The following is a 57671-nucleotide window of genomic DNA, read 5'->3' as shown; positions in this document are numbered from 1 at the left end:
ATTGGATAAACTTCCTTGAAGTGCTAAACCTACTGCTAAACTCGCTGCAGAAAATATAGCGATAAAAGAGGTTGTTGGAATTCCTACAGTTGAAGCAACTGTTATTAGTAATAAAGTATAGAGGGCAAACTTGGCGATTCTGAATATAAAAACGCGAAGAGATTCATCTACATTACTTTTTACAAATCGTCGTTGAATTAACTTTAAAATTAGTTTAATAACCAACAACCCAATACCGAGGATAATTACACCTACGATAATCTTAGGAATGCTACTCATGACCGTATTGATCATTCCATCTATTCCCCCTTGAAATCTTTCCATAATTAAGCTTTTTTTCAAAAATAAAAAACTCTTTGCGTATAATAGACAAAGAGTTCTTAGTTTTTAGTTAAATCTTTAATTTTTTACTGATTGTAGCAGGTATTCCTTTTTTGTGAAGTAAGATGTCTGTGGTTTTATATTTCACAAATTCTTTACTCATATACATATATCCTTTATAATCGTTATCTGAACCCCAAGAGTTTTTTATCAGATAATATTCTCTTCCGTTTTGGTCTTTTGAGATTCCTACTATATGCATTCCATGGTCGTCAGTAGTAGAGTAGTTGTCAAAAGCTTCTTGACGTATTTCTTGTGTTATTTTGCGCTCTGCTTTTGGTCCTTCGAAAAGTGTTTCTCTTTCTTCTTTGGTCATTTTTTCCCACTCTTTTTCAGGAACGAAAGCTACTCCATTTTTCCAACTGAAATAGCGCTCACTAACATCACCTGCCCAAGCAACAGTAAATCCATTATTAACTGCATGGTCGATAATTTCTGTTAGCTCGTCTACTTTTACGTTATAAACTTGGTCTAGTGCCCAGTTGTCTGGAACTAAAAGAGTGAATTTAGAATACCAAGGATAGTTTATATCTGAGCCAATTTCTATATATTCGTCTGGATTGATACCTACGACTTCACTTGCAAATGTTTTAGGAGTATATTTTTTGCCTTCAAATGTGAATTCTGTTGGAACTTCTCCTAAGTATGAGTCTATTACAGAAGTATATGCTTTTTCCCAATTTGGAGTCAATTTCCCATTTGGATTTGAAACTACTGCTTTTAATACACCTTCTAACATTGCTGCCATTTCTCCGGTTTTGTTTATATCAGTTCCGTAATTTAGACCGATATATTCAGATTGTGGCAATGCTCCATACTTTCTGTACATGTTTATTACATCATGGAAAGCTCCACCATCACCTAGGGTAACAGCTCCATGCATGCGAACATACATTTTTCCTTTCTCTACATATGCGTTTCTAGCAGTGAATATTTGAGAAATTTCAACGGGTCTTTTACCCATTCGCATCATTTCTGATTCTAGAAAAGAGTTTGCTGAATAACTCCAACAAGTTCCTGATGAACCTTGATTTTTAACTGAAGTGTTTTCTACGTTTACAACATCTGTAAACTGATACATTTCCTTACTCTTGTCACTTGCATTTACTTTTAATGCATTTACTAGACGATCTTGTGCGTGTGTTGATACGGGTATGCTAGCAGTAAAAATGAAAGCAGCTGCCCATATTTTTAAAATATTTTTATTCATAGTGTAAATTGTTGTGGTCGTAAAGGTAAAAAAGTGGACCAATAGACCAAAGCAAACTACACTTTTTTAAACTTTTAAATTAGTGTGTGTGAAAATGTAATTCATTTTTTAGAATGATGAATAGAACTTATGATTCATAGATGGCTTTTTATCTGTTTAATAAATTATTAATAAGGGACTTCTTTGCTGTCTTTTTTGGTTATTTTTATAAGAAAAGAGCTGATGAATAATCATAAAAGAAAATTGTTTAGGACTGCAGAGTTGCTTGCTATACTTACTAAGTATGGGTTTCAAGAGATTCTCATACAGGCAAACTTGAAAAAACCAAAGGAAATTGAGGTACCTGATGAGGTTGTTTATGAGAATGCACAGGTTTATGAGCGTATTAGAATTGCTATTGAAGAGTTGGGAACTACATTTATTAAACTCGGGCAGACTCTTAGTAATAGGGAGGATTTATTGCCAATGGCATTAATTGTCGAATTAAAGAAGTTACAAGACAACGTAGAGCCTGTTGATTTGGATTTACGTCAAACCTTTCTTGACGAGCTGGGAATTGTTCCTGAGGAGTGTTTTCAAAGTATAGAAACAACTCCTTTTGCTTCTGCTTCTATTTCTCAAGTATATCGCGCTACTTTAATTGATAATACACCTGTTATTTTGAAGGTTAAAAGACCTGGAATCGACGAGAAAGTCGTAGCAGATTTATTATTGATGAAGGATATTGCTAAAATGTTAGAAGCTAATAACAAGATGTTTAAAAAGCTTCACATTAGACAAGTGGTGGCGAGTTTTGAAAAAACGATACTAGAAGAACTTTCTTTAAAGAATGAACAACAGAACATAAACCAGTTCGCGCGTAATTTTGAAGGGGTTTCTTCTATACATACCTTAAAAGCTTTTAGTGAGTTTTCGTCAGACAAAATACTATGCATGGAATATGTAGAGGGAATCAAAATTTCGAATAAGGAAGCATTGATTGCAGAAGGCTTGAATACTGTTGAAGTTGCTAAGAATGGATTGGATTTATATTTGATGCAGGTATTGGAACACGGTTTTTTTCATGCTGATCCTCATCCAGGTAATATATTTGTATTGTCTGATGGGACTATTTGTTTTATTGATTTTGGGTCAATGGGCAAATTGTTGACTAGAGACCAAGAGGTATTAGAAGATTTTGTAATGAATTTTATCGCAAAGGATGCGAAACGAGTAATAAGGGCTATTAAAAAGATTGCTATAGAAGTTGATATAAGAAGTGAAGTGCAATTGGAACGTGATTTGTTGGAAATCTTTGAATTGCTCAATAATGAATCTCTAGCTGATATAGATATAAAAATGGTTTTAAAGCGATTTTCTAGTGTTCTAAATAAGAATGATGTTGTTATGCCAGAGTATGTTTATCTATTGATTCGAGGTGTGGTGTTAATCGAAGGTATAGGAAGAGGATTAGACCCGAAAATGAATATAGTGGAAAGCATTCGTCCTTATATTCAGAAAATAGTTATTAGAAGGTTGAGTCCTACTTATGTTTTTGAGAAAATTACAAAATCGATAAGAACGATGCAGGATAGGATGATTGATATTCCAGAAAACATGAATGAGATACTCAGTCAGTTAAGAAATGGAAAATTAAAGATTCAACAAGAAGATAAGGCATTAACCCATTCGAATAGGGAAATAGCAAATGCATTGAATAGAATTGCATTTGCATTGCTGATTGGTGGATTGTATATAGCTTCTTCTGTTTTGATTATGGCAGATAAACCACCTAAGCTTTTTAATTTTTCAATATTAGGTATGTTAGGGGGTTTAGTGTCAGCAGTACTAACTGTTGTTGCTTTATTATCTTTCTTCAAAAAGGTAAAATAAAAAAGACTATCCATATTGGATAGTCTTTTTTATTTCTACTATAATTGTGGTAATTATAGTGTTTCTTTTAACCAACGGAAGAATTCTCCTTGCCATACTTGTGCATTTTGCGGTTTTGTAACCCAGTGGTTTTCGTCTGGAAAATATACAAATCTACTTTTAATGCCTAATAATTGTGCGGCTTGGAATGCTTCTTGTCCTTGTCCAATAGGAACTCGGTAGTCTAGACCACCATGAATTACTAGTATTGGCGTATTCCATTTGGCAACGTTGTTGATTGGGTTGAATTCGCGCATTGCTTTTTGCGCATCTGCATTGTTTGTGTCCCAATAAGCTCCACCTGTGTCCCAGTTTGGGAAAAACACTTCTTCAGTTGTACCATACATACTCTCTAAGTTGAAAACACCACAGTGAGAAATGAACGTTTTAAAACGGTTTTCGTGAATACCAGCTAGGTAATACACTGAGTACCCACCATAACTAGCTCCAACAGCTCCAAGTCTATCCTCATCTACAAATGGTTCTTTCGCTAATTCATCTATAGCATTTAAATAGTCTTGCATTGGTTTTCCTGCCCAATCTTTACTGATTGCTTCATTCCAAGCTACTCCATGACCTGGCATACCGCGACGGTTTGGAGCAACAATGATATATCCTTCGGCAGCCATTAATTGAAAGTTCCAACGGAACGAATAGAATTGTGTAAGTGCTGATTGTGGTCCTCCTTGACAATATAATAAGGTAGGATATTTTTTGTTCGGGTCAAAGTTTGGTGGATAAACTACCCAAACTAACATTTTTTGACCATCTTCTGTAGTAATATAGCGTTTTTCGCTTTTACTCATAGAAACTTTGGAATATAAGGCGTCATTAACTTTTGTGATTTGATTCCAATTCGATTTTTTAAGATCATAACTGAAGATTTCAGTAGCATGATTGAAGTCTGTACGAGTAACGATTGCTTTGTTATCTTTAATTCCTACGATACTTGTTACATCAAAGTTACCATCAGTTATTTGACGAACTTGAATAGCGATACGCGTTTTTCCAGGGAAGTTTACTTCAAATAATTGAATAGTTCCATCTACTGGTGCTGTAAAATATATTTTTTTACCATCAACACTCCATTTATAATCTCCAACAGTACCATCCCATTGTGCGGTAAGGTTCATGTCAACTCCATTGAAACGAACGATAAGGTCGTTTTTGTCTGCTTCATAACCATCGCGTTTCATCTGTAGCCATGTTAAATGACCTTGAGGAGAGAACGTAGGATTTGTGTCGTAGCCCGGATTGTTTGATGTAAGGTTTTTAGTTTGTTTTGTATCTAAATCGTACTGGTATAAGTCTGTATTAGTGCTTAAAGCATACTCAGTCCCCACTTTCTTTTTAGAAACGTATATCACACTTTTCGAATCAGGTGTCCAGATATAATCTTCATCCCCACCGAATGGTTTTTGTGGAGAATCATAAGGTTCACCAACCATAATATCGGTTTTAGAGTCTTTCTGTGTGATTGGAGCAACAAAAACATGATTGTGTGTTCCGTCATTCCAAGTGTCCCAATGTCTATAATCTAAACCGTTAAATACATACGAGTCAGATTGTGAGGCTACTGGATATATGTCTTTTCCTCTTTGGTTGTTGATTTTCACTGCTTCATCAAATAGAATATTTTTTCCATCTGGTGATATGTTTTTATTGGTTACCAAATCTTTGAAATCAGAAATTTCTTTAGGTGTGCCTCCTTCTAAAGGAATTTGGTATGTTTTAGAATTGATTTTGTCACTTTTCATATCGGCGTGACCCACTCGGTAAATCAGATTTTTACCATCTTTAGAAATACCTATAGGAGATACTCTGCCCAATTCCCACAATAACTCTTTGGTCATTACATCTTGTGCGAATGTGATGGAAGTAGCCAACCCTAAAGTAAATAGAAAAAGTTTCTTCATAATCGATTAATTTGTTTAATCCGTAAATTTAGGCTTTTTTATTAAAAGCATGAAAAGGTTAGTTTGATTCCTCTAAGCAATGATTGTATACTTATTGAAGAATGTTATTTTTTAATTAAAAAGCATTTTTAGTTTAAAAATTATCTTATTTTCACGCCACAAAAAAATATGTATTGTGAAAAGCAATAATAAATTATTTATCGCGATACTCCTTGCTTTAATTCTAGGGGTGGTATTGGGTGCTTTAGTTCATTATCAATATCCTTCTAAAATTGAATCGTTTTCAAAGAACATTAATTTACTAGGAACTGTTTTTATTAGACTGGTTCAAATGATTATAGCTCCGTTGGTTTTCTGTACACTAGTTGCAGGAATTGCCAAGATGGGAGATATGAAAATGGTGGGGCGTATTGGCGCAAAAGCTATGGGCTGGTTTATTACAGCATCATTATCTTCGTTGTTAATAGGTATGTTTTTAGTTAACTGGTTTTCTCCTGGAACTAAAACAGATATAAACCTAGCTGAGCATGAAGGGAACGCTACAAAATTATTGGAGCAGACTTCTGAGTTTTCTTTAGAAATGTTTGTGAGTCATATTGTTCCGAAGAGTATATTTGAAGCGTTTGCTCATAATGAAATTTTACAAATTGTAGTCTTTTCTATTTTCTTTGGTGTAGCACTTGCTAGCATCGGTAAACAAGGGGAGTCTTTAGTGCAATTGTTTGAGCGTATTTCTACTGTGGTTTTGAAGATGGTTGGATATGTAATGTGGACAGCTCCTTTAGGGGTATTAGGTGCTATAGCGGCTTCTGTAGCTACATATGGTTTTCAAATTTTTTCTTTATATGCGCATTACTTGTTAGCTTTCCTGGTAGGTCTTATCGTATTGTGGGCTTTATTGCTAATAGTAGGATATATTATTTTAGGAAAAAGACTTTGGGTGTTATTGCAGCGTATTAAAGCACCGCTATTGATTGCTTTTTCAACGACGAGTAGTGAGGCCGTTTTTCCAAAGCTTGTTGAGGAATTGGAGAAATTTGGTTGTCAACCAAAAATTGTTTCTTTCACCTTACCATTGGGATATTCTTTCAACCTAGACGGAAGTATGATGTATATGACCTTTGCTAGTTTGTTCATTGCTCAGGTTTATGGTATAGATATGCCTATTGAAAAGCAATTAACTATGTTATTGGTATTAATGCTTACAAGTAAGGGTGTGGCAGGTGTGCCGAGAGCTTCCTTAATTGTAGTTGTTGCAACATGTAGTATGTTTGGAATACCTCCAGAGGGAATCGCACTAATATTACCTATTGATCATTTCTGTGATATGGGTAGAAGTGTTACTAATGTTTTAGGTAACGCTTTATCAACGGCTTCTATAGATAAATGGGAGTCTACTAACGAGAACACAAATATTTCACAACAAAATTCATAATGGAAGAGTTTCACATTTCCCAACTGATTAACCCAGAATTCTATATTAACTTAGAAATTGCTGGTCATCACATAGGAATCTATGTAGTATTATTTATTGTATTTGCAGAGACAGGTTTATTTGCAGGTTTTTTCTTACCGGGTGACAGTTTGTTATTTCTTTCTGGTATTTACAGTACAGCCTTGATGAAAGAACTTTTTACAATTGAAAGTGATTTTGTAAATGTAGCACTACTAGCGACTTTTGTAGCTTTAGCAGGAATACTAGGGAACTTATTTGGTTATTGGTTTGGCGCCAAAAGTGGTAATTATCTCTATAATAAAAAGGATAATTTTATATTTAAGAAAAAGTATTTATACGAGTCTAAAGTGTTTTTTGAAAGACATGGAGGACGTGCTATTATATTTGCGCGTTTTTTACCAGTTGTAAGAACGTTTGCACCTATTATTGCAGGTATTGTTCACATGGAATTTAAAAGATTTATGTTCTATAATATTGTTAGTTCTTTTTTGTGGGCAACTACATTAATTTTTGCAGGACACTACTTACAAGTATATTTGTTAGAGAGTTTTGGTGTAGATTTGAAGGACTATATTGAATACATTATATTGTTCTTAGTAGCGGTAACAACTTTACCGATTGTGTTAAAGTTGATGAAGCGAAAGAAACAAGAGGATTAAAAATTAAAGGCGGTTGTAATGTTCAACCGCCTTTTTTATTTTCTAAAAGGTTTTTTAGTATTTTCGCTTTTAAAATCTTACTATGTTTAGAAGGCTATTTCGTTTTTTGTTTAAAATCTTATTAGGTTTTTTAATCCTGTCTATAGGTTCTGTATTGTTGTTCAAATTTGTACCTGTACCCGTTACTCCTTTGATGCTTTTTCGTTCTGCAGAAATGTTGATAGATGGGAAAAGTGTTAGGATGAAGCATGATTGGGTGTCGTTAGAAAAGATAAATCCTAATCTTCAAAAGGCTGTAATAGTCAGTGAGGATGGTCATTTTCTTTCACATAATGGATTTGATTTAACTGCTATTAAGAAGGCTTACGAGAATAATCAAAAAGGAAAACGTATAAAAGGAGGGAGCACAATTTCTCAACAAACTGCAAAGAACGTATTCTTATGGCAAGGAAGGAGTTATGTAAGAAAAGGACTAGAAGCTTATTTTACAGTTTTAATTGAGCTTTTATGGTCAAAAGAGCGTATTATGGAGGTTTATTTGAATAGCATCGAGATGGGAGATGGGGTCTATGGAGCTCAAGCAGCCTCCCAGTTTTGGTATCATAAGGATGCGTCTAAACTCACTGTGAATGAGGCAGCTGGTATTGCTGCTATCTTGCCAAGTCCACGAAGATATAATCCAGTGAAGTCTGGACCTTATGTTTCTAAAAGAAAATCTGTTATTAGTAGATATATAAGATCTTATGGACCTTTGAATTATAGATAGTTAAAAAGAATAAGCGTTAATTTTGTTAAAAAACCAATATTTTGTGTTTTTAACTACTTTTTTTGTAATTTTGATTGTATAATTAAAAAACAAATACTATGAGAAAATTAATGTTAACCGTTGCTGCTTGTGGAATGTTATTCGCAACTTCTTGTAAGCAAGATAAAGCTGCACCAGTAGAAGAGGGTACAGAAATGATGGAAGAAGCTAAAGCAGAGCTTACTCAATTGGCAAGTGATGCTGAAGTTAAGTATCATGATGCTAAGAAGAAATTAGATGAAGCAATAGCAAGTGGAGATGAGAATGCTAGAAATGCAGCTCAAAAAGCAGCAGATGAGGCTAAAACAGCTTGGGAGACAGCTAGAACGAATGCTCAAAATGCAGGGGCAGAGTTAAAAGATAGCTATGAAGATGTGAAAGCAGAAGCTAGTCGAAAAGCAGAAGAGTTAAAGAGTGAAGCTGATTCGAAATTAGAAGATGTGAAATCTGATGTTAAAGAAGCAGGAAAAGAAGTAAAAGAAGCAGCTAAAGGAGCGGCTAAAGATGCTAAAGAAGGCATCAACGAAACTTTAGAAAAAGCAAAGTTGAAATAGTTAAATTAGAATTAAGAACCCTACTTTATGTAGGGTTTTTTTATGAACTGTATTGAGATATTCGTATCTTTATGAGAATTAAAAAAAGCACACATTATGAAAACATCAATTGGAATTAAAGAAGAGGCACGTCAAAGGATTGCTGAATTTTTGTCTGTGATTTTAGCAGATGAGCATATTTTATATACGAAAACACGCAACGCTCATTGGAATGTTGAGGGGAGTGATTTTCATGCAATGCACTTGTTTTTTGAAGAACAATATGGAGAGTTGGAGGGAGTTATTGATGAAATAGCTGAAAGGATTCGTCAAATTGGACATTATGCTCCTGGTACTTTGAAGAGCTTCTTGGAGTTAACTCGTCTAACTGAGGCTAAGGAAGGTAAAAATGATAGCACTAGTTATATTAAAGAATTGAAAGCAGACCATGAATCAATTATTATTCACATACGTGAAAATATTGAATGGATTGAAGATGCTAATGACAATGGAACTGCAGATTTCTTAATTGCGATTATGCAAGGACATGAAAAACAAGCATGGATGTTACGTGCTCACCTTAAATAGGAGATGAATAGTTATCTGGTTGCTTGAATTTGTTAGTAACGAAAGATATACTTATAGTTGGACATGATTTTAAAAAGTTTGCTTTTATAGGCAAACTTTTTTGCTTTATATTTACCGAAAAGAATAGAAATGAGAAACTATATAGCACTTGTAGTGCTTTTGTTTTTAAGTGTCGCTTGTGCTCAAACGCTTACTGATGTTGAAAAAACAGAACGTTTTCAAAAATCGTTGAATAAAGAATTTGCTAATAAGGCGACCTCACCACTTCCCGCGGATGCTTTGAAAAAATTTAAAGGGTTGGAAATGTATCCAATTAACGAACGTTTTATTATTGAGGCAGAATTGGTTGTTACACCCGATGAGATTCCATTTAAGATGTTAACTACTACGGATAGAAAGCCTACTTATAGAAAGTACGGTGAAATCCATTTCTTCTTGAATGGAAAAGATTTAAAATTAAATGTATATCAAGATTTAGCATTAGTATCAAAAGACGAATTTAAAAATCACTTATTTATACCGTTTACAGATCTGACTTCAGGAGTTTCTACTTATGGAGGAGGAAGGTATATTGATATGGAAATACCGCAAGGAGATAAAGTGATATTAAACTTTAATTTGGCTTATAATCCTTACTGTGTTTATAATCCAAAATATTCTTGCCCTATTCCTCCTGAGGAAAATTTCTTGAATACTGAAATCCATGCTGGAGTTAAAGATTATAAATACGAATAGATTTATTGTTATGAAGAAGTACAAAGTCTTCTTAGTCTGTCTTGTTGCGATAGGCTTTTTTGGTAGTTGTAAAGACCAAGCTACTACTGTGTCATCAGAACCCATTTCAATTGTAGGTGAAGAGGTTGAAGTGTATAAGGAGTTAAATCCAGGGGGAATTTTGCTCGATTTTGATGCGGAATCTCCGATTGCTACGTATTATGTTTCTGAAGATGATGTTCCTTATTTTCAGGGGCCGAGTGTAGATTCTAAGGTGTTAGGAAAATACGGAAAAGGAATTGAATTAGATGTTCTTGAAATTTCTGGAGATTGGCTTGTTGTAAGAGAACGTATTAGCAGAGATGTTGTTGAAGAAGGAAAAGAAATTAATCGTACTGCTTGGGAGAAGGTGTTCGTTCCAAAAGGTAAAGCTTCTAAGAATCCATTCGTTAAAGTTGAAGACAACGAGCTATACAGTACTACTAATACTGATTATAACACACATCCATCAACCTTGTTTGACATGGGGTGGTTGAGTAAAAAGGAATTTGAAAAAGCTTCTAAACAGCATGTTTCGGCTTTTAAAGCTGATACGTTAAAATTTGTACAAGAGAACAAAGTGTATAAGCTTGAATTTGATTCTTGTGAAAGATTGTTAGAAGATAATATTTCGGAATCAGATGATTATAGTCGTTATGAATATAAAGGGACCTTTGAGAAATTGAATAGAGAAGTTTTCTATGTTGGGCTCTATGAAGCTTGGAATTATATTATGATAGATAGAGAAGATTGTTCAATAGAAAACGATTGGAATTTCTTGGATATGCCTGTCTTGTCTCCTAAAGGTACACGATTTGCGACAATTGGATATGATCCGTATATGGATGAGACAAATGTTCAGTTGATTCCTTTGAAAAATGGGAAGTTAGGTGAAAGTATAAATGTTTCTATTGAGAAATGGACTATTTGGGAAACAGAACGTTATAAAATGTTCTGGGTGGATGAAAATACTTTTTATGTGCCTATTTTACATGTCCGCACTCTTTCAAATACTAGAAATGTTATAGAAGATAAAGAGGCTGAAAAGCATTTGCAGTTTATTTTCTGTACTTTAAAGAAAGCCTAAAAAGTGGAAGGTATTTTTATAATAAAATTACGTAGCAAAAGTTATTCTGCTACGTAATTTTGATATGTTTCTTCTATTTCTTCAAATAATTGTAATAGTTGAATAGGGTCGTCTGTAGTGACTAATTTCATGCGGTGTGGTTTAAAACCGTGAATACCTTTAAAGTAATTAGTATAATGTCTGCGCATTTCTACAATCCCTAGGCGCTCTCCTTTCCATTCCATAGACCATATAAGGTGGTTTTTAGCTGCATCTAAGCGATCTTTCATGGTTGGCGGAGCTAGTTCTTCTCCAGTCTTGAAAAAGTGCTTAATTTCGTTAAAAATCCATGGGTAACCGATGGCGGCTCTTCCAATCATCATTCCGTCTAATCCGAATTTATCTCTGTATTCTAATGCTTTTTGAGGACTGTCTATATCTCCATTTCCAAAAATAGGGATGTGTATACGCTGATTGTTTTTAATACGTTCAATGTGTGTCCAATCAGAATGTCCTTTATACATTTGTTCTCTTGTTCTTGCATGGACAGTTAAAGCGTGAATTCCAACATCTTGTAGGCGTTCGGCTACTTCGTCAATGTTTATAGAGTTGTGATCCCATCCTAAACGTGTTTTAACTGTAACAGGTAGGTGGGTGCTATTAACCACTGCTTTTGTTAATCGAACCATCATGTCTATATCTTTCAGTACTCCTGCTCCTGCTCCTTTACACACTACTTTCTTGACTGGACAACCAAAGTTGATGTCCACTAAATCAGGCTGAACGGTTTCAACAATTTTTGCTGACAATGCCATTGCTTCTTCATCTCCTCCGAAAATTTGAATTCCTACAGGGCGTTCATAATCAAAGATGTCTAATTTCATTTTGCTTTTCATAGCATCACGAATCAATCCTTCGGAAGAAATGAACTCTGAATACATCAAGTCTGCACCATGCATTTTACATAAACGACGAAATGGTGGGTCGCTCACATCTTCCATTGGTGCAAGTAATAATGGGTAGTCAGGAAGTTCAATTGGACCTATCTTTATCATTGTAGATTGAATTTGGTGCAAAAGTACAACTTTTTATTTTTTTAAAGTAATTGGGGATGAAATGGGGTTTTGGAGGTATGTTGATGTTATAACGAACTGATGAGTGAATTTATATTCAATCTATATCCTATCTATACTCCATCTATAAAAATGGTCGATTCTATAGATGGGGTATAGATGCACTTAACAAAAAAGATGTCTGGTTCTAGTATAGTTGCACAGTTTTTAACCATGAATGTTTGCTGATAAAATTATTTGTTTCGTTTTTTATAGAAATTCTTCATGTTATTTTGACTATCATATAATCTGAGTTAAATTTGATACAAAAAAGATGGGAAGGTATACTGGTTTTAAGAGGTGGACAATATTATCATTGCTGTTAACTATGGGGCTAGTCGCTCAAGAAAAAGATAAAAAAATTCAATATCCAATACCACAAGAAGGTTGGGAGAAGGTAGAGGTTATTTTACCGGTGATTAAAAAAGGTAATGGGGAATATAGAGTTGAATTTACTGTAGGATTCGAGATGGAAACAGATTTGTGCAATCCTTATTCTTTGATTGGTGAATGGACTGAACATGAAGTGAAGAATACTAATTTTGTATATTTTATCGCTTCAACAAAAGGGCAAGTTGTAAAGGCTATGAATGAATGTCCAAATGAGAAAACGAAGAGTCAATTTGTCGGGTTAAAGAGCAATTCTATAGTGTATAATGGGGAACAAGCGCTAGTTGTTTATATACCCGAAGGATATCAACTTCGCTATAGATTGTGGAGTGCTGAAAAAGGGTGGAATAGTATTATTCCCCAAAATAATGTCAGTAATACAAAGAAAAATAAAGTAGCTAAGTAATACTAACTGCTTACTTTTTTTTAAATTAAAAACACTTATTATGCAGTTGAATACATTCGAGAATAGTCCTTTTCAAATACAAATTTCATTTTGGAAGTTAATAGAATTCATCGAAAATGAAATTCACGATAATCCAGATGGATATCGTGGGATTTATTTAAGAAGTCTTTTAGAGAATGTCAATTCAAAATCTTCCCTTGTGAAGGGAATGACGACTGTTGAGGAGGTACAGAAACAACAAAATTCAATAGAAGAGTTATTAGAAGTTGTTTTCCCAAATGCTTTGTCTAATAATGAAATTAAGGCGGTTTCTATGCCGTTTCAAAATCTAATTTTTAATCACTCCAAACGTTTTAAGAAGTTATTAGAGGAAGCAGGTACTGAATTCGCGCTTGAGATTCGAGATTTTGATCAACATCAATACTATATTACGAGCTGCTGTATTATCCTGAATTATTATTTTAAAAAGAATTTTGATATTTCTAGACCTTTTTTCGTTGATATTCCCGATGCAAAAGGTTTTATGAGGCATTATCGTGTTTTGTATAATGCTGATTTTGCAGAGGTGCACCCCACAGAGAATGCCATCATGCTTACGGATAGTGATATACAAGAGTTGGAGGATAGTTACGATAATTTAGAACTTTGGCAGGAGAAATTCCCTCAGGAGAGTTGGATCTTAAGTGGTTTTGGGCTTATTAGTTTAGTAGATGTAACTATCGAAAGTGCTTTGTCAAATTTAAAGAGTAATCTCTTGAAATCGGAGTTTGGATTTTTGGATGTAGGAACTTCTTTAAGTCGTATTTTTAGTTCTGTTTATAAGCTTCCAAATTTAAAGGTAGGTTTCACGCCATTGGATTTGGATGAAACATCGCAAATTGAGTTTCGTGAATTTTTGGGTTTCAAAAGTTATTCGCTGAACGAGGATTGTAGTGGCTTTGTTCTTTGTAAATGTGCTTATGAATCTTTGTTCAAGGAATTAAAGTATTTTAGTGTATCAGATGTAAATGTAGCAACCGAGTTGGTTGATGAGCGATTGATGATCGAGAATCTGAAGAGGTTTGGAATTGGGAGTTGTATATTGGCTCCCATCGTAGTGAAAGGTAAAGTTGAGGGGGTTATAGAGATTGTTTCTGATACACCAAGAGCCTTACATTCTGTGAATGCACAGAAATTAGGTTCTATTATGCCTATAATAACGGATGCTTTTGAACGCATTCAATCGGAAATAAACAATTTGGTAGAGGCAATTATCCAGCGAGAATATACTACTATACATCCTAGTGTCTATTGGAAGTTTTTAAAAGAAGCAAGGAGAAATTATTTTGAAAATATTTCTGAAAAAGATTATTTGATTAAGGAAATTGTCTTTGAACAGGTGTATCCTTTGTATGGAGAGATGGATGTTAAGGGGTCTTCTTTTTTGAGGAATAGAGCTGTGATTCAGGATTTAAATGAACAATTGTCTATGTTGTTACAATTGTTGAAGCAGGGAAATTGGATGGGGCAAACATTGATTTTTGAGAAACGTATTTTAAAGTTGACCTCTTTTCAAAGACAATTACAAGAGTACTTTTACACTGGTTTGGAACAAAATTTACAAGAATATATCCGAAATGAAATTCATCCATTTTTAGAAAAGAATAAAACAGCTTTTGACTCTAAGATTATGGAAATCTATTTTCAAAGAATAGAGCCACAGTTTCAAACATATTATTACAATAGAAAGGTTTTTGATCAAGCGGTAGGTAAGTTGAATAAGCAATTAGTTGATGTGTTAGATGGCAGGCAAGTAGATGCTCAAAGTATATTTCCGCATTATTATGAACGATTTAAATCGGATGGAATTGAACATACTATGTATATAGGGGCTTCAATAGAACCAAATCAGATTTTTGATTTCATCTATTTTCAAAATCTCAGATTGTGGCAATTACAAGTGTTCGCCGAGATGTTGTTATTGCATAGCCGAAATACTTCCAAAGAAACGAATAGTTTGGAGTTAACTGCCTTGATATTAATTTATGATACTGCCTTGTCTATTCGTTTTAGGATGGATGAAAAGCGATTTGATATTGATGGGTCATATCATACACGCTATGAGGTTATTAAAAAGAGGTTGGACAAAGCTTGTATAAAAGATTCAGAGGAACGAGTGGTTCAACCTAATAAGATAGCTGTGGTTTTTGCTAACCAAGCAGACCAAGAAGAGTATATGAAATATATTACGTATTTTCAAAATAAAGGGTTGTTGTCTTCATCGATTGATTTTATGGAGGTAGAAGATTTACAAGGAGTCTCTGGTTTAACTGGAATACGAGTTGGGGTTAATCTTGATTTTAATTCTAATGCATTAGATTATTCTGGTTTGATAAGAGATTATCTTAAAACCCATTACCTTTAAAAGCTATTATAAAGGCTAATACGGAAACTAAAATCCCAATCATGAAGATAGAATAGGTGATTCTTAGTAATTTATATTTTCGATTAAGTACTAGACCTAAACTATGTAAATCCATAACTAAGGAATCATAAAGATATTCTCTGTTGTTCATGACTTGATGAATGGCTTTGGTGTAGTCTTCTAAAGAAACTTTGTGGAAATTTCCGAAGAACAATAAATTGACTTTTCTTTTTTCCATATCTTGAGAAGTGAAGGTGCCCGAAGTGATTTTTGGTCTAGTTGATAGAATCGCAAAAATGATCGACGCAACGCTAGATAGTAACAATATGAAAGTGGGATAGATGAGATGTGCATTACTCGGGCTATCTAGTTTCGGTATAAGTGCAGAAAGTGATATAGAAATAATAATGGCGTTTACTGATAATAAAATGTTTGCTTTGCTATCTGCTATGGCACTAAGTTCTGTGTGATTTTGTAAGGTCACTCTAAACAAGGTATCTATTCCTCTGTCTGGTCGGTCTAGTTTTTCAAATTTTTTCTTTTTAATTTCTTGTTTGGAAATATTATCAGAAGACTCGAGTTTGTCGATTCGTTCTAATACTGCAAAAAGGTTTTTCTCTTTTTTGACATGCCAATGTTTCTTCGCATAATTTGTATAATAACGATGCTTATTAAGCATGAAATCTTTGTTACTCATATTCCAATCAAGTTCTGTCAATTCTCGTTGACATGAGAACTCGATTTCTTTTTTCAGTAATAAGGAGATTTCATAGTAGTTAGGGTCTGCAAAATGAATAAAATCAGCATCCTTTATACAAGCTTCTAATAAGTCTTGTGGTTCGTGTTCAATTTGAGTGGCTAATATCAAATTAGCTACGCGTTCAATTTGGTCCGATTGATAGTTTTGTTCTTTTAAAAACTGTTGAGCAATTTCACTGCTTTTTTGTTCATGACAATCACAATTATGATAATGACCTGCATCGTGGAACCATCCTGCTAATAATAACATCTCTGCATCATTTGGTGAGATGTTTTCTGCAAGAATTAATTCATTTAAACCATTAATAACCCGCAAAGTGTGGTTGTAATTATGGTAAGCGTGTTGTTGGAATGGTGTATCTTTGTGTAGCTGAAAAATATAACTTTCAGCTTTTTGTAAAATAGTCATAGTATTATCGATTGCGAACTTTATAAAAATATGAAATTATTCCTCTACTCAAGCTTCTTTGGTAAAAAATATAGAATGTTCTCTTTTATAGTCTTAGTGCTAAGTTTGCATTCTTGTGCAACGTTTTCTCCTGAATATGGCAATGATATTCAAGTTGCTATAGATACAGTCAGGGAAAAAGATTTGAATATCTCCCATACTTTTTTGTTTATTGGTGATGCCGGAAATGCAGATGAGTCTAAATCGAAATGGACTTTGAATCTATTTAAAGAAAGGATTCAGCGAGCAGATTCTAATACTACATTACTTTTCTTGGGAGATAATATTTATCCTAAAGGAATGCCTAGCAAGGAAGATGTGTCCCGTACTTTGGCAGAAGAAAAGATTAACACTCAAATTGACTTAGCTAAAGAATTTGCTGGTAAAACAGTATTTATAAATGGAAATCACGATTGGTATAATGGGTATGAAGGAGTAAAGCGCCAAGCAGATTATTTATTTGAAAAGACTGGAGATAAAAAGATAGTTCTGCCTCGTAAAATTTGTGGTATTGAGCGATTAAAAATAAATAATGATGTTGTTTTGATAACAATTGATAGTGAATGGTTTTTACAGAATTGGGATAAACATCCGAATATCAATGAGGATTGTGATATTAAAACAAGAGAAGATTTCTTTGAGGAATTAAAGAGTTTAATAAATAAAGATCAGAATAAAATTGTGGTGATTGCTATGCATCATCCTATTTATAGCAATGGACCTCATGGTGGGTATTTTTCATTTAAGAAGCATATTTTTCCTTATAAAAATATTCCTGCTCCCATCTTGGGAAGTCTGGTTAACTATCTTAGGAAAACATCAGGTGGAAGTCCACAAGACATACAGAATAAAAAATATTCTGAATTAGCGCAAAGGGTGCGTACGTTGGTGCAAGGATATGATAATATCGTGATTGTTTCAGGGCATGAGCATAATCAACAGTATTTAGAAAAGGATGGTGTTAAGCAAATAATCAGTGGAGCGGGTTCAAAAGAAGAAGAGGCGAGAGCTATTCAGCCAATTAGTTTTAGCTCTGGAGAATTGGGATATGCTACTTTGGATGTTTATAAAGAAGGAAGCGCTTTACTTAAGTTCTACGGAACTGATTCTGGGAAGGAACAGACGCTTTTTAGTCGTGAAATTATAAAACCTGTTATGATTAGTAAAGATGTTTACGAGACGCTTAAAGTAGGAGTAACAACAGCAAGTGTGTATCCGCAAGAGTGGACAAAAAAATCAGGATTTTATCGCTTTTTATGGGGAGAACATTATCGAAAGTATTATGGTTTACCTATTGAAGTGGCTATTGCGAATTTATCGGTTGTTAATGGTGGGCTTTCACCAACTATATCAGGAGGTGGTAATCAGTCTTTGTCATTGAGATTGCAAGATAAATCAGGAACTGAGTTTGTAATGAGAGGTGTTCGTAAAAGTGCTTCTCGTTTTGTTCAATCGGCTGTTTTCAAAGATCAGTATGTGGAAAAAGCATTTCAAGGAACTTTTGCAGAGCGATTTATATATGATTTTTATACAACGGCTCATCCTTTTACCCCTTTTATAATTGGAGATCTTTCAGGAAAGGTTGGTTTGTACCACACCAATCCTTCTCTATGGTATGTTCCTAAACAACCTGGATTAGGGCGATTTAATTCAGAGTATGGAGATGAGTTGTATATGATTGAAGAAAGACCATCAGATGGACACGAGGATGAAAGAAGTTTTGGTAATGCTTCTGTAATTGTTAGCACTGACGATGTGATTTCTAACTTGAGAAAGGATGAGAAATACAATGTTGATGAAGATGTGTATTTAAAAGCAAGACTTTTCGATATGATTATTGGTGACTGGGATAGACATGCAGATCAATGGAGATGGTCTGAGTTTGTGGAAGGTGATAAGGTTGTTTATAAACCAATTCCAAGAGATAGAGATCAGGCTTTCGCAAAGATTGATGGTGTCTTACTTTCTTTAATTAAGAAGTTGCCACCTCTCCGACATATGCAAAGTTTTAAGCCAAAATTTGCGCATCCAAGATGGATTAATAAAACAGCTTTTCCTTTGGATCAACTGTTTTTAAATATGAAAACAGAACAGGATTGGATTGCAATGGCAAAATTGTTAGAAAGTGAATTGACTGATGAAGCTATCGAGGATTCTTTTTCAAAATTGCCAAAGGAAGTTCAGGATGATGAGATGCGTGAGATAATAGAAATTTTGAAAGAACGTCGAAATGAATTATCTGGTTACGTATCTAAATATTACAAGGAACTGTCAAAATATGTCGTTTTAGCAGGTACAGATAAGAAAGATCGCTTTTCAATAACACGACTTGAAAATGGTTCTGTTGAGGTTGTCTATGATAGGATGAAAAAATCTGGTAAAGAGTTTCAATATAGGAGAATCTTTAGCCCTGATAATACGCGTGAAATTTGGGTTTATGGTTTGAATGACCAAGATGAATTTATTGTAGATGGAGCTGGTAAATCAAGAATCAAGTTGCGTTTAATAGGTGGTAAAAATCACGATGTTTTCGATGTTTCATCTCCTAAAAATACAGTAGTGTATGATTATGAGGGCAAAGAAAATGATTTCCTACATAATGGTAATAAGGTAAAAAAAGTAATTAGTAATCGTTATGATTTAAATAATTATGATTACAGAAATCTACCTATTTCGATATCTACTTTACTACCTAATGTCGGTTATAATCCAGATGATGGGGTAAAAATAGGCTTTAGTTATAATATCATAAAAACGAAATTTGTTCAAGATCCGTTTTCTTCTAAACATACTATTAAGGGTAATTATTCTTTTGCAACTAAAGGGGTAGATATAGCTTATAAAGGATATTTTGCACAAGCTAAGAATGATTGGATGTTTACTTTTGGGGTTGCTACAACAAGTCCTAATTTTTCTCAGAACTTTTATGGCTTTGGAAACGAAACACATTATTTTGATGAGGAAATGGGAGATGATTACAAACGAGTTCGAATGGAGTCTTATAGGGTAGAGCCGGGATTTAGATATGAGGGAGATTTAGGTGGGAAGTTTGAGGTCAATGGTGTTTTTGAAAGTTTAAGGGTTCAGAAAACAGAGGGACGATTTATTGCCATTAGCGGAGTGGTAAGTGAAGATGTTTTTAAAGCGCAGCATTATGGGGGTGTTCAAATGGAATATAGCTATGAAAGATTTAATTCTGTATCTAATCCTACTTTAGGTTTTGGATTTCATTTTAAGGGTGGATGGAAGACAAATCTAGAAAAACAAAAAATGAATCATGGTTATATGGATATTGGATTGAGCTTTAATCATCCTATAGATAGAAATGAGAATTTTGTTTGGGCGTCCGACTTTAAGTATAAAACGCGTTTTGGTAATCAATACGATTTCTATCATGCGGCGAATTTGGGTGGTAATACTGAGTTGAGAGGATTTAGGCCGGAACGATTTACAGGTAAGACGGCTTTTGTTAATCGTTCAGATATTCGATGGAACATCGGGTCTATTCGTGAAGGACTTGTTCCTATGAGTTATGGGGCTTATGTGGGTTTTGATTATGGACGTGTTTGGAATCCAGATGAGGATTCAAATAAATGGCATAATTCCTATGGTGGAGGTATGTGGCTGAATGCTGTAGAATCAATGACTATCCAGGCTTCTTATTTCATGAGTGAAGATGGTGGACGTTTTGTTTTCGGTCTCGGGTTTGGGTTCTAATTTTTACTTAGGTTTTTTAAATCTACTTTATAGACTTTACCGCCGATACCTTTTTTGAATTCATCGGCTATGTATAGTGTATTGTTATCACCAAAGCTTATGGATTCTTTTTGGGAATCGTGATGTAACGAGTGCACCTGTAGCTCATTTTTATTGAAGAAGTTCTGAGTTGAGAAATTATTCAATGTCCAAATTTGTGAGTGAGAGAGTAGTATTATTGTTTTTTGGTCTGGGCTAATTGCTGCTGCTGTTATGGCGCAAGATGAATATTTATTGCAAGTTTTGAAAGTATCTACTAGTATTGCTTCATGGTTTCCGGGGCTGTTTGGAACTTTGTAAATTAAGCTTGTGCCATCGAATCCCTTACTTCTGTTTTTAGTGAAAATATAAAAGTTATCTTCATAAAGAATAAAAGCTTCGGAGTCATATAGTAGTTCTGTTTTTGCTGGTGGGAAATCTTTTTGTTCAGGGTATGTAAAATGTATTATCTCACTTGTTGAAGCTTGTGTTTTGTCTAAATCTGAATGGTTTATTTTTAGGATTTGGAGATTCCTTCTGGTGTTTTTATTATTTCCGAAATCACCTATATATAAATTTCCTTCTTTATCACTAGTTAATTCTTCCCAATCATTGTTTGTTTGATCGACCACCTGAAGAGTATGTAAAACTTTTCCAGATTCATCAATTTTGTATATTTCATTTGCATTTCCACTGTCTTGAAGTACCCAGAAACTTTTATCTTGATTGCGAACCATTCCCGAAACTTCCTTCAGTGAATCAGGGAAGACAAAAGTGGTCTCTAATTCATTTTGCTTTTGTGCGCAACTGAAAAATGTAGTAACTAAAAGTAACAGACAGAAAGATGTTCTCATACTAGATTGTGGCATTAAAGTATTGCGGATTAGTTTGCAATTACGGTATTGATTTTAAAGATAGAAAATATTTTTACAGGTTGTTGTTGAATTGTATTAATTATTGGAGGGAGTCGTAAAAAAAGTCTTATTAAATGTAAACTTTTGAACTATATTTGCAATATTATGGATGTGGTAGCGAATTCTTGTTTTAGAGTATAAATACCTCATGCTGTATTGCGTGAATTCTTAAAGTCAATTGGAGACTTTCGATAGGCGCGCAATAGAAACAACTTGATATTGAAGACGATGAAGAATATTAGAAACTTTTGTATTATTGCTCACATTGACCATGGTAAGAGTACCTTGGCAGATAGATTGTTAGATGCTACGCAGACGGTAACAGCTCGTGAACAACAAGCACAGCTTTTGGATAGTATGGACTTGGAAAGAGAACGTGGTATTACCATTAAATCTCACGCCATTCAAATGGACTATACTTATAAAGGCGAAAAATATACCTTGAACTTAATCGATACTCCTGGACACGTGGATTTTTCTTACGAGGTCTCTAGGTCTATTGCAGCTTGTGAAGGGGCATTATTAATTGTAGATGCTGCGCAAAGTATTCAAGCACAGACTATTTCTAATTTATATTTAGCATTAGAGAATGATTTAGAGATTATTCCTGTTTTAAATAAAATAGATTTGCCAAGTGCAAATCCTGAAGAGGTTAGTGATGATATTGTAGATTTATTAGGATGTGATTATGAAGATATTATTCCTGCTTCTGGAAAAACAGGGCTTGGAGTTGAAGATATTTTAGCTGCTATTATTGAACGTATTCCTGCTCCAAAAGGAGATCCTGAAGAACCGTTACAGGCTTTGGTTTTTGATTCTGTTTATAATCCATTTAGAGGAATAGAAGTTATTTTCCGTGTATTGAATGGAAAGATAACGAAGGGACAAAAAATCAAATTCATGGCTACTGGAAAAGAATATTTTGCAGATGAAATTGGTACATTGAAGTTGAATCAGGTTCCTAAGCAAGTGATTGCTGCTGGTGATGTTGGATATTTAATTTCTGGAATAAAAGAGGCAAAAGAAGTAAAAGTTGGAGATACTCTAACTGATGCTAAGACTCCAACTCAAAATATGATTGCTGGTTTCGAAAATGTGAAACCTATGGTTTTTGCGGGAATTTATCCTGTAGATACTGAGGATTACGAGGAGTTGAGAAACTCTATGGAAAAGTTGCAATTGAATGATGCTTCTTTGGTATTTACAGCAGAAAGTTCTGCAGCACTAGGTTTTGGTTTCCGTTGTGGTTTCTTAGGAATGCTGCATATGGAAATTATTCAAGAGCGTTTAGAGAGAGAGTTTAATATGACTGTTATTACAACGGTTCCAAACGTTTCCTACTTAGCTTATACTAGAAAGCACCCAACTACCCCACTTATTGTAAATAATCCTTCTGATTTACCTGAACCTTCTCAATTAGAGAAAGTGGAGGAGCCATATATTAAGGCAACTATCATTACAAAATCAGATTTTGTGGGTCAAGTAATGAACTTGTGTATTGACAAACGTGGCATAATCACAAATCAAACATATTTGACACCTGAGCGCGTTGAATTAACTTTTGACATGCCATTAGCTGAAATTGTTTTTGACTTCTACGATCGTCTAAAAACGGTGTCTAAGGGCTATGCTTCATTTGATTATTCACCTATAGGTATGCGTACTTCTAATTTGGTTAAAGTCGATGTGATGTTAAATGCTCATGTTGTCGATGCGCTTTCTGCATTAATACATGCTGATAATGCTCATCACATTGGTAAGAAAATGTGTGAGAAATTAAAAGAACTAATACCAAGACAGCAGTTTGATATTCCAATCCAAGCAGCGATAGGTGTTAAGGTTATTGCTAGAGAGACAGTTAAGGCTTTGCGCAAAGATGTTACTGCCAAATGTTATGGAGGGGATATATCTCGTAAACGTAAATTACTTGAGAAACAAAAAGCTGGTAAGAAACGTATGCGACAAGTTGGTAATGTGGAAATTCCACAAGAGGCATTTATGGCTGTGTTAAAGCTGAATGATTAAAATATTTATAGTTTAAGTTATTCATGTCTTAAACTATAATTGCTTTATAATATAAAGGCTGTTCTTTCAAGAATGGCCTTTTTTTATTTTTTTAACTATATGTGGATATATTTTTATTAACACTATTTTGGCATTTATTTTTAACGTATATTTATTCCCAAATACTAGGGTTTTCTAGGTTGTTTTAAATCATATATCAATTTAAAGAAGTGCTTATGAGGCGATTAAGTTTTTTAGTTATTCTATTAGGATGTTTAGTTTCCTTATGTTCAATGACTTGTGAGGGTGATGATTACGAAAGGGGAAGGGATTCTGATTACGAACCCATTACATTGGATCGTACAAATTTTGATAATTCAATTCGATTTGGAGTTTCAAATCCAATGGAGCAAGCAGGTAAGATTTATGTTTATAAGCAATGGATCTTTATATCTGATTTGAATAAAGGTTTTCATGTTTATGACAATACTAATCCCGAGACTCCTGTGTTAAAAAGTTTTATTGAGGTTCCTGGAGCAACAGATATGGCTATTAGGAATGATATTGTCTATATAAATCAGGCAGTGGATTTAGTAGCCATACAAGTAGACCCAAATAAGAGCGAGGTGAAGGTTTTGAAAAGAATACAGAGCGTATTTCCAACTAAGAAATCACCAGATGGATTTATTTATGGGATGAAGACGGACAAAAAAGTAGTTGTTGATTGGGTTAAAAAATAAGCTTATGAGAAAGATTTTATTAGTATTTAGTTTAGTTGTAGGTTCCTTTTTTAGCATTCAATGTTCAAGTGATAGCGGAGGAGATACTGGTGGGCAAGGAAATCAAGACGGAACGGGTGGTTCTCTGGCGGTTTTTGCTATTAAGGGGGATTATCTATACTCTGTTGATGACCGTTCTTTAAATGTGTTTTGGATAAGTAATCCGTCGAATCCTACAAATGTAGGAAGGGTTGATATTGGTTTTGATATTGAAACTATATTTGGGCTGGATAATTATTTGTTTATTGGTTCAGAAAGAGGAATGTATATTTATGATATTAATCATCCAGAAAATCCCAAAAAGCTTTCAGAATCTATGCATTTTAGGGCATGTGATCCTGTAGTAGCAAACAATTCGCATGCATTTGTAACTTTGCATTCAAATGCTGTTTGCGGGAATAGTATTAATGTCTTGCAGGTGTATGATATTGCAAAGTTAACGAATCCGAAATTAGTTCATCAGAGAAATTTAGTTCAACCAAGAGGTTTGGCTTTGTATGAAAAGTACCTGATTATTTGTGATGATGAATTGAAGATTTTTAACATAGAGAACGCTGAAGAACCTGTTATTGTTAGAGCATTGCCTTATAAATACAAAGATGTGATTATTTACAACGATATTTTATTTGCTTTTGGTGAAAATAGAATCACTCAATTTAAATGGGAGAATAATGATTTTGTTAGTTTAGAACCTATAAGTTCTTTAGTGTATTAAAATAAAAAGCCGTTTAACATTGTGTTAAACGGCTTTTTATTTTAATAATTACTCTCGTTTTGTTTTATGTGATTGAGAATAGTTTCTTTATTTATATAGCCAGAATGTTTCCATAATAACTTTCCTCTTTTAAAAAGCATTAATGTAGGTATACCACGCATTTGGTACTTGATACTGTACTCTGTTGTCAGCGCTGTATTTTTACCTATATCAATTTTTAAAATAGTGATAGAATTGTCTAAACTTTCTTCGACTTTTTCTAGCTCTGGGGTTAGCATTTTACATGGTCCACAGTCTTCTGAGTAAAAATCAAGTAAGAGAAGTTTGTCACCTTCAATTAGTGTATCTAAATCATTCATGGTTCAATTATAAAGTTGAAGGACAAACGAAATCAGTTGTTTTTAGTTCTGTTTTTTTAATTGCCCCAAAACCTCCAGCGACATCAATCATATTGTGATGACCTCTTGCTTTGAGAATTGATGCAGCAATTAAAGATCGATATCCTCCTGCACAATGGATGTAATATGGTTCTTCTGATGGAAATTTATCAATAGAATCATTTAAAAAGTCCAATGGAGTGTGAATTGCTTCTTCTAAATGAGAAGCTTGGTATTCTCCTGGTTTTCTTACATCAAATACCGCTAAAGGTGAGTTTTTCATGTTTTCTGCAAATGTCTCTGCTGATACTTGTTGTACTGTGTCAACTTCCATTCCTTCTTTCTTCCAAGTTTCGAAACCACCGTTTAAATACCCTAAAGTGTTGTCGTAGCCCACTCGTGCTAGACGAATAATAGTTTCCTCTTCTCTACCTTGAGGGGCGATAATTAGAATTGGCTGTTGTATATCTGTGATTAGCGCACCAACCCATGGGGCAAATTGACCATCTAACCCTATAAATATAGATCCTGGAACATGACCGTTAACGAATTCATTTATAGATCGAACGTCTAATAAGAGTGCGCCGCTTTCTTCTGCTAATTCTTGAAATTCTTTAGGAGATAATGCTTTGTTTTCGCTTATGATTGTTGCTACGTTCTGGTAGCCTTCTTTGTTTAGCTTTACATTCGCTGGGAAATAGGCAGGAGGTGGTAATAGTCCGTCTGTAACTTCTTTTACAAATTCTTCTTCTGTCATATCCGCGCGTAGTGCATAGTTGGTCTCTTTTTGGTTTCCAATTGTCCCAACAGTTTCTTTACTTAAATTCTTTCCACATGCAGAACCAGCGCCATGCGCAGGATATACAATTACATCATCTGCTAAAGGCATTATTTTAGTTCTAAGGCTATGAAACAAAGTTGCTGCTAATTGTTCTTGGGTCATGCTGGCTGCTTTTTGTGCTAAGTCAGGACGTCCTACATCTCCTAAAAATAGTGTGTCACCACTAAAAATGGCATAATCTTTTCCACTTTCATCTTTTAAAAGATAAGTGGTGCTTTCCATTGTATGTCCTGGTGTATGTAATGCAGTTATAGTAATTTTACCCAACTTGAAGACTTGTCCATCTGTTGCTATAATTGCAGAAAAGTTGGGGTTCGCATTAGGTCCGAATACAATCGGAGCTCCTGATAGTTCAGATAAAGTTACATGGCCACTTACGAAATCTGCATGAAAGTGTGTTTCGAATATATACTTGATTTTAGCTCCATTTGCAGTAGCTTTATCTAGATATGGTTGAACCTCTCTAAGGGGGTCGATTATAGCTACTTCTCCTTCACTTTCAATATAATAGGCTCCCTGTGCAAGACAGCCGGTATAAATTTGTTCAATTTTCATAGTCATTAATTTTTTATATTCTTTTGTAAATATAAGTACATAAATTTAGGATGTGTGTAATCTATGTTACATTTAAGATGTTTTTAGAACAAAAGTTCTACAGTTATTATATAACATGCCATTGTTAAAACAAACCAGCCAAAATATGTTTTTAGCTTAGTATCTTCAATTTTTTTGCTCAAAAATATACCGATAAAAATTCCAATAATTGCTATCATACTAAATGTTAGCAACAATTTCCAGTCTACTTCTTGATGGCTTAAGTCACCTAAAAAACCAAATAGGGATTGAACTGTTACGATTGCTAAAGAAGTAGCAACTGCTTCTTTCATAGGGATTTTAGAACCTAGAACTAGTGCGGGTACTATTAAAAAACCTCCACCAGCTCCTACAGTTCCAGCAACAAGCCCAATAAGTATACTTTGTATTAATAATGGGATGGTTTTTATTTCGAGGTTCTTAGGGGTATTGATGTCTGCCGAGGCTGGTCTAATCATCTTAATAGAGGCAGCCAGCATTACAATGCTAAACAATATCATCAATGCTAAACTTTTTGCTATTGTAAATTCTCCTATGATGAAGGAATTTGGAATAAGAGGGAGTAAAAAAGCTCTTGTAGCAAAAACGGTTAGCAGTGATGGAATTCCAAATATGAGTACGATCTTGTAATTGATGGTTTTGTCAATAATATTTTTAATGCTCCCAACAGCAGCTGTGCTTCCCACTATGAAGAGTGAATAGGCAGTTGCAAGGAAGGGTTCAATTTTCATCAAATAAACCAATATAGGAACAGTGAGTATAGATCCTCCGCTGCCGACTAATCCTAATGAAATTCCTACTAATAATGCGAGTGTGTAACCTAAATAAGATAATAAATCCATAAATGGGATTGGGTGGTTTGTGTATGATTTGAGAATTTATAGCGCTAAATCTATACTTTTTCGATTTAGTTTTATTTGCTTTTCGTTTTCCAACTTTTTCAAGATTCTAGATACTACTACTCTAGAGGTGTTTAGGTCATTAGCAATTTCTTGGTGTGTAATGTTTAATGTGTTATTGGCTGCTAATTTGGATTTCTCTTTTAAATAATTCAAAATTCTATCTTCCATTTTCATAAATGCTAAGTTGTCAATGGCCAAAAGCATCTCTTTAAGTCGATTATTGTAACTGTTTATTACAAAGTTTCTCCAACTGCGATATTTAGTCATCCATTCTTCCATTTTTTCAATGGGTACCATTAGAACGGTTCCATCAGTTTCTGCAATAGCTCTGATGTCGCTTTTAGAAGAGCCCATACAACACGTTAGAGCCATGGCACAAGTGTCCCCTTTCTCTATAAAATAAAGGAGTAATTCTCCTTCATCTGGATCTTCTCGCATGATTTTGATAACTCCATTTAATAGTAGTGGCATTTTCTTTATATACTGACCTATTTCGATAAGCTGGTCTCCTTCTTTAAAATCAAGTTCTGCAGCAACTATACAAAGATCCTCGATTAATTTAGGTTCAAATATATAACCGTATGCTTCTTGGATGTGTTGTGTCATAGTGCCTGATTTTGTATTTGCTAAAATAAAGCTAAATGTGGAGAAGGGCAATTTTTAATGAGGTAGTTTATCTTTTAATAAGCCATAAATCCAAGTCCCTCCAATGGCCCCTAATATAACTACTGCCATAGGTAAGAATCCTGCTCCAATATTAGCAAACATCGGGCCTGGGCAAGCACCACCTAATGCCCAACCTAATCCAAATATTATTCCACCTAACATATAGCGGTAAAAACCTTTGGCTTTTGGATGGAATATTATGGGGTTTCCCGACCAATCTTTTATGTTTTTTCTTTTTATTATTTGTGTGATGATTAAGCCTAATGTAACTGCTACTCCTATAATTCCAAACATGTGAAAGGAGTCGAAATGAAACATTTCAAAGATTCGAAACCATGAGGCTGCGCCTGATTTAAACATGGTGATTCCGAATATAATTCCCAATAGTAGATATATAAGTTTTTTCATGATTATTTTGTATAATAAGTTTTAGAATATTAGAGGAAATAATAAATGAACCATAATAAGTCCGCCAATAAAAAATCCAATAACGGCATAAAGTGAAGGCAGTTGTAGGTTGCTTATTCCTGATATTGCATGACCTGATGTGCAACCACCTGCATAGCGAGAACCGAAGCCAACTAATAGACCTGCTATTAATAACAAGAGTAATGTTTTTGGGGATTGAAATGATTCAAAGCTGAATAATTCAGAAGGTAAATATTCTTTTCCCGCTCCTTCAAAACCTAATTCGTTTAGTTTTGTAATGGTGTTTTCAGCCAAAGGAACTGCTGCTAAGTCTGTACTTAAAAAGTTCATTGCTATAAAGCCTCCTAGTATGGTTCCTACAAGGAATAATAAATTCCATGTTTGTGCTTTCCAATCAAAGCAGAAAAAATCACAGTTTTTTCCTGCTCCTGCCATGGAACAAATCGTTCTTAGATTTGAAGAGAAGCCGAAGCTTTTACCTGCCAATAATAATAGGAGCATTATAAGAGCTATTAGTGTTCCGCCTATATACCAAGGCCAAGGTTCATACATCCAGTTCATAGTAAATTTGTTTTATATTATAGTGCAAAGGAACGAAATTGATTTAGGCTCCACAGTAACATTTGCTACAAAGAGAATTTGAAAGATTGTTTTGAGGTAAATTTAATGTAGCTTATTTAGTAGTTACAAAGAAATGTAACTTTAGTTACTGTTATAAATTAACAAATTTTATAGATTTGGGAATTAATGAATGTAAAACCTTGAATGTAACGGCTGTGTTGAAAAAAATACTTTTTATTATTTTATTTCTGTTTTGCTTGACTCCTTATGTCGATACTCCTTTAGCATTGGTGATGGGGATTCTGTTGGCTTTAGTTATTGGAAATCCCTTTCAATCTTTAAGTCAGAAAATATCTAAATGGTTGTTAAAGGCAGCGATTGTAGGTTTGGGATTTGGGATGAATTTTTATGCAGTTGTTGAATCAGGTAAAGAAGGCTTTTTGTTCACAGTTTTTTCAATAATTATCACTTTGTTGTTAGGGTGGATATTGGGTAAATGGTTAAAAGTGCCTTATATAACAGCTTTTTTGGTTTCATCTGGAACTGCTATTTGTGGAGGAAGTGCCATAGCGGCAGTAGGACCAGTTTTGAATGCAGATGAAAAACAATTGTCTGTAGCTTTAGGTACTGTATTTATACTAAATGCGGTTGCACTTCTTGTGTTTCCTGTAGTAGGACATGCTTTAAATCTTACACAACATCAATTTGGTGTATGGAGTGCAATTGCTATTCACGATACAAGTTCTGTAGTTGGTGCAGCGCAAAAGTATGGGGAAGAAGCTTTGCAGTTGGCGACTACTATTAAATTAGGACGTGCTTTGTGGATTATCCCTTTGTCTGTTTTTACTGTATTGATTCATAAGGGGGATTCAAAAAAGATTAATATTCCTTATTTCATAGGGTTCTTTGTTCTTGCTATGTTGATAAGTACATTTTTTCCACAAGGGGAGTTGGTGTACTCTTATCTTGTTTTCTTTTCTAAAAGGGCTTTGGTGGTAACTTTGTTTTTAATAGGAACTGGTTTGTCGTTAGAAACTATTCGGTCGGTTGGAGGTAAGGCTTTTTTGATGGGATTGCTTTTGTGGATTGTTGTTAGTCTTGGTGTTCTAGGTGTTGTGTTGTATGCTTTCTAGTTTTTAGTTGCGCTTTGTTATTTCCTTATCGCTTAGGGGTAAAGTTCTATATGTATGATTGATGTAGTTTCTTCTGGTCATACACAGATTATACTCTTCCGTGTTTATAAATATATAAGGAATAGCGTAATCTAATGGTTAAACTGTTTTAACTTTGAATAACCATTTTAAATAGAATTTTTGAATAGATGAATATAGTTGAACTTGCTAGATTATTAGAGGCACAAATTGTTGGAAATATAGACGCTGTTAATTTAGAGACTTACGGAGTTTCTATAGATAGTCGTTCTTTGCAGCATGGTACTAAAACAATCTTTTTTGCATTGACAGGAAATAATCATAATGGACATGATTTTATTCCTATGCTTGTGGAACAGGGGGTTCGTTTATTTGTAGTCCATAAACTTCCTTTATTAAAGTATGAAAACGTTTGTTTCTTAGTTGTTTCAGATTCTTTAAGAGCATTGCAACACTTTGCTTCGTATCGAAGAGATTTGTTTACATATCCATTGATTGGTATTACAGGTAGTAAAGGAAAGACAATTGTTAAAGAGTGGTTGAATTTTCTTTTAGGTTCAGAATATACTATAATAAAGAGTCCGAAGAGTTATAATTCTCAGACGGGAGTAGCCTTGTCTCTTTTTGGTATTCAGAAACAGCATGATTTAGGAATATTTGAAGCCGGAATATCTACTGTTAAGGAGATGGATTTTTTGGAATCTATGTTGCGTCCTACTATTAGTGTATTGACATCGATTGGTGATGATCATCAAGAGGGGTTTAGCGATATAGAACAAAAAATAGATGAAAAGTTGTTGCTATTCAAAAATGTAAATGTAGGTATTGTTCCATATGATGAAATGATTCTATCTAGATTGAAGTTTGTTCCTAGGTTGGTAAGTTGGAGTTTCCAGAACGATTCTGCGACAGTACAATTTAAATATAAGAAAGACGGAATATTGGAGGTGTTGTGTGATGGGATTAGATTTGATGTTAGTGTTCCATTTAATGATGAAGCTTCTTTGCAAAATATGGCTAGTTGTATTTGTACTATGTTGATTTTAAATTATAGTGCAGAGCAAATACAAACTCGTATTCCAAACTTGTATGGGATTGAATTGCGGTTACAAGTAAAAAATGGTCAGAACAACTGTATTGTTATCGACGATAGTTACAATGCCGATTTCCAGTCTTTAAAGATTGCGTTAGATTTTCTAGAAAAACATCATAAGGGAGGTCTTAAAACTGTTATTCTATCAAATGTTTTTCAAAGTGGTTTTGGAGAAGAAGAGCTATATGGTAAAGTGAAGGAGTTACTCGTTGCAAATCAGATTACTAAATTTATTGGGATTGGACCTGCTGTGTCTAAATATAAGGAGATTTTTAAAGGGGATACTTTATATCCGAATTTGGATTCCTTTTTACAAAAGTTTAGTGTTTCCGATTATCACGATGAAACTATCTTGATAAAAGGGGCTCGAAGTTTTAGATTTGATAAGATTGTTAATTTATTAGAAGAAAAAACTCATGAGACTATTTTAGAGGTCGATATGGATTCAATACGACATAATTTGAATTTTTATAGATCCAAACTAAATACGGAAACCAAAGTGATGGTGATGGTGAAGGCGTTTGGATATGGGAATGGGAGCGTTGAGGTTGCAAAATTGTTGTCACATGAAAAAGTTGATTATTTAGGTGTTGCATTTGCGGATGAAGGAATTGCTTTGCGAAAAGCGGGTATTAAAATCCCCATCATTGTTATGAATCCCGAAATCAGTGCGTTTCCTGCTATGTTGGCTTACGAATTAGAGCCAGAAATATTTTCTTTTAAAGTATTAAATGCTTTTCTGAAATTAGCTAGAGAACATAATGAGCATTTGTATCCTATACATTTAAAGATAGATACAGGGATGCATCGACTCGGTTTTTTTAATTCTGAATTACTAAAAGTGGTTGAAATATTAAAGCATACGAATGTTTTAGAGGTTAAAAGTGTTTTTTCTCATTTATCTTCTAGTGATATGCCTGAATATAGGGATTTTACACTGAGTCAGATTAAAATCTTTAAAGAAGCTTGTGAAGTAGTCAAGCAAGGGTTGAATACAAATCCCATTCGACATATTTTGAATACTTCTGGAATTTTTAATTATACAGAACATCAGATGGATATGGTCCGAGTTGGAATTGGACTTTATGGGGTTGGTAATGATGAGGTAGAAAACAATCAGTTATTGAATGTTGGTACATTAAAAACAATTATTTTACAAATAAGAGAACTAGACGAGGGAGAAAGTGTTGGATATGGAAGGCGTTTTAGAACGGTTAAGAGAACAAGAATTGCTACTATTCCTATTGGGTATGCCGATGGTATTCATCGCTCGTGGGGAAATGGAATAGGGGAGGTTTATATAAATGGAGAGTTTGCTTCTATAGTTGGTTCTATATGTATGGATATGTTAATGGTAGATGTTACTGATGTTGTGTGTGAGGAAGGAGATTTAGTAGAGATTTTTGGTAAACACGTAAGTGTAAGTGCTATTGCTGCTGGGACTGGGACAATACCATATGAAATTATGACTAGTATATCACAACGTGTAAAAAGAGTTTTCTTCGAATCTTAATTTCGTAGGATAATATTTATAAAAATATTAATTTAGCTTAAAATAATTAAAAAAGAGAAAGATATGAGTTTTATTAAGGAGTTTAAAGAGTTTGCTGTTAAAGGCAATGTAATGGACCTAGCCATTGGGGTAATCATTGGTGGTGCATTTGGTAAAATTATCGATAGCGTTGTAAATGATTTGGTGATGCCTTTGGTTTCAGCTATCATTGGTACACATGACTTTTCGAATATGTATTTAGTTTTGAAAGGAAATGTAGTTCCAGACTTATCATTAGCGGATGCTAGAGCTGTTGAAGGGGCTATTATTTTTGCTTATGGTAATTTCATTACTGTTTTAATTAGTTTCTTATTGTTGGCATTGGTTGTGTTTTTTATGGTTAAAGGAATTAATAAATTAAAACGCAAGCAAGAAGTGGTTGAAGCGCCTGCTGCACCTGTTGGTCCAACTCAAGAGCAACTTCTTTCTGAGATTAGAGATCTGTTGAAAAATAAATAATATTTAAAATATTGTTTATTGTAAAAGTATATTATGTAGGAAGAGAAGCCGTTGTAGTATGTTCGATTGCTAATTAGTATGACAGTTAGGTTTCTTGAAAATTCAAATCATTTTGATTTTACGATTAATAAATAGCCACCTTATTATTTTAAGGTGGTTTTTTTATGGATAAATGCCACATTTGATAAATACTTGTTTTATTTGGTGGTTTTTTGTTTTAGTGTAGATAGATGTTAATGAAGTTTTTTATTTGTTGAGAATGTTCAAAAAATAATAATATTTTTTTACAGTATGAGCGAAAAACATGAGCGAATAACATGATAAAACAGAAGATTTAAATAGTTAATAAAGAGGTCGTGATTCTTGTTTATTGAGGTGTATTTTTATGTTTATTTATGACTCTGTATTTTAAGGTTTTTTTTGGTTACTCTTGTTTTATTGTATTGATTATTATCTAGTTATGTAATATTAAGTGAAATGTTCCAAAAAAAAGATAACATAAAATTAGCATATATCGAATTTTTGTTATTTGTTTGTTAAACAATTTAAAAATAATAAAACATGAGGAAAATTGTACTCAATTTCTTCTTAGTAATGTTCGCTCTTTGTATGGTACACGGGGCTTACGCGCAAGGAAGAAAGGTGACGGGTAAAGTAGTTTCTGCAGGAGATAATTTAGGTCTTCCAGGAGCAAGCGTGCTTATTAAAGGTACCCAAGAAGGAGTTACTGCCGATTTCGACGGTAATTATTCTATTACAGTTAGCGATGCTAACGCTACCTTGATTTTCGAGTTTATGGGGTATAAAACTCAAGAAGTGAAAGCTCAAGGAAAAACAGTTATTAATGTTTCTTTAGCAGAAGAAACAGAGATGATTGATGAAATTATTGTTAGTACTGGTATTGACAAGATGTCTAAGAGAATCTTTACAGGTGCAGTTAGTAGAATTACTGCTGAGGAGATGAAGGTAGATGGAGTTGTGAATGTTGACAGGATGATAGAAGGTAAAGCAGCAGGAGTTACTGTGCAAAACGTGTCTGGTACTTTTGGTTCTGCGCCTAAAATCACAGTTCGTGGTTCTTCTTCTATTTTGGGAGATACTAAACCTTTATGGGTTATTGATGGTGTTGTTCAGGAAGATATCGTAAACGTTTCTTTCCAAGATTTAGCTTCAGGTAACTCTGAGACTTTGTTGAGCTCAGCTATTGCTGGATTAAATAGTAATGATGTTTTGAGCCTTGAGATTTTGAAGGATGCTTCTGCAACCTCTATTTATGGTTCAAGAGCAATGAATGGAGTTGTTGTAATTACGACCAAGTCTGGACGAAGAGAGTCTCCTTTGAGTATTTCATATTCAATGGAGAATGCAATGCGTACAGTTCCTAGTTATGGACAGTATGATATTATGAATTCTCAGGAATCTATGTCGGTTTTGCAAGAAATGAGTTCTAAAGGACTTTTAGAATATACTAATGTCGCGCAAAGTAGATATGGTGGGGTCTATAATATCCTAGCGCGTGCGGTTGGTAAAGTGAATCCTGATGGAACCTTTCAAGTAGTTAATAATAAGATAGGTAAAAACGAGTTTCTTCAACAATACGAGAAGGCTAATACAGATTGGTTTAAAGTTTTATTTCGTCCTTCTATTACACAAAGTCATACTTTAGGTTTTTCTGGAGGGGGTAAGAATAATGCATATTTTGCCTCTTTAGGTTATTATGCGGATCCAGGTTGGACTTTGGCTGATAGAGTTCATCGCTTGACTTTAAATATGAAGAATACGTTCTTTGTTACTGATAAATTCAACTTGTCATTAGGAGCTAATTTATCTATTAGAGATCAAAAAGCACCAGGAAGTTATAATAGTAAGACTGATGTAGTTAATGGAGGTACTTCTAGAGATTTTGATATTAATCCGTTTAGTTATTCTATGAATACTTCTAGAACGTTACGTCCTTATGACAGTAATGGGAATTTAGAATATAATAGAATGAACTGGGCACCATTTAATATTTTAAATGAGCTAGATAATAATGTAATGGACTTGAGCGTTAAGGATATAAAGATACAATTGGATGCAGAATATAAGATTTTGCCTGAGTTAACTTATAATTTAAATTCATCTATTCGTTACGCAGATTCACGTAGAGATCATAATATTTATGAGGGTTCTAATGTTGTTGGAGCATATAATGCGAATGAGTCTACAGTTGTAAATGGACAAAATATTTTCTTATATCAAGATCCGAATGATCCTGATGGAATTAAAATACCAGTATTACCTAATGGTGGAATTCGTTATAGACATGATAATAATTTATTGTCTTATAATGTTAGAAATTCATTGAGCTATAAGCAAGTATTTGGAGATAAACATGAGGTTGATGGGTTTTTAGGAACTGAGATGCGCCATGTAGATAGAACATATGATTACTTAGCAGCTTTTGGATTACAATATGATAGAGGATTTATACCTTATACTGATCCAAGATTATTAGAGAAAATCATTGCTGATGGAGATTCTTACTTTCAATTTTCAGAGGAAAGAGAACGCACAGTAGGATTTTTTGGAAAAGGTACTTATGCATATGATAGTAGATATATCGTGTCTTTGACTGGACGTTATGATGGTTCTAATAGACAAGGTAGAAGTACTTCTTCGAGATGGTTACCTACTTGGACTGCTTCTGCAAAATGGAATGTTTCAGAAGAAAAGTTCATGTTAGATAGTAAGGTTGTAAGTAATTTAAGTTTAAGAGGTTCTTATGGTTTAACTGCTAATGCAGGACCTGCTACAAACTCTTATGCAATTTATAAAAGTTTTATTACGGACAGACAATTTATTGGAGAAAGAGAGCCAGGTATTTCTATTGAAGATTTAGAAAATTCTGATTTGACTTGGGAAAAACAACATGAGGCTAATATTGGTTTAGATTTAGGTTTGTTTTCAAATAGAGTTCAGTTAGTAGTAGATGCTTATCAAAGAAAAGCTTTTGACTTGATTGATGTGGTTACTACATCTGGTATTGGAGGACAAAGAAGCAAGCTTGGAAATAATGCGGATATGACTACTAAAGGAATCGAATTCGGTATTACAACGCGTAATATAGTTTCAGAAGATTTTAAATGGTCAACAACTATTAATGCTTCTTATTATGATCAACGTATTGATAAATTGCAAAATGTATCAAGAGTTATTGATCTAGTTACTGAAACTGGTGGAAATGTTGTTGGAAGACCAAGAAATTCAATTTATTCTTATCAATTTACTGGATTAAATGATGACGGTATGCCTACATTTATTCAAGCGGATGGTGTTACAGATAATGTATCAGGAGCTAACTTCCAAGATCGAAATAATATTACAGATTATTTAAAATATGAAGGGTCTGTAGAACCTAATAAATCTTTGGGTTTATCTAATACATTTAACTACAAAAATTGGTCATTAAATGTATTTATTGTTGCTTCTGGTGGTAATAAAATTCGTATGGCACCAACTTTTAAAAGTGGATACTCAGATTTAGATGTATTTACTAGAGACTTTGAAAATAGATGGATTAATCCTGGAGATGAGTTGACAACTGATATTCCAGTTATTGCTGATGGTGCTTTGTCAAGATATTATGGAAGTAGTGGACTTGCAAAAGCTTATAATTCTTATAATTATTCTGATGCTCGTATTGCTGACGGTGGTTTTGTGAGATTAAAAGACGTTTCTTTAGGATATGAATTTCCTGATTTGGTTAAGAAACAATTAAAACTATCAAATTTGACATTAAGAGCTACTGCTTCTAATCCATGGTTGATCTATGCTGATAAGAAATTGAATGGACAAGATCCGGAGTTTTTTAGAAGTGGTGGTGTGGCTATGCCAGTTACAACACAATACACTTTAACGTTAAATGTTGGATTTTAATAAACGAGTATTATGAAAAAAATTAATATATATATATCTTGTTTGATTCTTGCAGCAGGGTTCTCTTCGTGTGATGAGTTTCTTTCTGAAGTTCCTGATAATAGGACGCAAGTAGATAGCAAAGAAAAAGTTGGTGAACTTTTAGTAACTGCTTATTCACAAACTAGTGCAACTCCTTTTTTAGAATTGATGTCTGATAATGTCTTTGATTCTGAAAATTTAACCTTGACCAAGGATAATCAGTTAGATCAGTATAGTTGGAAATTGGAAGAAGGTATTACTCAAGATACTCCAACTGGATTTTGGGATTCATCATATGCTGCAATCGCTGCAGCTAATGAAGCCTTAGATGCAATGGAAAAAATGGGAGTGTCTGATGATCCAGAATATTCAGGGTTACGTGCAGAAGCCTTAATTGCTCGTGCTTTTGCTCATTTTGAATTGGTTCAAATATGGGGGAAAGCATATGATCCTGCAACTGCAGAAAGTGATTTAGGGGTTCCTTATGTTGATTCTCCAGAACGAGAATTGATTAAATTATATGAACGAGAAAGTGTTGCTGATGTTTATGCTAAGATTGAAGCAGATTTAGAAGAAGGTTTGAAATCCGTTAGTGATAATTATAGGCAGCCTAAATTCCATTTTAATAAACATGCGGCTTATGCATTTGCTACTAAATTTTATTTAGCAAAAGCAAATTGGGCGAAAGTATTGGAGTATTCAGATTATTTAGCTGCTAATCCTAAAGCATTTATTAGAGATTATAAAGCATTCAAGTTGGTTGGAACAAATGAGAAATTTCAGTATTATAGTAGACCTGAGCATGTTACAAATTTGTTAGTTAACACTCAAATATCCTCATATTGGAGATATGGATATGTTGGTGGTTCAAGATTTTTCTTAACCGGTAAGGATGAGGCATCTATAATGGGTAGAGCACTTAATCCTTTTAAGAAAGAATGGTTATATGAAGGAGCTTCTTACAATAGTAATGTTACAGTTGTTTATCCAAAATTAGGAGAGTATTTTAGACTTGATGATCCATCTGCTGGTACAGGTATGCCTTTTGTTAATTATGTGTTGTTTAGTAATGATGAGGTTTATTTGAATAGATTAGAAGCTTTGGTGATGGAAGGGCGTATTGAAGAAGCTATTAAGGGGTTAGAATTTTTCTTAGGAACTCGTACAAATGGTTATAATGAATTGACTGACAAGTTAACTTATGCAAAATTAGTCGAATTGACGCCATATGTGAGTGATGAGTTAACTCCGTTTTATAGCATGACCATTGAGCAAACTGTCGTTTTGAAATCAATTCTTGAAGCAAAAAGAAGGGAATTTATACAGGAAGGAAAGCGCTGGTTTGATATTAAGCGTTTTGATATTAAAGTAATTCACAAATTTGCAGGTGGAACAGAAATTGTATTAGAAAAAGGAGACTTGAAACGTCAATTACCTTTGCCTTTGCACGTAGTTTCTGCGGGGCTTATAGATAATCCAAGAAATTAATAAGATTATGAAGAGTACATTAAAAATATTTAGTTTAGCTTGCCTTTTGGGTACTTTGGGATTTGCATCTTGTAGTAAAGAGGACAGTTTAGGAGAAACTCGTATAGATTTAACACCTGAGCGTAAAACAGAATTAGATAATTGGATTGACAAGAATTATTTGGAAACTTATAATATGCAAGTATTTTATCGATGGGATCAATATAAAGTAGATATGAATAGATATTTAACTCCTCCAAGAGTTGATAGAGTTCAGCCTACTCTTGAAGTTGTAAAAGCTATTTGGTTAGATAGTTATGAGAAAATAGCGGGAGAGATGTTTGTAAAAGAAACTGCTGCTAAAGAATTGGTTTTGGTTGGTAGTGTGAATTCTAACACTAATGGTACCGTTACGTTAGGGGTAGCTGAGCAAGGAGTTAGAATCTCTTTATTTGAGTTAAATAAGTTAGATACAAAGAATAGAAGTCAAGTGGAGCAGTTTATTCATACAATTCAACATGAGTATGTTCATATCTTAAACATGAAATGGCCATTTGACGAAGGAGCTTTTCTTAAGATCACACCTGGGAGTTATCGCGCCGATTGGCAAAATGCAAGTAACGCTGAAGCAAATTCCTTGGGATTCATTTCTGCTTATTCTAGAAGTGCTCCAGGGGAGGATTTCGCAGAAATGGTAGCAACAATGTTACAAGATGTTGAGAAGTACAATGCTATGGTAGATGCAATTCCGAGTGAATTTGGGCGTTCAAAAATACGTGAGAAAGAAGCTTATGCAGTAAGTTATTATAAAAATTCTATGGGAATTGATTTATATGAGCTATGTAAAATTGCTAAATCTCAAACAGATATGGTTGTAAATAAATAAGCTTTATTGTTCTTAATTTAAAAAAGATGAAAAAAAGATTAATAAAAAGTTTCATAGCATTAGGTTTAGTGCTTTCGCTTGGGGCTTGTCAAGGTGATAATTTTGAAAATAAGTTTGAAGAAAATTCTACTGAACGACTTGAAAAGCGAAAACTAGAATTAAGTAATGAACTGACATCTGCTGTTGATGGATGGAAAATGACATACTTCACAGATGATTCTCAATTAGGAGGATTTACATATTTGTTTAAGTTTGTCGATGGATATAATGTGACGATGATTTCTGATTTTGATCCTTATTTGGGATATGATTGGAGTGGTAATCCTTTAGTTCCTGATACATCAGAATATAGTATAGCATTAGGTAGTACTGTTAGTTTGTTGTTTTCTCAAGGTACGTATATACATCTATTAGGTGATTCAGAAGTGCTTCCTAATGTAAAAAACCCTAACGGTACATTTAAGTTTGCAGGAAAAGGTTATAAAGGTGATTTTCAATATTTATATTATGGATTTGATTCCGAAGGAATCAATTTTAAATCAAATAGAGATAAAATCGATATCAAATTTGAACGTGCTACGGCTGAGGATTGGAGTGATTTAAGATTAAACAGGGTCATGATGGATGTCGTGGCTTCAAAAAAGACTTTGTTTACTATTGAGAATGGTGAAACAATGACTTATAATTTTAAATATACTAAGACTACTCGTTATGCTACAGTTTTATCTGCTGATAGAACAATGTCTGTGAATGAAAATGGAGGTATTGGAGTTGGTTTTACGCCTACTTCTATTAAAGTAAGTCCAGCTATAGAATTTGAAGATGGTTCTTCAGTTTCTGAACTTGTTTTAGATGGTAATCGTTTTGTTGGTGAGGCTAATGGAAATACAGTCATTATTCAATAACAAAATTTAGATTTCTATAAATTAAGAACCGTCTCTTTAATTAGAGACGGTTTTTTGTTTTAATATTACTTTCTAACTAGGAATACTGTATTTGTAGTTTGTATTGATTTAAATAACTATAGGTTTCTTTCGCTTTGTTGAGTTCATTTTAGATTTGGAAATATTTTATAAAATAAGCTCTCCTTTATAGGGATTAAGGAATTATTGCTGTTGTTACACCTTTTTAAGTAAGTGGAGTATTTGAGTGAGGTTTATAAAGCAAAAAAACCGATAGTGAAAACTATCGGTTTTTCTTTGCAGAGAGGAAGGGATTCGAACCCTCGATACATTACCATATACACACTTTCCAGGCGTGCGCCTTCGACCACTCGGCCACCTCTCTAAATTTCTATGACGGCAAATATAGAATATATATTTGTTTTTAATCTGTTTTTAGGGGAATATTATATGTCTAATTCTCCACATATAGGATTTTCAAATGCTTGTTTGAACTCCTCATTATTCATGTTACCTCTACCTAAAAGATGCATTAACTTAGTTATGGCTCCTTCGGTTGTTATATCTTTTCCAGATATAACTCCTAGTTGCTTCATCTCTGTGCTTGTCTCGTATTTGCCCATATCTACACTTCCACTAGAACATTGTGTTACGTTAATAACTTTCAATCCATTTGTGATTGCGTTTTTTAAAGTAGTTAAGAACCAGTTTTCTGTTGGTGCATTTCCTGCTCCATATGTTTCTAATATGATTCCTTCTAATCCTGATATGTTTAAAATGGATTCAAATACGTTTTGTTTCATTCCTGGATAAATTTTCAGAATGAGCACAGTGGCAAACATATTCGTATATACTTGAAGTGGTTTATCAGTATCTCCTTTTAATAAGGATTCTTCTTTTATTTTAAGGTTTACTCCTGATTCTACTAGATATGAGATATTAGGTGATGTAAATGCATTGAACAATTCAGCACTAACCTTGGAGGTTCTGTTTCCTCGGTATAGCTTGTATTCAAAGTATAGACAAACCTCTTGTATGAGGGGTCTATTGCCTTTCTGAAGTGATGCTATTTGAATTGCAGTTATTAGATTTTCTTTTGCATCCGTTCGTAAATCTCCTATTGGTAATTGAGAGCCAGTTAATATTACTGGTTTACATAGGTTTTGCAACATAAAACTCAACGCCGATGCTGAGTAAGACATAGTGTCTGAGCCATGGAGAATTACAAAACCATCAAATTTATTGTAATGTTTTTGGATTACTTCTGTCATTGTTACCCAGTGTTCGGGTTTCATGTCTGAAGAATCTATAGGTTCTTCAAATGAATACGTGTCTATGGTACATTCTAATAGATGTAATTCTGGTATTCGTTCTAGTAATTGGTCAAAATTAAATGCTTTTAATGCGCCTGTTGTAAAGTCTTTTACCATACCGATAGTTCCACCGGTGTAAATCAGTAGTATGGCTGGTTTATAGCTCATTATTAAGTTTTAATTTGTTGATTACTGGGTTTGCATACATAGCTAAGAATCCGTCAAAAACAATGTCGTTGTCTTTGTCTACTCTCAATTCTAAACGTCTTAAGAATAGTTGTTTTTCTTTCTCTGTATATTTATTGCTGAAGAGATTACCACCATGCATCAAATCATAAGCTATATAATTCGTAGGCCATAAGTGATAGTGTTCGTAGATTGACTCATCTATAAGTTGAGCCAATGCTTGTATTTGCTTATTGTTATTACAGTTTCCTCTCTGAATTTCATTCAGTGATTTATCAAGTACATCTCCTACATGAATGTGGATTCTCTTTTTCTGACCTATTACACCACTTAAAAGATTCACGAAGTCTTCGTTTTTTTCCTTGATGTAGATTTCGTCTTTTGCTTTAGCTAATAGTTGTGGGATTTTTAATGCATCTGTTGGATCATACTCATATGAAATTGATACGGGTACGATTTTGATCTTTTTGAAGTAATCCATTAGATTTGCTTCATCCGATGCCATAGCAAGCATTTTTAATACACCTGGATTCGTTGTGTCATTTCCATCTTTTGTTCGACCTTCTCTTTGTGCAATCCATACTGAGCGATTTTGTTCAAATAGTAGATGATTAATGTATTCGGACATTAGTTTTGAGCTTTCTAATAATTCTCTAGGTGCAAGACCTCTTTTTACTAGGAAATTGCGATTTAGTTTTGCTAGGGCTAATAGAAAACTTTTTTGTACTAAATTGTCGCCAATTGCTGAAGCAGTCATTATTAAACCATGGTCTTTAAGAGCTACGTTCAATAAAGAGGTGTCTAATATGATATCGCGATGGTTTGATATGAAAAAGTAGGCAGTGTTTTTGTCTAGTTTTTCAAATCCAGAAGTAGTCAATCCTTCAGAACTCTTTTCGAGTACTTTTTGAATGGAATGGTAAATGAAGTTTTTTTGAAAGTCTTGAATAGAATTCACTTCCTTAAATTCTTCACTCCATTGTTCTTCCGTTTTTTCTGGAAAAGTAAAACCCATCAAGGCTTTGATCATAGGGTGTTTGGAGATGTTTTGTAGCACCTCATTTACCTCGTGATCGTGGTAATGACGAATTGAATCGAACTTTAACATTGTATGGTTTTGTATTATATCTTTTTGCAAATGTATTGCAAGTTTATCATTTTTAAATGCCAAATACTGCTTTTGAATTTGCAGTAGTTATTTCAGCTACTTTTTCTATCGGGTAATCGTAAATTTCCGCAATTTTTTCGGCTACATATACCAAGTGTCCGCTCTCATTTCTTTTGCCTCTAAATGGGACGGGTGCAAGATAAGGAGAATCTGTTTCTAGCACGATGTTTTCAATTGAAATTTTGTTTAGGAACTGGTCTATCTTACCATTTTTAAATGTTACTACTCCTCCTATTCCTAATTTTAGATTGTAGGATGTGGCTTGATGAGCTTGTTCCTCGGTTCCAGTAAAACAATGAAAAATACCTTTTAGCCCTATTCCTTTTTCTTTTTCAAGTACTTCAAATACTTCGTCAAAGGCATCTCTACAGTGTATGTTGATGGGAAGCTGGTGTTTCTTTGCCAATTGTATTTGATATTGAAAGGCTTCTTGTTGAATACCTAAAGTACTTTTGTCCCAATACAAATCTATCCCTATTTCACCTACTGCATAAAAAGAACGACGGTTTAATTCACTTTCTACAAAGGCTAATTCTTCTAGGTAGTTCTCTTTTACGCTAGTTGGATGTAATCCCATCATTAGAAACACGTTTTCTGGATAAGCAGTTTCTAAATCATACATGCTTTGTGTATATCCAGAGTCTATAGCCGGAATAAAAAAACGAGTGACTCCATTTGATATTGCCCTATTTATCGTTTCTTTGCGATCGTCTTCAAAGGCATCGGAATATAAATGTGTATGGGTGTCTGTTAAAATCATTCGTACTTTTAGTTTGTGTTTTTAAACAAATTTGACTGCAAAATTACCTCAAATTAAGATTTTAAACTATTTTTAGCTTATGGAAAACTTACAAGACATATTAAAAAAAGATGGTTATAAGAGAATTGGGTTTAAAGTTTCTAAAACACAGCATCTTTTTATTAAAGTGAAAATAAACGGAATTGTGGGTGATTTTATTTTAGATACTGGAGCTTCAAATAGCTGTGTGGATTTTGGTTCTAAAGATTTTTTTGAATTAGTTGCCACTGATTCACCAACTAAAGCTTCTGGTGCTGGTGCAAATGGTATGTTTACACAAGTAACTTATGATAATAAATTACAATTGGGACGTTGGAAATGTACTGACTTTAATTTTGTTCTTTTAGATTTATCACATGTAAACACAGCTTTAATCGAATATAAAGTAAAAACGGTTCACGGTATCATAGGTGCAGATGTACTTTTACGTGGTGAAGCTATTATTGATTATAAGAATAGTTTTTTGTATATAAAGTAGTGTTATTTCTTAAGGTCTTTTGCAATAGTGTCTAGTTCGTTATACCATGCAGCTCCAAATTTTCTAGTCAAAGCGTCTTTTAAAAATCTGTAAACTGGTACTTCTAGTTCTTTACCTAATTCACAAGCATCACTGCATATATGCCATCTATGGTAATTTACGGCGGAGAAATCTGTAAATTCACGAATTCTAACAGGATATAAATGACAAGATATTGGTTTTTTCCAATCAATTAGACCTTGGTTGTAAGCTTGTTCTATTCCACAAAGAGCAGTGTCTCTATCGAAAATTACATATGCACAATCTGCTCCGTTGATCAAAGGTGTTTCCCAATCTCCATCTTCGCCTTTTATAGAGGTTCCTTGTTTTTCAATGGCCTCTATACCTTCTGGTCTTAGGAATGGTTTTACAATAGGATAAATTTTTTCCATAATTTCTAATTCATCCTCGTCTAATGGAGCTCCTGCATCTCCATCTACGCAACATTGACCTTTACATGCGCTTAGATTACAAACGAATTCTTTTTCTAATAATTCGTCTGATACTATGGTTTTACCTATTTGAAACATTGTTGTTTGATATTTATTTTCTGCAAAAGTACACATTTTTATTTTGCTCGAAAAGTTGGGTTCAATCTTCCTGTTTTGTTATTCTTTAAGAATGTATAATTACTTAAAATAGTTCAAGTTGTTTGTCTCTGTTGTCTCCTAGGTTAAGTAATGGATAGGAATGAATAATGTCGTATTGTTTTTTAATAGGGTTGAATTTTCGAAGTGATATGTTGGTTATTTCCGAGGTTATATGAGGAGTACTAAATAATTTAAGTGCTTTTTCGATTTTTTTTTCGTCGAGCTTTCTTGCTATAGAAAGGTGCGGGTCATTTGATTTTTCCAATAGTTTAATTTGAAATTCCTCTATAAGTTGAAGACTATACTCTTTTAATATCTCCTTGGACTTAGTATCAACTTCTAAATACAATGCTCCATTTGGATAGGTTCCGAATGATTGGAAATGAATTGTTACTGGTTTGAATCGTTCGGAACAACGTGTGATTTGCTTATGAATGCGTGATATTTCATCTACTTGAGCTTTAAATTCAACTATACTTATATGAGCAAGTGAATTCTTACTGTTATACCAACCTATTTCTTCGGCTAGTTCTAGCTTCATTGCTCTGACTAATTCTACTAAGTTTTCGTTTGGTTGAAAAACAATTGAGTATTTATCAATCATAATTTTATTTTCTTTTAATTCAACTATTTTTTAGAAGAATGCCCTTAATTGTACTGTGCCGGTGTGTATGGTATTGGTTTCTTCATTACTTCTTCCTTGATAATTAATGCTCATATCTAGATATTCAGTTAGTTTTTTTTGAAACATTAATCTCCAAGTAAGATTTTTACCTACTTGTAAACCTTCTAACATTTGATATGCTACGGGTGAGTATGAATTTCCTTTGAATATATTTTCATAGAATGCAAGTTCTCCATTTATAGACATTTTCTGTTTTGAATTATACTGAAAAGATATACCTAATTGATGTTGCTTTAATAACTCAGTTTTAGAAATAATATTTTCTTTTTGCTGAAATTCATAGAAGATATCTAAACTTGTGTTTTGGGTGAACAGGTATGATATTTTTGGTTCTATGCTATATATTTCTAGTTCATAGTTTTTAGCATCATAGTTTTCTGAAAGTGTTTCTTGATTTGATATTTTAGAACTAAAGGATAATAGCCATGTTTTTTTTATAAGATGATTATAGAATAATTGTTGAGAAGTTATACTGTTTTCTTGAGAGCCATAGGATAGAAGGTTTTTACTACGGGTATTTAAATATGTATAGGTTAGAGAGTGTTTCTGCTTTCCACGATTGTAAAACAAACTATTTCGAAAGCTTTGATTTAAACCAGCTAAGTTGTCATCGTTTTTATTAAATGGATTAAAATTTGTTTTGTTTCCTGTTTTAAATTCATTTCTATCTACCAAAAAAGAGGTTTGGTTGTGAAAGTGTGAAAGTGCTTTCTTCAGTCCATCACTATTTTGCCATTGTGTTGGATTTAGATTGATAGATTGTGAGAATTTATTTTGATGTGTTTGAACGAAAACTTGATTGGGAAGATATAGTCGAACATAAATTGCCTGATCTGGAAAGGGTGCGACTTCAAATTCTTCAAGTTCTTGTATTCCATTATTGTTGTAGTCATTCCACATATATACGCCTTGATCTGGTTCAACTTTTAAATAGGTGAATTCTTGTTGCGCAATAGTTCCTGAACTTGTTTCGTATGCTGTATTGGTTTGTATGAAACCATTAAAAAATTGATCGTTATAGTTGACTCTTGAATTTAATGTCTGTTCTTGATTGGGTTTTTGAAGTGTGTAGTTTACGGTTCTATGGTTTACATAAAAGCTTAAATCTCTACGCTCATTCTGAATTAACTTTGATTTAAAATAAAAGGTATTGGCTGTTGATACTTTCTTAAATCTCTGGTTGTGGATGCTATCGTTGATTCTGTGAATCCATCCAAATTCTGCGTATACGCTCAAGGAATCACCTCTTCCAATAAAGTTTTTGAATTCTGAGAATCTATGATTGAGTGGGTTGAGTTGTTTTGTATTTTGATTCTTTTCTTCTTGGTTTTCATAGGCAAGAGAACTGCCTATCCAATTTTTACCAAAATGGTATTTTACTTGTAAATTTCCTCTTACAAAGGAAGTTTTATTGTCTAATGATGTTGCTTCTAACAAACTATTTTCAGTATGACCTAACCATCTATTTGTTCTAATGGAACCAAATAGGCGATGTCTTTTTCCTTTAAAAGTTGTCCCATATTTTAGTGTTTCTATTTGATAGGTAAGAGTACCAAACTCTCTAAAACTAGTTTTTAATCCTGTTGTAAACAAACTTTGACTTCCTTCTGTGTATTGAAGATTCCAATCTCTATCGAATTCAATAGAATATAGGTTTTCCAATGACTTAAATCGTTTGTCAACGAATTGTAGGTTAGCAAAGGCTTCAAGTTTTAAATTAATGTTATTCCAAAGTTGTTGTTTAGCTATTATTTCAGTAGCCCATCCTTGATTATCTTCATCTTCTATTGTAGAAAAGAGGTTCTGATCGCTATTGCTAAAGGCTCCCTCAACCTTTATTTCAGTTTTTTCTGTTGGATGATAACTGGCGTTTAAACTGGCAACAGTATTTCTTATAGGAGCAATGAGTTTTGAAATAGGTGCGTAGTTACCTTGGGGTTGTCCATTTATTGGTGATGTGTATTTATATATTTTTCCGTTTGTTTGACTGTTTTCTATGATATAATCTCCATTGTTATTCCCAACTAAACTAAAGTATACAGTATAGAGCTCGTCATTAGGATTGTTGGAAAATTCAAAATAGAAACTTCCATCATCGTTCATCTTTTTGATGTATAATATTTTGTTTTCTGCATAGCTATCTAAGTAGGCTGATGGGGCAGTCATTTTATTGGGGTCATTTCCAGCATTCTTTAAAACTTCAACTTGTTCTTGGGTTAGACTTTGTTGAAGGGGTTGGTTTTTTAAATCGGATTCGATGAAGAAAGCTCCTCCCACGTTCCACGTTTCTCTTTTATGTTGTATGTTATTGTACGCTACAAATCGAGTGTAATTTCGGTCAGTGAATTGATATTCTACAGCAATTCGCATATCTTCTGTTATTGGAAATTGTGTTGTGAATCGAATCTCTCCAGAGTTGTAATCAATTACATAGTCGTTGTTCTCTCCTCTTTGTAGTGTCACTCCGTTTACGTAAACTGTTTCGGAACCTGATATTATTAGGATGAATAGCTCTCCTTTTGGGCCTTTAAGTTTGTAAGGACCTTGGTTTCCTTCTTGACCTTGAAATGTGCTTTTAGCATATTGTCCTCTTGCTAGTGCTCCTGCAGTTTCAATAGTTGTTTCAGATTCTTCATTTCCAAACGTGAATTTTGTAGCTAGTCCTTGTACTTTTTTATTGAAATTTAAGAATTTTGAACTCCTATTTTCTAAAAATATATCACCTGCTTTTATTGACCAAGTGTCAGAGAATAGCTCTATAAATATTTGATCAAATTCATTTATTTTTTGAGAGTATCCTCCATTTTGTAGCGGGGCATTGCTGTCCTGTAATGAGGCTCTAAGACTAATTTTGTCTGATAATTTTCCGGTTATTTGAAGATCTAAATTGGAATTGGTTACAGCGTTTTGATTGTTTCCCATAGTTAGTCCACGAGAGAGACTTCCAGAGGTTTGTAGTCCTTCAAAAGGAATGAAGTTATAAGTTTTTCGATCTTGATGTTGAAAGACGTATTGTCCTGCTTCATTGGCTACGATTCGATCTGGATCATAGAAACTATAGGTTTTTGTTATGAAGTTAGGGAGTTTTAGATATTTTATTACTAGTGTGTCCTTTTTTAAAGATTGATCCTTTAAGATGACTTGACTATTTTTGAAATCCACTTCATAGGACTCCGAGGGAACTAGTAGTGCATCATTTTTTAATATTTCAAAATAGGAGGGGTTTAACCCTTTTGTTTCTATGTTGAGGGTATCTTGACTCGCAATCCATATCAACGACTTGTATAGAGATTCTTGTTCCTGTGCATAATGGCTAGAAACAGAGAGTAGTAGAAGTATGTATAACCACTTTTTAATCATTACTCATTATAACTAAGAATTGTCAAAAGTAGTATTTTGAGATAGGACTAGTTTTTTTAAATCGTATTATTCTTTTGTAACCATTTGCATGGTTTCTCTGTTTACTTGTTTTAATAAAAGCGTTTTATCTCCAAGGATTTTTTCCAAACCTTCGAATTCGAAGTGACGTATAGTGTATAGTGACACGTTCTCGTTATAACTCATTTTAAATTGCGAGGATAGAAGTCCACGTAGTTCTTGAAAGTGATTGAACTTATCTTCTGCACATACTGAGAAACTGATTGCAGAGTTTTGTATCACACTAACTTTTATGTTGAATTGATGGAATAATTTGAAAATATCACTGATGTTTTCTTCCATAATAAAAGAGAAGTCTTTAGTAGCTAGTGATATTAATAGTTGGTTCTTCTTTACTATATAGCAAGGTACTTGTGGTTGCAATGTTGCCCCTTTAGAAACTTCAGTTCCTTCTAGTTCGGGACTTAAAAAGGATTTTACATATAATGGGATTTCTTTTTGTTGTAAGGGTTGTAGTGTTTTTGGATGTATAACCGAAGCTCCGTAAAAAGCTAGTTCTATGGCTTCTTGATAAGAGATGTGTTCTAATAGGATTGTATCTTCAAAATATCGTGGATCTGCATTAAGAACACCTGGAACATCTTTCCAAATTGTTACGCTTTCTGCATTAAGTATGTTTCCGAAAATAGCGGCAGTGTAGTCGGAGCCTTCTCTGCCTAACGTAGTTGAAAAACCATTTGGGTCTGAGCCTATAAATCCTTGAGAAATATAAAGTTGATTTGTTGTTATTCTTTCTTGTATGGACTTTTCAGTAGATTCCCAATCTACTATTGCATCTCTATAGGTTGTGTTGGTTTTGATAAGATCTCTTGCATCCGCCCAAATATTTACGATATTACAATCCAATAAGTAGTAGTGGAGAATAGTAGTGGAAAGTAATTCTCCATAAGATACTATTTGATCATAAACAAAATTATAATTAGGTGATTTGTTATTGTTTAAAAATGCACTTAATTTTTCAAAGAGATTTTGAATAGAAACATAGATTGGATGTGTTTCGTTTTCAAATAGTTCATTTATAATAGTATAATGAAAATCTTTTACTTCTTGAATTGAAGTTTCAATAGCTTCTTTATTGTAAAAATAATTATGTGTGACACTTTCTAATGCATTGGTAGTTTTGCCCATTGCAGAAGCTATAATTAATGAATTATTATACCCTACTGTTTGTAGAACGTTACAAACGTTTTTTACATTTGTTGAATCTTTTACTGATGCCCCTCCAAATTTGTAAATTTTCATCTATAGTGTTTTGATGTATTTTTGTAATCCTTGTTCGTCCATTTGTACTGTTCGCCAATCCTGCAGTACTTGAGCGCCAGTTTTGTTGTAGAAATCAATTGCGTTTTGGTTCCAATCTAAAACAACCCATTCTACTCTTTTTACGTTTTCATCAAATGCTGTTTTCATCACTTCTGAATATAGTTTGCTACCTACTCCAGTGCCTCTTGCATCTTCACGTACTATTAAATCTTCTAGGTGTATTGTTTTTCCTTTCCAAGTAGAGAAGCGGAAGTAAAAAAGTGCCATTCCAATAATCATATTGTTTTGGGTTGCGACGCGTATTTGGAAAAGTGGGTTAATACCGAATCCGTTTTCCAACAAAGTTTCTACTGTAATTTCTACAGCATCTGGTTCCTTTTCAAAGTGTGCTAATTCATTGATTAGCTCTAATATGGTTGGTAAATCTCCTTCAGTAGCTTTTCGGATTATTATCATTGAGGATAAATTTATTATTCAGACAAAATTAACGATATTTGCCACGCAATATACACAACTAAAGAATCATTTTTATATGTCCGCACAAAGTAAACAAACGCTTGGAGAATTTATTATCGATAGACAAGAGGATTTTAAATACTCGTCTGGAGAGTTAACACGATTATTCAATTCTATAAGATTAGCTGCAAAAATTGTTAGTCACAAAGTGAATCAAGCGGGGCTGGTTGATATTATAGGAGCCTTCGGTCAAGAAAATATTCAAGGAGAGCAGCAGCAAAAGTTAGATGTTTATGCTAATGAGGTTTTTATTCAGACTCTTATAAATCGTGAGATTGTTTGTGGAATAGGTTCAGAGGAAAATGATGATTTTATTTCTATAGAAGGTAAGGATGGAAATAATGAAAATAAGTATATCGTTTTAATGGATCCTTTAGATGGTTCTTCAAATATTGATGTAAATGTTTCTGTAGGTACTATTTTTTCAATTTATAGACGTGTGACCCCTATTGGAACACCGGTTACAAAAGAGGATTTTCTTCAAAAAGGGGAGAATCAAGTGGCTGCTGGTTATGTGATTTATGGTTCTTCAACTATGTTGGTTTATACTACAGGTAATGGAGTTAACGGTTTTACTTTAAATCCTGCTATTGGTACATTCTATTTGTCGCATCCAGAAATGTCAATTAGCGAAGATGGGGGAATTTATTCTGTGAATGAAGGGAACTATGTACACTTTCCACAAGGAGTGAAAGATTACATTAAGTATTGTCAGGCGGAAGAGGGAAACAGACCTTATACTTCTAGATATATTGGAAGCTTGGTGTCTGATATTCATCGTAATATTCTAAAGGGGGGGATTTATTTGTATCCTACTAGCGCTAAGGCTCCTAATGGAAAGTTGCGTCTACTGTATGAATGTAATCCAATTGCTTTTATTATAGAGCAAGCAGGAGGAAAAGCTTCAGATGGATTTAATAGAATAATGGAGATTGAACCTACTGAATTACATCAACGTGTACCTTTCTTCTGTGGTAGTAAGAATATGGTAGAGAAAGCGGAAGAATTTATGAGCTTGAATAAATAAATATTATAGTAGATAAAAAAAGGCTGTTCAATTTGAACAGCCTTTTTTTATCTACTTAAATTTTGAATTTCGAAAATAAAGGTGTCACTATCTACGTTGAGTACTAGTAGAGATAATGACTTGTCTACTAAATCTTCTATATTGCCTGTGAATCCTAATGCGACTGCAAACTTTTTAAGTATTTCTTTCTGTCTAGGTCCTAATATATGATCTGCATAAACCATTCTTGCTAAATCATATAGGCGTTCAATACGATTGATTTGAAGGTAAGGTGGGTTTACGGGGTATTTTTCAGGACTTTCTAGTATTTTAGTATAGTCTTCATCGGATATTTCTAAACGGTCTGCTAAATGGTCTAAAAAAGTTTTTTCTTGGTCTGATATAGCTCCATCAGCAATGGCAACTCTAACAATTGACGCAAAGTGTCCTCTGTTACGATCTTTAAAGCCTGGGTCGAATAAATCTGAATATGCCATAGTTAATAAGTTTTAGATTTTATTGAATGTTAATTTGAAACCTAATTTAGCAATAAAAAAGGATTGTCCTTATAAAACTATAAAATGTTTTTCCATCATTTCTACTTTGTTATTACTTTACTCTAGGTGTATAAGTTATTACTGTTTGTGATTGCTGTGGTTTTAATTAGATGTTTCATATTTTATTAAGTGATAACGGGAACTTGAATGCACTATTATGATTAATTTACTTGAAATGGTTTACTGTTAAACTTATTTATTAGTAAATGCTGTAGTAGTACAGTTTATGATGAAGAGATTATCTCTTGAGTATACTTATGGTTTGGGGCTTTTTATTATTTTTTGTACCTTATAAGCTAAATTAAATAAAATCGAAGATTAAATGATATAGAATCCTTTTGTGATTGGTGTGTTGCGTTAAACTAATGCTTATTTTTGCGCTGTAAAAACTAGTTTAATAGCGTTGAAAAAGTTTGACACTCAGTGTGTAATAGTTGTATTATGGATGATATAAAAAGAGCAAAATACGATAAGGCTTATTTGAGGATTGCGAGAGAGTGGGGGCAATTATCTTACTGTGTTAGAAAACAAGTGGGAGCCATCATTGTTAAAGACCGTATGATTATTTCGGATGGTTATAACGGAACTCCTTCTGGTTTTGAGAATTGTTGTGAAGATGTAAGTGGTTCTACTAAATGGTATGTGTTACATGCAGAAGCAAATGCTATTCTTAAAGTAGCGCGTTCTACTCAAAGTTGTCAAAATGCAACACTTTATATTACGATGTCTCCATGTAGAGATTGCAGTAAATTAATCCATCAATCTGGTATTAAAAGGGTTGTTTATAAAGAGCATTACAAGGATTCAGAAGGTATATCTTTCTTGGTAAAGGCTGGAGTAGAAGTTGTACATCTACCTGATTTAGATAATTGATTTTTCTATGAAAAAAATATATTGGCCTCTGTTACTTTCTATCGCCTTGGCTTTAGGAGTTTTATTAGGTGGTTTCTTGGTTTCGTCGTCTTTTAGGACACCTGGGCTTACTGCTAATGTAAATAAAATAAAGTTGAATAAACTTATTGATTTTATTGAACAGGAGTATGTTGATGAGGTGAATACAGACTCAATAGTTGACCAAACTGTTACTTCTATTTTAGAGCAATTAGATCCCCATTCGGTCTATATTGCGAAGGAGTCTATGCAATCGGTTTCAGAGTCGATGAATGGGGAGTTTGTCGGCATTGGAATTAGTTTTTATGTATATAAGGATAGCTTGGCTGTTATTAAGGACATTGCAAATGGTCCGGCACAAAAGGCTGGAATTCAACCGGGTGATCGTATACTTTATGCGGATACATTAAAAATTTACGGAGAAAAAATACCTAGCGAAGAAATAGTTTCAAAACTAAAAGGAGAAGAAGGGTCGGATATTAGATTGAAGGTATATCGAAAGAAGGAAAATAAATTTTTCACAACCAGGGTTACTCGTTCTATGATTCCTTTAAAGAGCGTTGATGTTGGTTTGAAGTTAGAAAATGGTTTAGGTTATATAAAGATTAACCGTTTTGCGGGTTCCACTTATACCGAGTTTATGAGTGCTTTAAATCGATTGAGAGAAGATCGTATCGATGGTTTAGTTCTTGATTTACGTGATAACGGAGGAGGATATATGGATCAAGCTATTAAGATTTTAGATGAGTTTTTAGATAAGGATTTAATTATTGTAAAGACTATTAATAAAAGAGGTAGAGAGGTTCTGACAAAGGCTTCTTCAAAGGGGAGTTTTCAAAAGGGACCATTATATGTGTTAGTTAATGAGGGAAGTGCTTCGGCAAGTGAGATTATAGCTGGTGCTATTCAGGATAATGACAGGGGTGTTATAATCGGAAGAAGATCATTTGGAAAAGGCTTAGTTCAGAGAGAGTTGCTATTGGGGGATGGTTCTGCAATACGTTTAACGACAGCTCGATATTATACACCTTCTGGCCGTTCTATACAAAAGCCTTATAATCATGGTTTTGAAGAGTATAATAATGATTTTATAACTCGTTATGAACGAGGGGAGTTATATGCTGCGGATAGTATTAAAATAGCTGATAGTCTACAATATAAAACTCTAGAAGGCAGGGTGGTTTATGGTGGCGGAGGTATAGTTCCTGATATTTTTGTTCCTATAGGAGTGAAACATGGCGATGATGCGGTGGTTTTATTGATGCAGTCTGGTATTGTGAGTTATTTTGTTTTCGAACAAATTGATAGCAATCGAGGAATGTTCGAATCTATGGACGTTGAATCCTTAGCTAAGCATATTAAATCTAATGCTATGGTTTTTAAATCTTTTAAAGAGCATCTTAGACATAGTGGGCTAAATTTTAATTTAGACAAACGGAAAGATATGATTGAGTTTTATTTAATTGCTGAATTTGTGAATCAATTGAAAGATGAAAAAGATTATTACCATTGGCTTTTTAGAGAGGATGCGATGTTAAAAGCTATTCCGCTTAAAGTAACGAAATAAGCTATAGGGTTTTATAAAAAAAGGTCTAGTTTAGAAATAACTAGACCTTTTTTTTGCTTTATGTTTTTTCATTAATGATTAATATAGACGGTGCATGGTTGAGCCATATACTTCTTGTGGCTACTAAATTTTTCCAACTTTCCATACCTATTATCATGATGTCGTAAGTTTTTAAATATTCTTTATTTAGTAGCTTTTCATTGGAGACGCGAATGTGATTAGGTTTAAACTGTTCAATTCTCCTAATAGTCTCTTTAAAATCTGGGTTTCTGTCAACTTCTCCTGTTGCATCTAATACAGTAATCTGAGCTTCGGAGTGTGTTATCCATCGTTGTGCATAGTTGAGTAATACCAAGTCTGATTGAGTGAATACTGGTAAGAATACCTGTTCTACTTTTTCAAATTCTTTGTTGATAAATATACCAACAGGGGTTTTAGCGTGTTGTAGTATTTGTTCAGTGCGTTCATCAAAAAATGACGATTCAAATAGCTTTTCTTTTCTAGTAACTTTGTTTAGTAATGTATTTGGATTTATAATACTAGTTGTAAATCCAAGGATATTTCCTAGCAATGTCCCTCTGTATATGGAATGTCCCATCTCTAACAATAAAATATCACTTGAATCTTCATTGATTATTTCTACAATGTCATTTTCTATTTGATTAGATACTTTAAAAAGTGTTTGAACAGATTGATTTAATTCCTTAGTTTCTTCAACAATAGGTTCAAACATCTCTTCTTCGTAATATTCTACATTAAATGGATTAATTTCTGTACTATCGACTAAATGCATTGCGGTAATACCAGACTTAGTAGATTTCTTGTTTACAAAACTATGAGCTAATCTTAATAATGCTTTTGCATTTAAAATGTCTTCAAAGAAGATGTAAATTTTAAATCTTCCTGGTGAGTCGGTTATTTCGAGATTTGATTGTATTTCTTCCTTTTTTCCAAAGATTTTGTTTAATAGATCGAGAGTTGGGCCAGTTAGAAAGGTGGTAGCTAATGCCATAATAACCATCATAGCAAATATTTCTCCGGTTAATATGCCTAGGTCAAATCCTATGTTTAGTACTATCAATTCCATCAATCCTCGAGTATTCATTAAAGCACCTATAGTTAAGCTATCTTTCCAACTTTGTCCGACAAATTTTGCAGCTATAGCGCTACCGGCAAATTTCCCAACAGTTGCTACAATGATAATAAGAGCAGTGAGTTTCCATAAATATGGTTCGTTTAGTAAACCAATCTCAGTTCGTAAACCTGTATAGACGAAGAAAAGAGGTAAGAATAATACTACAGCAACATCTTCTACTTTTTCAATTATCAGCGCTCGAAACTTAATGTTATCTGGCATAATAGCTCCTGTCATAAAAGCGCCGAATAATGCATGAATACCTATTACTTCTGTACAATAAGAAGATACTATCAAGGTGAGCAAGAATATTGCTATCATTGACTTAGATATAGTTTTATTTTTAGATTGTAATTTTCCTATACGTTCCAAGAATGGTCGAATTACTTTTAGCATTACGATGACATACAGGATTGCCAGTCCTATAATGTATAATGAGCTTACAAAGCTTCCTGCCTTTACGATTGCGATGACCGCTGCTAATAGACACCAAGCAGTGATATCGTCCGCTGCTGCACAAGTTATAACAATGGTACCTAAGCGAGTTTTCTGTAGTCCACGTTCTTGTACAATTCGTGCTAAGACTGGAAAGGCCGTTATACTCATTGAAATACCTAAGAAGAGTGCGAATGAGAGAAATTCTACTCCGTCTGGAGCGAATGAATCGAAAATATAATAAGCAAGACCCATTCCCATTGTAAATGGGATGATTATACTTGCATGACTAATTAAAACGGCATCATGGGCTTTGTTTTTTAAAACTTTTAAGTCTAGTTCCATTCCTATTACGAACATAAATAAAATCAAACCAATCTGACTTAGGAAGCTTAAATTACCTAGTGATTCGACAGGAAATAGTGTCGCTGAAAACTCTGGGAAATGGGTGCCTAATAAAGAGGGACCTAAGGCTATACCGGCTATTATTTCACCAATTACAGAAGGTTGACCTATCTTTTTACATATCCATCCAAATGCGCGTGCAACTAGAACTATAGTTAAGATTTGTGCTAATAAGATTGCTAAAGGATGATGTAGGTTGTTTAGCATTGAGTCTACAAAGTCTTGAAAGACCGTTTGGTTCGAAACTAATTTTACTACGTTATGTTCCATATGACTTCCTTGGCTAACAATCCAATACATTGCCGCGGAACAGGCACCAATGACTACGGTATAGAATAATGGATTTTTGTATTTACCCATAACTATTAAATTTAAAATTTCAGGACAAAAGTCTAACTTAAAGTGTTAGAAAAAGTACTTGCTGTTTTGAAAAACCT

Annotated in this window: 47 protein-coding genes and 1 tRNA gene (1 of these 48 cut by a window edge); 25 read left to right on the top strand and 23 right to left on the bottom strand. The window is 33.7% G+C overall.

The features are described from left to right. On the bottom strand, nucleotides 1-324 hold the beginning of the coding sequence (locus BM024_RS03295) for a mechanosensitive ion channel family protein (protein WP_090678023.1). 507 nt of this gene lie to the left of the window's left edge; the window shows 324 of its 831 coding nt (coding positions 1-324); it begins with the start codon at nucleotides 322-324; its stop codon lies off the left edge, out of view. A 67-nt stretch (nucleotides 325-391) separates the two neighbouring features. Then, the gene (locus BM024_RS03290) at nucleotides 392-1591 is read right to left on the bottom strand and encodes a C1 family peptidase (protein WP_090678022.1); all 1200 of its coding nucleotides are present in this window, start codon (nucleotides 1589-1591) and stop codon (nucleotides 392-394) included. A 222-nt stretch (nucleotides 1592-1813) separates the two neighbouring features. Here BM024_RS03290 and BM024_RS03285 point away from each other — a divergent pair, with 222 nt between their 5' ends. Then, entirely contained in the window at nucleotides 1814-3463 is a 1650-nt protein-coding gene (locus BM024_RS03285; protein WP_090678021.1) for an ABC1 kinase family protein, read from the top strand. 53 nt (nucleotides 3464-3516) lie between these two features. On the opposite strand, the gene BM024_RS03280 is transcribed toward BM024_RS03285, so the two are convergent. Further along, nucleotides 3517-5418: a S9 family peptidase gene (locus BM024_RS03280; protein WP_090678020.1), complete on the bottom strand. Its 1902-nt coding sequence runs from the start codon at nucleotides 5416-5418 to the stop codon at nucleotides 3517-3519. Between the two features lie 175 nt (nucleotides 5419-5593). Here BM024_RS03280 and BM024_RS03275 point away from each other — a divergent pair, with 175 nt between their 5' ends. The 7 genes from BM024_RS03275 (at nucleotide 5594) to BM024_RS03245 (ending at nucleotide 11299) form a co-directional block, all read left to right on the top strand. Beyond that, nucleotides 5594-6853: a dicarboxylate/amino acid:cation symporter gene (locus tag BM024_RS03275; RefSeq protein WP_090678019.1), complete on the top strand. Its 1260-nt coding sequence runs from the start codon at nucleotides 5594-5596 to the stop codon at nucleotides 6851-6853. Further along, on the top strand, nucleotides 6853-7533 hold the full coding sequence (locus tag BM024_RS03270; RefSeq protein WP_090678018.1) for a DedA family protein: 681 nt from the start codon (nucleotides 6853-6855) through the stop codon (nucleotides 7531-7533). The genes BM024_RS03275 and BM024_RS03270 overlap by 1 nt, the downstream gene beginning before the upstream one ends. 82 nt (nucleotides 7534-7615) lie before the next feature. Next, on the top strand, nucleotides 7616-8299 hold the full coding sequence (gene mtgA / locus BM024_RS03265) for a monofunctional biosynthetic peptidoglycan transglycosylase (RefSeq protein WP_090678017.1): 684 nt from the start codon (nucleotides 7616-7618) through the stop codon (nucleotides 8297-8299). Between the two features lie 98 nt (nucleotides 8300-8397). Beyond that, nucleotides 8398-8892 carry a hypothetical protein gene (locus tag BM024_RS03260; protein ID WP_090678016.1) on the top strand — a complete coding sequence of 165 codons (495 nt, stop codon included), beginning with the start codon at nucleotides 8398-8400 and terminating at the stop codon, nucleotides 8890-8892. Nucleotides 8893-8988: 96 nt separating this feature from the next. Then, nucleotides 8989-9459 (top strand): Dps family protein, encoded by a 471-nt coding sequence (locus BM024_RS03255; protein ID WP_090678015.1) that lies wholly within the window; start codon nucleotides 8989-8991, stop codon nucleotides 9457-9459. A gap of 129 nt (nucleotides 9460-9588) precedes the next feature. Continuing rightward, complete coding sequence (locus tag BM024_RS03250; protein ID WP_090678014.1) at nucleotides 9589-10194, top strand: DUF1684 domain-containing protein; 606 nt, start codon at nucleotides 9589-9591, stop codon at nucleotides 10192-10194. A gap of 10 nt (nucleotides 10195-10204) precedes the next feature. After that, nucleotides 10205-11299, top strand: a complete 1095-nt coding sequence (locus BM024_RS03245) for an SH3 domain-containing protein (protein WP_090678013.1) — start codon at nucleotides 10205-10207, stop codon at nucleotides 11297-11299. Nucleotides 11300-11340: 41 nt separating this feature from the next. Here BM024_RS03245 and dusB read toward each other — a convergent pair whose 3' ends face one another. Then, complete coding sequence (gene dusB / locus BM024_RS03240; RefSeq protein WP_090678012.1) at nucleotides 11341-12333, bottom strand: tRNA dihydrouridine synthase DusB; 993 nt, start codon at nucleotides 12331-12333, stop codon at nucleotides 11341-11343. A 331-nt stretch (nucleotides 12334-12664) separates the two neighbouring features. Here dusB and BM024_RS03235 point away from each other — a divergent pair, with 331 nt between their 5' ends. After that, entirely contained in the window at nucleotides 12665-13186 is a 522-nt protein-coding gene (locus BM024_RS03235) for an ecotin family protein (RefSeq protein WP_090678011.1), read from the top strand. 40 nt (nucleotides 13187-13226) lie between these two features. Then, on the top strand, nucleotides 13227-15590 hold the full coding sequence (locus BM024_RS03230; protein ID WP_090678010.1) for a GAF domain-containing protein: 2364 nt from the start codon (nucleotides 13227-13229) through the stop codon (nucleotides 15588-15590). Here BM024_RS03230 and BM024_RS03225 read toward each other — a convergent pair. Then, nucleotides 15571-16758 (bottom strand): Pycsar system effector family protein, encoded by a 1188-nt coding sequence (locus BM024_RS03225; protein ID WP_090678009.1) that lies wholly within the window; start codon nucleotides 16756-16758, stop codon nucleotides 15571-15573. The genes BM024_RS03230 and BM024_RS03225 overlap by 20 nt on opposite strands. Before the next feature lie 30 nt (nucleotides 16759-16788). On the opposite strand from BM024_RS03225, the gene BM024_RS03220 reads away from it, so the two are divergent. Next, nucleotides 16789-20514 carry a metallophosphoesterase gene (locus BM024_RS03220; RefSeq protein ID WP_090678008.1) on the top strand — a complete coding sequence of 1242 codons (3726 nt, stop codon included), beginning with the start codon at nucleotides 16789-16791 and terminating at the stop codon, nucleotides 20512-20514. On the opposite strand, the gene BM024_RS03215 is transcribed toward BM024_RS03220, so the two are convergent. Then, complete coding sequence (locus BM024_RS03215) at nucleotides 20511-21386, bottom strand: hypothetical protein (protein WP_090678099.1); 876 nt, start codon at nucleotides 21384-21386, stop codon at nucleotides 20511-20513. The two genes, BM024_RS03220 and BM024_RS03215, sit on opposite strands and share 4 nt — an antisense overlap. A 288-nt stretch (nucleotides 21387-21674) precedes the next feature. On the opposite strand from BM024_RS03215, the gene lepA reads away from it, so the two are divergent. From lepA to BM024_RS03200, 3 genes are all read left to right on the top strand, one after another. Continuing rightward, nucleotides 21675-23471 carry a translation elongation factor 4 gene (gene lepA / locus BM024_RS03210; RefSeq protein WP_090678007.1) on the top strand — a complete coding sequence of 599 codons (1797 nt, stop codon included), beginning with the start codon at nucleotides 21675-21677 and terminating at the stop codon, nucleotides 23469-23471. Nucleotides 23472-23686: 215 nt separating this feature from the next. Further along, nucleotides 23687-24190, top strand: a complete 504-nt coding sequence (locus BM024_RS03205) for a hypothetical protein (protein ID WP_143077711.1) — start codon at nucleotides 23687-23689, stop codon at nucleotides 24188-24190. A 4-nt stretch (nucleotides 24191-24194) separates the two neighbouring features. Next, complete coding sequence (locus BM024_RS03200; RefSeq protein ID WP_090678098.1) at nucleotides 24195-24944, top strand: LVIVD repeat-containing protein; 750 nt, start codon at nucleotides 24195-24197, stop codon at nucleotides 24942-24944. Between the two features lie 41 nt (nucleotides 24945-24985). Here the strand turns inward: BM024_RS03200 and BM024_RS03195 are convergent, their stop codons facing one another. The 6 genes from BM024_RS03195 to BM024_RS03170 form a co-directional block, all read right to left on the bottom strand. After that, a complete protein-coding gene (locus tag BM024_RS03195; RefSeq protein WP_090678005.1) occupies nucleotides 24986-25303 on the bottom strand; it encodes a thioredoxin family protein in 318 nt (105 codons plus the stop codon). Nucleotides 25304-25310: 7 nt separating this feature from the next. After that, nucleotides 25311-26717 carry an MBL fold metallo-hydrolase gene (locus tag BM024_RS03190; RefSeq protein WP_090678097.1) on the bottom strand — a complete coding sequence of 469 codons (1407 nt, stop codon included), beginning with the start codon at nucleotides 26715-26717 and terminating at the stop codon, nucleotides 25311-25313. An 83-nt stretch (nucleotides 26718-26800) separates the two neighbouring features. Next, nucleotides 26801-27598, bottom strand: a complete 798-nt coding sequence (locus BM024_RS03185) for a sulfite exporter TauE/SafE family protein (protein ID WP_090678004.1) — start codon at nucleotides 27596-27598, stop codon at nucleotides 26801-26803. A 36-nt stretch (nucleotides 27599-27634) separates the two neighbouring features. Continuing rightward, a complete protein-coding gene (locus BM024_RS03180) occupies nucleotides 27635-28264 on the bottom strand; it encodes a Crp/Fnr family transcriptional regulator (protein ID WP_090678003.1) in 630 nt (209 codons plus the stop codon). A gap of 54 nt (nucleotides 28265-28318) precedes the next feature. After that, nucleotides 28319-28732, bottom strand: a complete 414-nt coding sequence (locus BM024_RS03175; RefSeq protein ID WP_090678002.1) for a DUF6691 family protein — start codon at nucleotides 28730-28732, stop codon at nucleotides 28319-28321. A 21-nt stretch (nucleotides 28733-28753) separates the two neighbouring features. Then, on the bottom strand, nucleotides 28754-29314 hold the full coding sequence (locus tag BM024_RS03170; protein WP_090678001.1) for a YeeE/YedE family protein: 561 nt from the start codon (nucleotides 29312-29314) through the stop codon (nucleotides 28754-28756). 176 nt (nucleotides 29315-29490) lie between these two features. Here BM024_RS03170 and BM024_RS03165 point away from each other — a divergent pair, with 176 nt between their 5' ends. From BM024_RS03165 to BM024_RS03135, 7 genes are all read left to right on the top strand, one after another. Next, nucleotides 29491-30447, top strand: coding sequence for a YeiH family protein (locus BM024_RS03165; RefSeq protein ID WP_245753851.1), 957 nt, complete (start codon nucleotides 29491-29493; stop codon nucleotides 30445-30447). A gap of 188 nt (nucleotides 30448-30635) precedes the next feature. Further along, nucleotides 30636-33071, top strand: coding sequence for a bifunctional UDP-N-acetylmuramoyl-tripeptide:D-alanyl-D-alanine ligase/alanine racemase (locus BM024_RS03160; RefSeq protein WP_090678000.1), 2436 nt, complete (start codon nucleotides 30636-30638; stop codon nucleotides 33069-33071). A 63-nt stretch (nucleotides 33072-33134) separates the two neighbouring features. Further along, nucleotides 33135-33569, top strand: a complete 435-nt coding sequence (gene mscL / locus BM024_RS03155; protein WP_090677999.1) for a large conductance mechanosensitive channel protein MscL — start codon at nucleotides 33135-33137, stop codon at nucleotides 33567-33569. A gap of 561 nt (nucleotides 33570-34130) precedes the next feature. Next, entirely contained in the window at nucleotides 34131-37487 is a 3357-nt protein-coding gene (locus BM024_RS03150; RefSeq protein WP_090677998.1) for a SusC/RagA family TonB-linked outer membrane protein, read from the top strand. Between the two features lie 12 nt (nucleotides 37488-37499). Next, nucleotides 37500-38996, top strand: a complete 1497-nt coding sequence (locus BM024_RS03145; RefSeq protein WP_090677997.1) for a RagB/SusD family nutrient uptake outer membrane protein — start codon at nucleotides 37500-37502, stop codon at nucleotides 38994-38996. Between the two features lie 7 nt (nucleotides 38997-39003). Further along, a complete protein-coding gene (locus BM024_RS03140; RefSeq protein ID WP_090677996.1) occupies nucleotides 39004-39861 on the top strand; it encodes a substrate import-associated zinc metallohydrolase lipoprotein in 858 nt (285 codons plus the stop codon). Nucleotides 39862-39887: 26 nt separating this feature from the next. Continuing rightward, nucleotides 39888-40766, top strand: coding sequence for a DUF4302 domain-containing protein (locus BM024_RS03135; protein ID WP_090677995.1), 879 nt, complete (start codon nucleotides 39888-39890; stop codon nucleotides 40764-40766). 297 nt (nucleotides 40767-41063) lie between these two features. On the opposite strand, the gene BM024_RS03130 is transcribed toward BM024_RS03135, so the two are convergent. The 4 genes from BM024_RS03130 to BM024_RS03115 form a co-directional block, all read right to left on the bottom strand. Beyond that, nucleotides 41064-41148 (bottom strand) — tRNA-Ser (locus BM024_RS03130). A gap of 61 nt (nucleotides 41149-41209) precedes the next feature. Continuing rightward, the gene (locus BM024_RS03125; RefSeq protein WP_090677994.1) at nucleotides 41210-42244 is read right to left on the bottom strand and encodes an asparaginase; all 1035 of its coding nucleotides are present in this window, start codon (nucleotides 42242-42244) and stop codon (nucleotides 41210-41212) included. Next, nucleotides 42234-43370: a 1-acyl-sn-glycerol-3-phosphate acyltransferase gene (locus tag BM024_RS03120; protein ID WP_090677993.1), complete on the bottom strand. Its 1137-nt coding sequence runs from the start codon at nucleotides 43368-43370 to the stop codon at nucleotides 42234-42236. Before BM024_RS03120 ends, BM024_RS03125 begins: the two co-directional genes overlap by 11 nt. 52 nt (nucleotides 43371-43422) lie before the next feature. Further along, on the bottom strand, nucleotides 43423-44190 hold the full coding sequence (locus BM024_RS03115; protein ID WP_090677992.1) for a TatD family hydrolase: 768 nt from the start codon (nucleotides 44188-44190) through the stop codon (nucleotides 43423-43425). A gap of 79 nt (nucleotides 44191-44269) precedes the next feature. Here BM024_RS03115 and BM024_RS03110 point away from each other — a divergent pair, with 79 nt between their 5' ends. Then, nucleotides 44270-44707 (top strand): retropepsin-like aspartic protease, encoded by a 438-nt coding sequence (locus tag BM024_RS03110; protein ID WP_090677991.1) that lies wholly within the window; start codon nucleotides 44270-44272, stop codon nucleotides 44705-44707. Nucleotides 44708-44709: 2 nt separating this feature from the next. On the opposite strand, the gene BM024_RS03105 is transcribed toward BM024_RS03110, so the two are convergent. The 5 genes from BM024_RS03105 to BM024_RS03085 form a co-directional block, all read right to left on the bottom strand. Continuing rightward, nucleotides 44710-45276 carry a DUF3109 family protein gene (locus BM024_RS03105; protein ID WP_090678095.1) on the bottom strand — a complete coding sequence of 189 codons (567 nt, stop codon included), beginning with the start codon at nucleotides 45274-45276 and terminating at the stop codon, nucleotides 44710-44712. A gap of 103 nt (nucleotides 45277-45379) precedes the next feature. Continuing rightward, nucleotides 45380-45940 carry a 2'-5' RNA ligase family protein gene (locus BM024_RS03100; RefSeq protein WP_090677990.1) on the bottom strand — a complete coding sequence of 187 codons (561 nt, stop codon included), beginning with the start codon at nucleotides 45938-45940 and terminating at the stop codon, nucleotides 45380-45382. A 30-nt stretch (nucleotides 45941-45970) separates the two neighbouring features. Further along, the gene (locus BM024_RS03095) at nucleotides 45971-49381 is read right to left on the bottom strand and encodes a hypothetical protein (RefSeq protein ID WP_090677989.1); all 3411 of its coding nucleotides are present in this window, start codon (nucleotides 49379-49381) and stop codon (nucleotides 45971-45973) included. A gap of 66 nt (nucleotides 49382-49447) precedes the next feature. Further along, nucleotides 49448-50701 (bottom strand): aspartate kinase, encoded by a 1254-nt coding sequence (locus BM024_RS03090; protein WP_090677988.1) that lies wholly within the window; start codon nucleotides 50699-50701, stop codon nucleotides 49448-49450. Then, nucleotides 50702-51178, bottom strand: coding sequence for a GNAT family N-acetyltransferase (locus tag BM024_RS03085; protein ID WP_394333264.1), 477 nt, complete (start codon nucleotides 51176-51178; stop codon nucleotides 50702-50704). A 76-nt stretch (nucleotides 51179-51254) separates the two neighbouring features. Between BM024_RS03085 and fbp the strand changes: the two genes are divergently transcribed. Next, a complete protein-coding gene (gene fbp, locus BM024_RS03080; protein WP_090677987.1) occupies nucleotides 51255-52265 on the top strand; it encodes a class 1 fructose-bisphosphatase in 1011 nt (336 codons plus the stop codon). 47 nt (nucleotides 52266-52312) lie between these two features. Here the strand turns inward: fbp and BM024_RS03075 are convergent, their stop codons facing one another. Further along, complete coding sequence (locus BM024_RS03075; protein ID WP_090677986.1) at nucleotides 52313-52741, bottom strand: tellurite resistance TerB family protein; 429 nt, start codon at nucleotides 52739-52741, stop codon at nucleotides 52313-52315. Between the two features lie 501 nt (nucleotides 52742-53242). Between BM024_RS03075 and BM024_RS03070 the strand changes: the two genes are divergently transcribed. Continuing rightward, on the top strand, nucleotides 53243-53674 hold the full coding sequence (locus BM024_RS03070) for a deoxycytidylate deaminase (RefSeq protein WP_090677985.1): 432 nt from the start codon (nucleotides 53243-53245) through the stop codon (nucleotides 53672-53674). Nucleotides 53675-53681: 7 nt separating this feature from the next. Continuing rightward, entirely contained in the window at nucleotides 53682-55259 is a 1578-nt protein-coding gene (locus BM024_RS03065) for a S41 family peptidase (RefSeq protein ID WP_090677984.1), read from the top strand. 58 nt (nucleotides 55260-55317) lie between these two features. Here BM024_RS03065 and BM024_RS03060 read toward each other — a convergent pair whose 3' ends face one another. Continuing rightward, nucleotides 55318-57594, bottom strand: coding sequence for a cation:proton antiporter (locus BM024_RS03060; protein WP_090677983.1), 2277 nt, complete (start codon nucleotides 57592-57594; stop codon nucleotides 55318-55320). Nucleotides 57595-57671: the final 77 nt, after the last annotated feature.

Origin of the sequence: Myroides guanonis, assembly GCF_900114085.1 — a bacterium.
In the GTDB taxonomy this organism is placed as follows: Bacteria; Bacteroidota; Bacteroidia; order Flavobacteriales; family Flavobacteriaceae; genus Flavobacterium; species Flavobacterium guanonis.
This window is presented reverse-complemented; position numbering and strand designations above follow the sequence as displayed.

Coding starts and splice junctions, on each gene's coding strand:
- mtgA (WP_090678017.1), top strand. CDS start 7,616: ATGTTTAGAAGGCTATTTCGTTTTTTGTTTAAAATCTTATTAGGTTTT.
- BM024_RS03255 (WP_090678015.1), top strand. CDS start 8,989: ATGAAAACATCAATTGGAATTAAAGAAGAGGCACGTCAAAGGATTGCT.
- BM024_RS03215 (WP_090678099.1), bottom strand. CDS start 21,386: ATGAGAACATCTTTCTGTCTGTTACTTTTAGTTACTACATTTTTCAGT.
- BM024_RS03190 (WP_090678097.1), bottom strand. CDS start 26,717: ATGAAAATTGAACAAATTTATACCGGCTGTCTTGCACAGGGAGCCTAT.
- BM024_RS03150 (WP_090677998.1), top strand. CDS start 34,131: ATGAGGAAAATTGTACTCAATTTCTTCTTAGTAATGTTCGCTCTTTGT.
- BM024_RS03135 (WP_090677995.1), top strand. CDS start 39,888: ATGAAAAAAAGATTAATAAAAAGTTTCATAGCATTAGGTTTAGTGCTT.
- BM024_RS03285 (WP_090678021.1), top strand. CDS start 1,814: ATGAATAATCATAAAAGAAAATTGTTTAGGACTGCAGAGTTGCTTGCT.
- BM024_RS03235 (WP_090678011.1), top strand. CDS start 12,665: ATGGGAAGGTATACTGGTTTTAAGAGGTGGACAATATTATCATTGCTG.
- BM024_RS03095 (WP_090677989.1), bottom strand. CDS start 49,381: ATGATTAAAAAGTGGTTATACATACTTCTACTACTCTCTGTTTCTAGC.
- BM024_RS03200 (WP_090678098.1), top strand. CDS start 24,195: ATGAGAAAGATTTTATTAGTATTTAGTTTAGTTGTAGGTTCCTTTTTT.
- BM024_RS03120 (WP_090677993.1), bottom strand. CDS start 43,370: ATGTTAAAGTTCGATTCAATTCGTCATTACCACGATCACGAGGTAAAT.
- BM024_RS03125 (WP_090677994.1), bottom strand. CDS start 42,244: ATGAGCTATAAACCAGCCATACTACTGATTTACACCGGTGGAACTATC.
- BM024_RS03075 (WP_090677986.1), bottom strand. CDS start 52,741: ATGGCATATTCAGATTTATTCGACCCAGGCTTTAAAGATCGTAACAGA.
- BM024_RS03105 (WP_090678095.1), bottom strand. CDS start 45,276: ATGTTTCAAATAGGTAAAACCATAGTATCAGACGAATTATTAGAAAAA.
- BM024_RS03100 (WP_090677990.1), bottom strand. CDS start 45,940: ATGATTGATAAATACTCAATTGTTTTTCAACCAAACGAAAACTTAGTA.
- BM024_RS03170 (WP_090678001.1), bottom strand. CDS start 29,314: ATGAACTGGATGTATGAACCTTGGCCTTGGTATATAGGCGGAACACTA.
- BM024_RS03230 (WP_090678010.1), top strand. CDS start 13,227: ATGCAGTTGAATACATTCGAGAATAGTCCTTTTCAAATACAAATTTCA.
- dusB (WP_090678012.1), bottom strand. CDS start 12,333: ATGATAAAGATAGGTCCAATTGAACTTCCTGACTACCCATTATTACTT.
- BM024_RS03260 (WP_090678016.1), top strand. CDS start 8,398: ATGAGAAAATTAATGTTAACCGTTGCTGCTTGTGGAATGTTATTCGCA.
- BM024_RS03225 (WP_090678009.1), bottom strand. CDS start 16,758: ATGACTATTTTACAAAAAGCTGAAAGTTATATTTTTCAGCTACACAAA.
- lepA (WP_090678007.1), top strand. CDS start 21,675: ATGAAGAATATTAGAAACTTTTGTATTATTGCTCACATTGACCATGGT.
- BM024_RS03085 (WP_394333264.1), bottom strand. CDS start 51,178: ATGATAATAATCCGAAAAGCTACTGAAGGAGATTTACCAACCATATTA.
- BM024_RS03185 (WP_090678004.1), bottom strand. CDS start 27,598: ATGGATTTATTATCTTATTTAGGTTACACACTCGCATTATTAGTAGGA.
- BM024_RS03065 (WP_090677984.1), top strand. CDS start 53,682: ATGAAAAAAATATATTGGCCTCTGTTACTTTCTATCGCCTTGGCTTTA.
- BM024_RS03280 (WP_090678020.1), bottom strand. CDS start 5,418: ATGAAGAAACTTTTTCTATTTACTTTAGGGTTGGCTACTTCCATCACA.
- BM024_RS03220 (WP_090678008.1), top strand. CDS start 16,789: ATGAAATTATTCCTCTACTCAAGCTTCTTTGGTAAAAAATATAGAATG.
- BM024_RS03195 (WP_090678005.1), bottom strand. CDS start 25,303: ATGAATGATTTAGATACACTAATTGAAGGTGACAAACTTCTCTTACTT.
- fbp (WP_090677987.1), top strand. CDS start 51,255: ATGTCCGCACAAAGTAAACAAACGCTTGGAGAATTTATTATCGATAGA.
- BM024_RS03070 (WP_090677985.1), top strand. CDS start 53,243: ATGGATGATATAAAAAGAGCAAAATACGATAAGGCTTATTTGAGGATT.
- BM024_RS03145 (WP_090677997.1), top strand. CDS start 37,500: ATGAAAAAAATTAATATATATATATCTTGTTTGATTCTTGCAGCAGGG.
- BM024_RS03090 (WP_090677988.1), bottom strand. CDS start 50,701: ATGAAAATTTACAAATTTGGAGGGGCATCAGTAAAAGATTCAACAAAT.
- BM024_RS03180 (WP_090678003.1), bottom strand. CDS start 28,264: ATGACACAACACATCCAAGAAGCATACGGTTATATATTTGAACCTAAA.
- BM024_RS03160 (WP_090678000.1), top strand. CDS start 30,636: ATGAATATAGTTGAACTTGCTAGATTATTAGAGGCACAAATTGTTGGA.
- BM024_RS03290 (WP_090678022.1), bottom strand. CDS start 1,591: ATGAATAAAAATATTTTAAAAATATGGGCAGCTGCTTTCATTTTTACT.
- BM024_RS03250 (WP_090678014.1), top strand. CDS start 9,589: ATGAGAAACTATATAGCACTTGTAGTGCTTTTGTTTTTAAGTGTCGCT.
- mscL (WP_090677999.1), top strand. CDS start 33,135: ATGAGTTTTATTAAGGAGTTTAAAGAGTTTGCTGTTAAAGGCAATGTA.
- BM024_RS03245 (WP_090678013.1), top strand. CDS start 10,205: ATGAAGAAGTACAAAGTCTTCTTAGTCTGTCTTGTTGCGATAGGCTTT.
- BM024_RS03205 (WP_143077711.1), top strand. CDS start 23,687: ATGAGGCGATTAAGTTTTTTAGTTATTCTATTAGGATGTTTAGTTTCC.
- BM024_RS03175 (WP_090678002.1), bottom strand. CDS start 28,732: ATGAAAAAACTTATATATCTACTATTGGGAATTATATTCGGAATCACC.
- BM024_RS03140 (WP_090677996.1), top strand. CDS start 39,004: ATGAAGAGTACATTAAAAATATTTAGTTTAGCTTGCCTTTTGGGTACT.
- BM024_RS03115 (WP_090677992.1), bottom strand. CDS start 44,190: ATGATTTTAACAGACACCCATACACATTTATATTCCGATGCCTTTGAA.
- BM024_RS03110 (WP_090677991.1), top strand. CDS start 44,270: ATGGAAAACTTACAAGACATATTAAAAAAAGATGGTTATAAGAGAATT.
- BM024_RS03060 (WP_090677983.1), bottom strand. CDS start 57,594: ATGGGTAAATACAAAAATCCATTATTCTATACCGTAGTCATTGGTGCC.
- BM024_RS03270 (WP_090678018.1), top strand. CDS start 6,853: ATGGAAGAGTTTCACATTTCCCAACTGATTAACCCAGAATTCTATATT.